62 protein-coding genes (1 of these 62 running past the window's edge) are annotated in these 57,671 nt (G+C 35.5%); 57 read left to right on the top strand and 5 right to left on the bottom strand.

The annotated features are described in order from the left end of the window. The 9 genes in view from BN358_RS07060 to BN358_RS07020 are tightly spaced (at most 30 nt apart) and all read left to right on the top strand, a layout consistent with a single transcriptional unit that may run on beyond the window. Positions 1-1,031: the 3' portion of an HlyD family efflux transporter periplasmic adaptor subunit gene (locus tag BN358_RS07060; RefSeq protein WP_019228528.1), read on the top strand. It extends 229 nt beyond the left edge of the window; 1,031 of the gene's 1,260 nt are visible here — the last part of the coding sequence; its start codon lies off the left edge, out of view; its stop codon occupies positions 1,029-1,031. Positions 1,032-1,040: 9 nt separating this feature from the next. After that, positions 1,041-1,745, top strand: coding sequence for a YggS family pyridoxal phosphate-dependent enzyme (locus BN358_RS07055; RefSeq protein ID WP_019228527.1), 705 nt, complete (start codon positions 1,041-1,043; stop codon positions 1,743-1,745). Further along, complete coding sequence (locus BN358_RS07050; RefSeq protein WP_019228526.1) at positions 1,746-2,183, top strand: cell division protein SepF; 438 nt, start codon at positions 1,746-1,748, stop codon at positions 2,181-2,183. It begins immediately after the preceding gene. A gap of 13 nt (positions 2,184-2,196) precedes the next feature. Continuing rightward, entirely contained in the window at positions 2,197-2,457 is a 261-nt protein-coding gene (locus tag BN358_RS07045) for a YggT family protein (protein ID WP_019228525.1), read from the top strand. 8 nt (positions 2,458-2,465) lie between these two features. Next, positions 2,466-3,251 carry an RNA-binding protein gene (locus BN358_RS07040; protein ID WP_019228524.1) on the top strand — a complete coding sequence of 262 codons (786 nt, stop codon included), beginning with the start codon at positions 2,466-2,468 and terminating at the stop codon, positions 3,249-3,251. A gap of 12 nt (positions 3,252-3,263) precedes the next feature. Further along, the gene (lspA, locus tag BN358_RS07035) at positions 3,264-3,740 is read left to right on the top strand and encodes a signal peptidase II (protein ID WP_019228523.1); all 477 of its coding nucleotides are present in this window, start codon (positions 3,264-3,266) and stop codon (positions 3,738-3,740) included. Then, complete coding sequence (locus BN358_RS07030) at positions 3,733-4,689, top strand: RluA family pseudouridine synthase (protein ID WP_019228522.1); 957 nt, start codon at positions 3,733-3,735, stop codon at positions 4,687-4,689. Before lspA ends, BN358_RS07030 begins: the two co-directional genes overlap by 8 nt. Before the next feature lie 19 nt (positions 4,690-4,708). Further along, positions 4,709-5,239, top strand: coding sequence for a bifunctional pyr operon transcriptional regulator/uracil phosphoribosyltransferase PyrR (pyrR, locus tag BN358_RS07025; protein ID WP_019228521.1), 531 nt, complete (start codon positions 4,709-4,711; stop codon positions 5,237-5,239). Positions 5,240-5,269: 30 nt separating this feature from the next. After that, positions 5,270-5,596, top strand: a complete 327-nt coding sequence (locus tag BN358_RS07020; RefSeq protein ID WP_019228520.1) for a hypothetical protein — start codon at positions 5,270-5,272, stop codon at positions 5,594-5,596. A 44-nt stretch (positions 5,597-5,640) separates the two neighbouring features. On the opposite strand, the gene BN358_RS07015 is transcribed toward BN358_RS07020, so the two are convergent. Next, on the bottom strand, positions 5,641-7,392 hold the full coding sequence (locus BN358_RS07015; protein WP_019228519.1) for an NFACT family protein: 1,752 nt from the start codon (positions 7,390-7,392) through the stop codon (positions 5,641-5,643). Between the two features lie 272 nt (positions 7,393-7,664). Here BN358_RS07015 and BN358_RS07010 point away from each other — a divergent pair, with 272 nt between their 5' ends. The 16 genes from BN358_RS07010 to BN358_RS06935 all read left to right on the top strand — a co-directional run bounded on the left by BN358_RS07010 (position 7,665) and on the right by BN358_RS06935 (position 22,786). Next, positions 7,665-8,552 (top strand): YicC/YloC family endoribonuclease, encoded by an 888-nt coding sequence (locus BN358_RS07010; protein WP_019228518.1) that lies wholly within the window; start codon positions 7,665-7,667, stop codon positions 8,550-8,552. A gap of 8 nt (positions 8,553-8,560) precedes the next feature. After that, the gene (locus BN358_RS07005; RefSeq protein ID WP_019228517.1) at positions 8,561-8,818 is read left to right on the top strand and encodes a DUF370 domain-containing protein; all 258 of its coding nucleotides are present in this window, start codon (positions 8,561-8,563) and stop codon (positions 8,816-8,818) included. Between the two features lie 12 nt (positions 8,819-8,830). Then, positions 8,831-9,436, top strand: coding sequence for a guanylate kinase (gene gmk / locus BN358_RS07000; RefSeq protein WP_019228516.1), 606 nt, complete (start codon positions 8,831-8,833; stop codon positions 9,434-9,436). 1 nt (position 9,437) lies between these two features. After that, on the top strand, positions 9,438-9,737 hold the full coding sequence (gene rpoZ / locus BN358_RS22795) for a DNA-directed RNA polymerase subunit omega (RefSeq protein WP_019228515.1): 300 nt from the start codon (positions 9,438-9,440) through the stop codon (positions 9,735-9,737). A 54-nt stretch (positions 9,738-9,791) separates the two neighbouring features. Next, positions 9,792-12,212: a primosomal protein N' gene (priA, locus tag BN358_RS06990; protein ID WP_019228514.1), complete on the top strand. Its 2,421-nt coding sequence runs from the start codon at positions 9,792-9,794 to the stop codon at positions 12,210-12,212. Positions 12,213-12,220: 8 nt separating this feature from the next. Continuing rightward, positions 12,221-12,664, top strand: a complete 444-nt coding sequence (gene def / locus BN358_RS06985) for a peptide deformylase (protein WP_019228513.1) — start codon at positions 12,221-12,223, stop codon at positions 12,662-12,664. 8 nt (positions 12,665-12,672) lie between these two features. Then, positions 12,673-13,602, top strand: a complete 930-nt coding sequence (gene fmt / locus BN358_RS06980; RefSeq protein WP_019228512.1) for a methionyl-tRNA formyltransferase — start codon at positions 12,673-12,675, stop codon at positions 13,600-13,602. Between the two features lie 28 nt (positions 13,603-13,630). Then, positions 13,631-14,959, top strand: a complete 1,329-nt coding sequence (gene rsmB, locus BN358_RS06975) for a 16S rRNA (cytosine(967)-C(5))-methyltransferase RsmB (RefSeq protein ID WP_019228511.1) — start codon at positions 13,631-13,633, stop codon at positions 14,957-14,959. Between the two features lie 44 nt (positions 14,960-15,003). Then, positions 15,004-16,032 (top strand): 23S rRNA (adenine(2503)-C(2))-methyltransferase RlmN, encoded by a 1,029-nt coding sequence (gene rlmN / locus BN358_RS06970; protein WP_019228510.1) that lies wholly within the window; start codon positions 15,004-15,006, stop codon positions 16,030-16,032. Positions 16,033-16,040: 8 nt separating this feature from the next. Beyond that, a complete protein-coding gene (locus tag BN358_RS06965; protein WP_019228509.1) occupies positions 16,041-16,793 on the top strand; it encodes a Stp1/IreP family PP2C-type Ser/Thr phosphatase in 753 nt (250 codons plus the stop codon). Beyond that, positions 16,783-18,831 (top strand): Stk1 family PASTA domain-containing Ser/Thr kinase, encoded by a 2,049-nt coding sequence (gene pknB, locus BN358_RS06960; protein ID WP_019228508.1) that lies wholly within the window; start codon positions 16,783-16,785, stop codon positions 18,829-18,831. The genes BN358_RS06965 and pknB overlap by 11 nt, the downstream gene beginning before the upstream one ends. Before the next feature lie 8 nt (positions 18,832-18,839). Then, positions 18,840-19,721, top strand: coding sequence for a ribosome small subunit-dependent GTPase A (gene rsgA, locus BN358_RS06955; RefSeq protein WP_019228507.1), 882 nt, complete (start codon positions 18,840-18,842; stop codon positions 19,719-19,721). 8 nt (positions 19,722-19,729) lie between these two features. Further along, positions 19,730-20,389: a ribulose-phosphate 3-epimerase gene (rpe, locus tag BN358_RS06950; protein WP_019228506.1), complete on the top strand. Its 660-nt coding sequence runs from the start codon at positions 19,730-19,732 to the stop codon at positions 20,387-20,389. Then, positions 20,389-21,024: a thiamine diphosphokinase gene (locus BN358_RS06945; RefSeq protein ID WP_019228505.1), complete on the top strand. Its 636-nt coding sequence runs from the start codon at positions 20,389-20,391 to the stop codon at positions 21,022-21,024. The genes rpe and BN358_RS06945 overlap by 1 nt, the downstream gene beginning before the upstream one ends. A 21-nt stretch (positions 21,025-21,045) precedes the next feature. Then, on the top strand, positions 21,046-22,434 hold the full coding sequence (asnS, locus tag BN358_RS06940) for an asparagine--tRNA ligase (RefSeq protein ID WP_019228504.1): 1,389 nt from the start codon (positions 21,046-21,048) through the stop codon (positions 22,432-22,434). Positions 22,435-22,588: 154 nt separating this feature from the next. Further along, positions 22,589-22,786, top strand: a complete 198-nt coding sequence (locus BN358_RS06935) for a hypothetical protein (protein WP_019228503.1) — start codon at positions 22,589-22,591, stop codon at positions 22,784-22,786. A gap of 67 nt (positions 22,787-22,853) precedes the next feature. Here the strand turns inward: BN358_RS06935 and rpmB are convergent, their stop codons facing one another. Beyond that, complete coding sequence (gene rpmB, locus BN358_RS06930; RefSeq protein WP_019228502.1) at positions 22,854-23,045, bottom strand: 50S ribosomal protein L28; 192 nt, start codon at positions 23,043-23,045, stop codon at positions 22,854-22,856. 270 nt (positions 23,046-23,315) lie between these two features. Here rpmB and BN358_RS06925 point away from each other — a divergent pair, with 270 nt between their 5' ends. The 6 genes from BN358_RS06925 (at position 23,316) to BN358_RS06900 (ending at position 29,025) form a co-directional block, all read left to right on the top strand. After that, positions 23,316-23,672 (top strand): Asp23/Gls24 family envelope stress response protein, encoded by a 357-nt coding sequence (locus tag BN358_RS06925; protein WP_019228501.1) that lies wholly within the window; start codon positions 23,316-23,318, stop codon positions 23,670-23,672. Positions 23,673-23,685: 13 nt separating this feature from the next. Then, positions 23,686-25,302 (top strand): DAK2 domain-containing protein, encoded by a 1,617-nt coding sequence (locus BN358_RS06920; RefSeq protein WP_019228500.1) that lies wholly within the window; start codon positions 23,686-23,688, stop codon positions 25,300-25,302. Between the two features lie 150 nt (positions 25,303-25,452). After that, a complete protein-coding gene (recG, locus tag BN358_RS06915; RefSeq protein ID WP_019228499.1) occupies positions 25,453-27,507 on the top strand; it encodes an ATP-dependent DNA helicase RecG in 2,055 nt (684 codons plus the stop codon). A 31-nt stretch (positions 27,508-27,538) separates the two neighbouring features. Further along, a complete protein-coding gene (rsmD, locus tag BN358_RS06910; RefSeq protein WP_019228498.1) occupies positions 27,539-28,099 on the top strand; it encodes a 16S rRNA (guanine(966)-N(2))-methyltransferase RsmD in 561 nt (186 codons plus the stop codon). Beyond that, a complete protein-coding gene (gene coaD / locus BN358_RS06905) occupies positions 28,100-28,576 on the top strand; it encodes a pantetheine-phosphate adenylyltransferase (RefSeq protein ID WP_019228497.1) in 477 nt (158 codons plus the stop codon). It abuts the gene before it with no gap. Positions 28,577-28,578: 2 nt separating this feature from the next. Beyond that, entirely contained in the window at positions 28,579-29,025 is a 447-nt protein-coding gene (locus BN358_RS06900; protein ID WP_019228496.1) for a hypothetical protein, read from the top strand. Between the two features lie 188 nt (positions 29,026-29,213). On the opposite strand, the gene BN358_RS06895 is transcribed toward BN358_RS06900, so the two are convergent. Further along, a complete protein-coding gene (locus BN358_RS06895; RefSeq protein ID WP_232233045.1) occupies positions 29,214-29,828 on the bottom strand; it encodes a hydrolase in 615 nt (204 codons plus the stop codon). A 317-nt stretch (positions 29,829-30,145) separates the two neighbouring features. Here BN358_RS06895 and BN358_RS06890 point away from each other — a divergent pair, with 317 nt between their 5' ends. The 16 genes from BN358_RS06890 (at position 30,146) to BN358_RS06820 (ending at position 47,256) form a co-directional block, all read left to right on the top strand. Then, positions 30,146-30,739: a GNAT family N-acetyltransferase gene (locus BN358_RS06890; RefSeq protein ID WP_019228494.1), complete on the top strand. Its 594-nt coding sequence runs from the start codon at positions 30,146-30,148 to the stop codon at positions 30,737-30,739. A 178-nt stretch (positions 30,740-30,917) separates the two neighbouring features. After that, entirely contained in the window at positions 30,918-32,258 is a 1,341-nt protein-coding gene (tig, locus tag BN358_RS06885; RefSeq protein WP_019228493.1) for a trigger factor, read from the top strand. A gap of 77 nt (positions 32,259-32,335) precedes the next feature. Further along, entirely contained in the window at positions 32,336-32,920 is a 585-nt protein-coding gene (gene clpP, locus BN358_RS06880) for an ATP-dependent Clp endopeptidase proteolytic subunit ClpP (RefSeq protein WP_019228492.1), read from the top strand. Positions 32,921-32,931: 11 nt separating this feature from the next. After that, positions 32,932-34,188, top strand: a complete 1,257-nt coding sequence (gene clpX, locus BN358_RS06875) for an ATP-dependent protease ATP-binding subunit ClpX (RefSeq protein ID WP_019228491.1) — start codon at positions 32,932-32,934, stop codon at positions 34,186-34,188. Between the two features lie 156 nt (positions 34,189-34,344). After that, entirely contained in the window at positions 34,345-36,672 is a 2,328-nt protein-coding gene (lon, locus tag BN358_RS06870) for an endopeptidase La (RefSeq protein ID WP_019228490.1), read from the top strand. 121 nt (positions 36,673-36,793) lie between these two features. Continuing rightward, positions 36,794-37,390 carry a ribosome biogenesis GTP-binding protein YihA/YsxC gene (gene yihA, locus BN358_RS06865; RefSeq protein ID WP_019228489.1) on the top strand — a complete coding sequence of 199 codons (597 nt, stop codon included), beginning with the start codon at positions 36,794-36,796 and terminating at the stop codon, positions 37,388-37,390. A gap of 79 nt (positions 37,391-37,469) precedes the next feature. Further along, positions 37,470-37,859, top strand: coding sequence for an ATP-binding protein (locus BN358_RS06860; protein WP_019228488.1), 390 nt, complete (start codon positions 37,470-37,472; stop codon positions 37,857-37,859). Positions 37,860-37,934: 75 nt separating this feature from the next. Further along, positions 37,935-40,271, top strand: coding sequence for an ATP-dependent DNA helicase (locus BN358_RS06855; RefSeq protein ID WP_019228487.1), 2,337 nt, complete (start codon positions 37,935-37,937; stop codon positions 40,269-40,271). Next, on the top strand, positions 40,268-41,071 hold the full coding sequence (locus tag BN358_RS06850) for an aminotransferase class IV (protein ID WP_019228486.1): 804 nt from the start codon (positions 40,268-40,270) through the stop codon (positions 41,069-41,071). Before BN358_RS06855 ends, BN358_RS06850 begins: the two co-directional genes overlap by 4 nt. Before the next feature lie 205 nt (positions 41,072-41,276). Continuing rightward, positions 41,277-42,425 carry a cysteine desulfurase family protein gene (locus tag BN358_RS06845; protein WP_019228485.1) on the top strand — a complete coding sequence of 383 codons (1,149 nt, stop codon included), beginning with the start codon at positions 41,277-41,279 and terminating at the stop codon, positions 42,423-42,425. Positions 42,426-42,438: 13 nt separating this feature from the next. Continuing rightward, positions 42,439-43,599 carry a tRNA uracil 4-sulfurtransferase ThiI gene (gene thiI / locus BN358_RS06840; RefSeq protein WP_019228484.1) on the top strand — a complete coding sequence of 387 codons (1,161 nt, stop codon included), beginning with the start codon at positions 42,439-42,441 and terminating at the stop codon, positions 43,597-43,599. 91 nt (positions 43,600-43,690) lie between these two features. Next, positions 43,691-43,843 carry a hypothetical protein gene (locus BN358_RS25285; protein WP_019228483.1) on the top strand — a complete coding sequence of 51 codons (153 nt, stop codon included), beginning with the start codon at positions 43,691-43,693 and terminating at the stop codon, positions 43,841-43,843. A 149-nt stretch (positions 43,844-43,992) separates the two neighbouring features. Continuing rightward, on the top strand, positions 43,993-45,189 hold the full coding sequence (locus tag BN358_RS06835; RefSeq protein ID WP_019228482.1) for a 3-phosphoglycerate dehydrogenase family protein: 1,197 nt from the start codon (positions 43,993-43,995) through the stop codon (positions 45,187-45,189). Between the two features lie 43 nt (positions 45,190-45,232). Beyond that, a complete protein-coding gene (rnhA, locus tag BN358_RS06830; RefSeq protein WP_019228481.1) occupies positions 45,233-45,673 on the top strand; it encodes a ribonuclease HI in 441 nt (146 codons plus the stop codon). Between the two features lie 69 nt (positions 45,674-45,742). Beyond that, positions 45,743-46,447 carry a LysM domain-containing protein gene (locus BN358_RS06825; RefSeq protein ID WP_019228480.1) on the top strand — a complete coding sequence of 235 codons (705 nt, stop codon included), beginning with the start codon at positions 45,743-45,745 and terminating at the stop codon, positions 46,445-46,447. A 20-nt stretch (positions 46,448-46,467) separates the two neighbouring features. Beyond that, positions 46,468-47,256, top strand: coding sequence for a patatin-like phospholipase family protein (locus BN358_RS06820; RefSeq protein WP_019228479.1), 789 nt, complete (start codon positions 46,468-46,470; stop codon positions 47,254-47,256). Between the two features lie 53 nt (positions 47,257-47,309). Here BN358_RS06820 and BN358_RS06815 read toward each other — a convergent pair whose 3' ends face one another. Further along, the gene (locus BN358_RS06815; protein WP_019228478.1) at positions 47,310-47,822 is read right to left on the bottom strand and encodes a ferritin; all 513 of its coding nucleotides are present in this window, start codon (positions 47,820-47,822) and stop codon (positions 47,310-47,312) included. 124 nt (positions 47,823-47,946) lie between these two features. On the opposite strand from BN358_RS06815, the gene BN358_RS06810 reads away from it, so the two are divergent. Beyond that, positions 47,947-48,837, top strand: a complete 891-nt coding sequence (locus tag BN358_RS06810) for a YncE family protein (protein WP_019228477.1) — start codon at positions 47,947-47,949, stop codon at positions 48,835-48,837. Here BN358_RS06810 and BN358_RS06805 read toward each other — a convergent pair. Next, positions 48,830-49,360, bottom strand: a complete 531-nt coding sequence (locus BN358_RS06805; protein WP_019228476.1) for a DUF4364 family protein — start codon at positions 49,358-49,360, stop codon at positions 48,830-48,832. The two genes, BN358_RS06810 and BN358_RS06805, sit on opposite strands and share 8 nt — an antisense overlap. A 139-nt stretch (positions 49,361-49,499) precedes the next feature. Between BN358_RS06805 and BN358_RS06800 the strand changes: the two genes are divergently transcribed. The 9 genes from BN358_RS06800 to BN358_RS06765 all read left to right on the top strand — a co-directional run bounded on the left by BN358_RS06800 (position 49,500) and on the right by BN358_RS06765 (position 57,477). Further along, entirely contained in the window at positions 49,500-50,612 is a 1,113-nt protein-coding gene (locus tag BN358_RS06800) for a polysaccharide deacetylase family protein (RefSeq protein WP_019228475.1), read from the top strand. 104 nt (positions 50,613-50,716) lie between these two features. Continuing rightward, positions 50,717-51,625 (top strand): GNAT family N-acetyltransferase, encoded by a 909-nt coding sequence (locus BN358_RS06795; RefSeq protein ID WP_019228474.1) that lies wholly within the window; start codon positions 50,717-50,719, stop codon positions 51,623-51,625. After that, complete coding sequence (locus BN358_RS06790; protein ID WP_019228473.1) at positions 51,618-51,836, top strand: (2Fe-2S)-binding protein; 219 nt, start codon at positions 51,618-51,620, stop codon at positions 51,834-51,836. The genes BN358_RS06795 and BN358_RS06790 overlap by 8 nt, the downstream gene beginning before the upstream one ends. Beyond that, complete coding sequence (locus BN358_RS06785) at positions 51,833-52,534, top strand: NAD-dependent protein deacylase (protein ID WP_019228472.1); 702 nt, start codon at positions 51,833-51,835, stop codon at positions 52,532-52,534. Before BN358_RS06790 ends, BN358_RS06785 begins: the two co-directional genes overlap by 4 nt. A gap of 17 nt (positions 52,535-52,551) precedes the next feature. Next, on the top strand, positions 52,552-53,649 hold the full coding sequence (locus tag BN358_RS06780; RefSeq protein WP_040582148.1) for a transporter substrate-binding domain-containing protein: 1,098 nt from the start codon (positions 52,552-52,554) through the stop codon (positions 53,647-53,649). After that, on the top strand, positions 53,639-54,538 hold the full coding sequence (locus BN358_RS06775; RefSeq protein ID WP_051010988.1) for a sensor histidine kinase: 900 nt from the start codon (positions 53,639-53,641) through the stop codon (positions 54,536-54,538). The genes BN358_RS06780 and BN358_RS06775 overlap by 11 nt, the downstream gene beginning before the upstream one ends. Next, positions 54,519-55,883 carry a sigma-54 dependent transcriptional regulator gene (locus tag BN358_RS06770; protein WP_019228471.1) on the top strand — a complete coding sequence of 455 codons (1,365 nt, stop codon included), beginning with the start codon at positions 54,519-54,521 and terminating at the stop codon, positions 55,881-55,883. Before BN358_RS06775 ends, BN358_RS06770 begins: the two co-directional genes overlap by 20 nt. A gap of 156 nt (positions 55,884-56,039) precedes the next feature. Beyond that, complete coding sequence (locus BN358_RS27450) at positions 56,040-56,507, top strand: hypothetical protein (RefSeq protein WP_232233031.1); 468 nt, start codon at positions 56,040-56,042, stop codon at positions 56,505-56,507. Further along, positions 56,467-57,477 (top strand): Na+/H+ antiporter NhaC family protein, encoded by a 1,011-nt coding sequence (locus BN358_RS06765; RefSeq protein WP_019228469.1) that lies wholly within the window; start codon positions 56,467-56,469, stop codon positions 57,475-57,477. The genes BN358_RS27450 and BN358_RS06765 overlap by 41 nt, the downstream gene beginning before the upstream one ends. Positions 57,478-57,671: the final 194 nt, after the last annotated feature.

Below are 57,671 nucleotides of genomic sequence, written 5' to 3'. Positions count from 1 at the left end.
TAAAAGAAGGGCAGCTTGTGGCAGATCTTAACACGGACACAAACTCTGCCCAGATAAATAAGCAAATCGAAGAAGTACAAACTGCCATTGATTTGAAAAAAAGCAAAGATAACACTGATTCATCTGAAAAAGCATTGTCAAATGAAGCTCTTTCTTCATATGAAACAGAAATTCAAGCAAGTATCTTAAACAATGATCTGGATGCAATGTATAATATTGTTGGACAAGTAGATAATAACAGCATAGAAACTTATTCCGGCGGAGAATATGAACAATATGATGTAAAGCAGCTTGAAGACATGAAAAAAAACCTTATGGGCAGCGTATCCACTAACAAGGTTCCTTACTATTCCGGCATGGCCGGAATAATCACATATAAAATAGACGGTTTGGAAGACGTGTATAAATTTCAGGATGTTTTAAACATCACTCCAAGCGGTACAAAAGAACAAGATTATACTATTTCCGACAAAAGCCAGAGTGAAACTGTTGCAATGGATGAGAAAATTTATAAAATAATTAGAAATTTTGAGTACTACATAGCAGTAACCGTTGATAACGAAAAAGCAAAGATGTTTGAAGAAAACAAGTACGTTAAGATAAGGGTTCTATCAGATGGTTCTGACCATGAAGTATGGGGTTATATTAAAAAAATTAATTACGGAAGCGAAAGTTCAGTGCTTATTTTGTATTTTGACGATTATTTTTATAAAATATATGATAAACGGTATGTAAATCTGCAAATTATAACCGATATACATGATGGACTTAAAATTAGTTCAGCTGCCCTGACAAAGAAGGATGGCCTGGACGGAGTTTACGTGGAAGATGCCAGCAACATAATTAAATTTTTCCCGGTTGAAATACTTGGAAAAAACGGTGACGTCACAATAGTTTCCAGCGGAGAATATTCAGGGGAAAATGAGAGAAGAATAATAAACATAAATGATAAAAGTTACTCCACAATTAAGACTTTCGACAAGGTGATACTTGAACCTGACAAGGTTTATGAAGGTCAGATTGCAGAATAGGAGGATAAAGTGAGCATAAAGGAAAATATTGACGAAATAATAAAAAGAAAAAATGAAGCAGCCTTAAGATGCGGGAGAAATCCTGAAGACATAACAATAATAGCGGTGTCTAAGACTGTGGATGGTTCAAGAGCAAGAGAAGCTGTTATGGGGGGGCTTGAAAACCTCGGGGAAAACAGAGTTCAGGAAATCATGAACAAGTATGATGAACTTCAGGACCTTCAAGTGAAATGGCACATGATAGGACATCTGCAAAAAAACAAAGTTAAATACATAATAGACAAAGTAGAGTTCATTCATTCAGTAGAGAGTATTGAACTGGCTGCTGAAATCAACAAAAGGGCTTCCCAGCACAACATAATTTCAAACATACTTATTGAGCTTAACATAGGTGAAGAAGAAAGCAAGTTTGGAATAAACGAAATCTCAGTTTACGAATTTGTCAGCTCCATGGAGCAATTTGAAAATATAAAGGTTATGGGACTCATGACGGTGGCACCTTACTGCGAGAATCCCGAAGATGTAAGGTGGGTTTTCAAGAAGATGAAGGAAATATTTGATAAAATTTCTTCTATGAACCTCAAGAACACCCAAATGAAGTATCTTTCCATGGGCATGACAAATGATTTTGAAATAGCAATAGAAGAAGGATCAAATATAGTCAGAATTGGTACGGCTGTATTTGGCAAACGAATATACAAGGAGGATAAGTAAATGGGAGTAATGGACAAAGTAAAGGATTTTATCGGCATCAATGATTTGGAAGATGATTATGAAGAGGAGGAAATTGTTGCTGAAGGTAAATTCGAGAGCAGCAAAAATGACAGGATGGAAACTTATACAAAGAAAAACAATGTAATTAAGGTTCATTCTAACACTGACATGAAAGTCTTCATTTGTGAGCCTCAAAAGTACGAAGATTGCACTAAGGCTGTTGACGAACTGAAAAACAGAAAAGTTGTAGTCTTGAACATCGAAGGAATGGAACTGGAAAATCAGAAACAAGTATTCGAATTCATCAAAGGTGCTGTATATGCACTTGAAGCAAGTATTCAAAAAATATCAAACGGCATTTTCGTTATAGCTCCTAACAATGTTCAAATTGACGGAAGACTTAGCGACAGATTTGAAAGGAATTTTAATTACAAATAATTAAGGAGCGCTTATGTACACTATTAAATTGGCTCTTGGCATACTATTGAGAATTATAGATTCTTTAATACTAGTCAGAGTACTGCTTTCATTTTTCCCAACCCTACAATACTCAAAGGTTTCCAACTTTATCTATCAAATGACCGAGCCCATAATGGCTCCTTGCAGAGCAATTTTAGATAAACTTGGATTAGGCATGGGAATGATTGATTTTTCTCCTATACTGGCATTTTTATTAATAAATTTGTTACAGAATTTGGTTTATGCCTTATAAGGTGCGAGATGAAAGATTTTGAAAAATATTATGATTTTATAAAAGATGATGAAACAAAAAACACTGTGAAAAAAATAGCTGACAAAGCTTTGCAGTTGAGCAAAAATTATATTACTTGTGTTACAGAATTTACAAATCCTTATGTTGCAGAGCTTTGCAGTCCGATTATAAGAAATTTTGACGTTAAATTTGAACTTTTCCCCTCATCTGAACACTGTGAGAGGAAAGTTTTCATTTTATACCCTGATTATATTGAGGAAATAAATGAGGATGATTACATAACAACAATTCGCATCAGGAACAAGTCTAAGTTCAAGAAATTAAACCACAAAGATTATCTGGGTTCCATAATGTCACTGGGAATAGACAGAAACAAAACAGGTGATATTTTTGTTTATGAGGATTTTGCTGATGTTGTTGTTAATAGTGACATTGCCGACTACATTATTTATAACATGGATATGATAGGGCACAATAAAATTGAAACAGAAAAAATAAAACTTGAAAACACGTTGTTTAAAGAACAGGAACATGTGATTTTAAACATCACAAGCTCATCCATGCGCCTTGACAGCATTGTGAAGCACCTTGCCAATAAATCCAGGGAAGAGGCAGCAAGCATGGTAAGAGGAGGAGCAGTAAAGATCAACTTTAGAGAAGAAGACAAAATCTCTCAGGAAGTAAAAGACGGTGATATGATTTCCATAAGCAAGTTTGGCCGCTTTAAAATTTCCAAACTGTCCGGTGTCACCAAAAGCGGCAAATATAAAATAGAAGTTAAGCATTATGTTTAAGAAGAGGTACATATGAATATTTTATCAGGAATTATATTTTTGTTTTCCATAGTTTCAGATCAGCTTGCAAAGCTTTGGGCTGTAAATCAACTTAAAGACGGAGAATCCATCAAATTAATAGGAAATTTTCTAAGATTTACATACGCGGAAAACAAAGGAGCAGCTTTCAGCATACTGCAAAACCAGCTGTGGTTTTTTATAATAGCAACTGTTGTGATGCTGATTATTTTAGGTTACATGTTTTTTATGGCAAAGAATTTGACACCTGTGTCAAGGCTTTCAATTTCCATGATTGCCGGAGGAGCAATAGGAAATTTCATCGACAGGCTGAGGCTTGGATACGTGGTTGATTTTATAGATGTGAGATTCGGAAGTTTTTACAATTTTCCAATATTCAACATTGCTGACAGCTTTGTTGTGTGCGGAACTATTTTAATGATTATATTGATTCTTTTTAACAAATTTGAAAAGAGTGATATTAATGGATGACAGCAAATTTTTCATTGATGATTTTGATGAATTGTCCGAAGAAGATGAAAATGAAACAGTGATTGTGGCAAATAAAAATGGTGAAAGAATAGATGTATATATTTCTATGTCACTTGAAGACATGTCAAGAAATTCAGTGCAGAAGCTAATTGCTGATGGCAGGGTAACAGTTAACGAAAAACTTATTAAGTCAAATTACAAGATTAAAATAAATGATGTTATTAAAATAATAATACCGGAACCTGAACTTCTTGACGTGAAGGCAGAAAACATCGACATCCACATAGTTTATGAAGACAACGACCTTGCAGTAATAAACAAGCCGCAAGGAATGGTTGTTCATCCTGCTGCAGGGCACTATGGAGGAACATTGGTCAACGGTCTCATGTATCATCTGAAAGATCTTTCTTCCATAAATGGAGTCATGCGCCCGGGCATAGTGCACCGCCTTGACAAGAACACTTCAGGCCTCATGCTTGTGGCGAAGAATGACAAGTCCCACAATTTTCTTGCTGCTTGTTTAAAAGAACATTCAATCAACAGAATTTATTATGCGTTGGTTGAAGGAAATGTCAAGGATGATGTTGGGAAAGTTGATGCTCCTCTTGGAAGAAGCGAGAAGGACAGAAAAAAAAGAGCGGTCACAACGAAAAACAGCAAAAATGCTGTGACAAACTACCAGGTTGTGAAAAGATACGGCAAGTACACCCTTTTAAAACTGAAACTTGAAACCGGAAGAACTCATCAAATAAGGGTGCACATGAAGTACATTGGCCATGCAGTAGTAGGGGACGATGTATACGGAAGCAAATTAAATAAGTTCGGTTTAGAAGGCCAGCTTCTGCATTCAAAGACAGTGGGCTTCATACATCCCACAACTGGAGAATACATGGAGTTTGATTCAGAACTTCCTGAATATTTCCAAAGAGTTTTAAAAATAATAGAATAGTATCAGAGAGGAAAATTCAATGAAAGCAAAAGCTTTGATAATGGATGAAAAAGCTATAGAAAGAGCCGTTTTTAGAATTGCCCATGAAATTATAGAAAAAAATAAAGGCGTTGACAATGTTGTGCTTGTTGGAATTAAAACCAGGGGATGGCCTTTGTCTTTAAGATTTGCAAAAAAAATAGAAGAAATTGAAGGCTCAAAGGTTCCTGTTTTTCCGCTGGACATAACATATTACAGAGATGACGTAGAAAAGGACGATATGGCTCCCATGTCTGTAAAAAGTTTTGATTTTGACATAAAAGACAAGACTGTGGTCCTTGTTGATGACGTTCTTTATACAGGAAGAACCGTGAGGGCTGCACTTGATGCCATAGTTGACAGGGGAAGACCAAAGAATGTTGAGCTGGCAGTTTTAATAGACAGAGGCCATAGAGAGCTTCCAATACGTGCTGATTTCATCGGCAAAAATGTTCCAACATCAAGAAGCGAAAGAATTAGTGTTCATCTTGAAGAAACAGACGGAACAAGCCAGGTGCTCATTAACGAATAATTTTAATGATATAATCATCATGGAGAGAGTATGTACAAATATTTTTATGTAGTCAAAATGTGGGTGAACGTCCTGCTAATAGGAGCCTTAAACTTTTTCATTTTTTTTGATGATGTAGACTATGCCGTATATTCACTTGCTGCAATTGTGGTAACGCAAATTTTGTTTGCACTTACAAAAAAATATAAGTTTCCTCAGGAACACGAAGAAAAAAACAACACGGTGCTTCAGGTTCTCATGATATTGTCATTGTGGGCAGGATTGTATGTAAACAGACTGTTTTTACTGGGCGCATGGATTATTTACGTTGTTATAGAAGCAATAATGTATGTTGCTGTAAAAGAATATTTTTATTGAAAGAGTAAAAACTGCCAAGGAAAATGAAAATCCTTGGCAGTTTTTTATTGTTTTAAGTTTATCCCTGAAATATCAGGCTCCACAAGCATGGAGTAGTTTGTGTCATATATTACAAAGCCTGGCTTTGCTCCGGCAGGTTTTTTGACGTTTGACTTTTTTGTGTAGTCAACTTCTACAAAACCAGAATTTTTGCCTTTGCTGTAAAATGCAGCAACCTTTGCAGCTTCCACATATTCATCATCTTCAAGTTCATCACCGTTTGTTTTTATTATTACGTGAGAACCGGGCATGTCTTTTGCGTGGAACCAGTAATCTTCCTTTTTTCCTATTTTAAATGTGAGCATATCGTTTTGAATGTTATTTTTTCCAACAATTATTTCATGTCCTTTTGATGAAACATATGTTGTAAATTCTGTCTTGTATTCTTTTGATTTCTTTATTTTTCCCTTTTTCTTCATAAAACCTTCAGCAATAAGTTCGGTGTATATGTCGTCTAAATCCTCTGTTGTTTCACAGGATTCAATTGAATACAATATGTTTTCAAGGTACTTAATTTCTGACAGCGAAGTTTCAATAAATTTCTGCAGCTCTTCTTCAGCATTTTTCAGCTTATTGTACCTTTTGAAAAATTTCTGGCTGTTTTGGTTCAGGTTAAGTTTCGGATCCAGGGGAATTGTAATTTCCTTCATTTCCGGGTCGTAGTAATTTACAACTTTCAGCTTGTGATTTTCAGGTGTCATGTGAAGGTTTGCTATTATAAGTTCTCCGTATACCCTGTATTTGTCACGGTCTTCAGCATTTAACAGCTCATTTCTCTGTTTTTCAACCTTTTTTTTGTCTCTGTCTATTTTTGTGTTTAGACTTTTCAGGAGGCTTGAAACTTTCTGATTAATTTTATTCTTGTTATCCTGTTCGAAATAATAATCATCAAGCATGTTGCCCGGCGATGCATAGTTTTTTTTGTCCATGGAATTAAGATATTCTACGTCAAGACAGTAAAAGTCAAACAATTGCTTTTTTTCATCAAAAAATACATTGAAAGTATATTCGCCTTTTTTAGTCTTTTCAAATACACTGTCAAATGCAGCCCATAATCTTTCTTTTTGAAGTTCAGAGACTTCTCCCATATAGGTGCTTTCATTGATTTTTGCCAAAAAACAGATTTCCTTGCTTATGAAAGGACTCATTCCTAAGAAATTTTTATAAAAAAAGTCATAGACGTACATACCTTTAAAAGAACTGCTAACTTCTTCGTAAAACTTTTCTTTGTCTGTCTCAAGTGGATTTGTTTTATCAGCAGGGGGAGTGACGTACACAAGTCCCGGATAAACCTGCCTTACGCTGCTAACATTTTCTGCAACTCTTTTTATGGAGTCGATTATAATCCTTGAGTTTTTATTTATGAATATTATGTTGCTATGTTTTCCCATTATTTCAATAATCAATGATTTATGCACAGTTGTGTCAAGCTCATCCTTACACTCAAAAGAAATTTCAAGTATTCTGTCCATATTGATCTGACTTACTTCCGTTATGTGAGCACCTGTGAGATGTTTTCTAAGTAGCATGCAAAACATGGGAGGCTGCTCGGGATTTTTCCTAGTAACGTCAGTGAGATGAATTCGGGGACTGCTGCTTGCGGCAGTCAAAAGCAGTTTATAATTTTCTCCACTGTTTCTTAGGGAAATTATTATTTCATTTTTATCAGGCTGGTAAATTTTATCAACCCTTGCACCTAGTAATTTATTGTTAAGTTCATTATGTATGCTATGTAAAAAAATACCGTCTAAAGACATATTACCCTCCTATCAATTAATAATTAAGAGTTAAGAATTATGAATTAAATGAAAATTTAAGCGAAGCTTAAATTAACCAAAATTATTAATTATTCATTGTTAATTCTTCATTAATATTAGTATTGTACAGCAAAAAGCTTATTATGTCATGGAAATTATTTATTTTTTGTTTACTATTTGCATTTTGATGTTATAATAGGAATAAATAAGAAAGTCGCTCTGCGGCTTTAATAATAAATATGCACTTATAAATAAAAATATTGGAGATTAAAATGGCTAATATAATAAGTATGACCGGTTACGGCAAAGGCGAACACAATGACGGCAAAAGAAGCATCACTGCTGAAATAAAGACAATCAACAACAGATATTGCGATATAAACATTAAAACACCAAGACATTTGCGCTTTTTTGAAGATAATATCAGAAAAATCTTGAAAAACGGAGTGCAAAGGGGTAGAATAGACGTATATATCAATATTGACTACATAAGTGAATCAGATACTGTCATAGTTCCGAATATGTGCCTGGCAAAACAGTATAAAGACGCCATTGATGAAATCAGAAATGAACTGAATATTACAAGCAGTGCATCCCTTGATACAATAATAAAATTCCAGGATGTACTTGTGGCTAAGGAAGACACTCAAGACGAAGAAGAGCTTCGCATATGTGTTGAAGCTGCCATGAACAATGCTGTTAAGAATCTTATTGCAATGAGGCTTATTGAAGGTGAACAGCTGGAAGGCGATATTAGGTCAAGCATGGCAAAAATTCTTGAGCTCATGGATGAAATCGCCAAGAATTCGGGAACAATTGTACAGGACTACAAAACAAAGTTTGAAGCAAGAATAAAGGAACTTCTGGGAAGCACCTATGAATTGGATGAAAACAGATTATACAATGAAATAGTCATATATGCGGATAAAAGCGATATAAACGAAGAAATAGTAAGATTTAAATCTCACATGTCTCAGCTTGATGCAGCTCTTAGAACAGGTGGGTCTGTAGGAAGAAAACTTGATTTTATTATTCAGGAAGCAAACAGAGAAATAAACACCATAGGTTCTAAGATCGGAAACCTGGATATAATTCAAATGGTTATTGAAATAAAAAACCTTCTGGAAAAAGTCAGAGAACAAATACAAAACATAGAATAGGAGATAATATGTCAAATAATACTATTAACATAGGATTTGGTAATATAGCATTGTCAAATAGAATTATTGCAATTGTTAGTCCCGAGTCAGCACCTATAAAGCGTGTTATACAGGAAACAAGGGAAAAAGGAAAACTAATTGATGCAACATATGGAAGAAAAACAAGGGCTGTAATAATAACAGACTGCGAATATGTTATTTTGTCAGCTATTCAGCCTGACACAATGGCTCAGAGGTTTGATAACAACAACCACAATATAAAGTAACAGAGGTGTACAATGGACGACGGATTATTAGTGGTGATATCAGGACCTTCAGGTGCAGGCAAGGGAACTATCTGCTCAAGGCTTAAGGAAGAATTCAAGGATTTAAAAGTCTCGGTGTCGGCTACTACAAGAAAACCAAGAGAAGGTGAAGAAGAAGGAATAAGCTATTTTTTTATAAATGAAGAAGATTTTATAAAAAGAATAAATAATAATGAATTTCTCGAATATGCTAAAGTGTACGGGAATTATTACGGAACTCCCAAGAGCGAAGTATTCAGACAGCTTGAGGAAGGAAATGATATAATTCTTGAAATAGATATTCAAGGAGCATTGCAGGTCAAGAAAAACTATCCAAAGGGCGTCTTCATTTTCATCCTGCCGCCTTCTTTGTCAGAACTCAACAAGAGAATAGAAAACAGAGGAACTGACTCAAAGGAAGTTATAATGAAAAGAATGCAGTGCGCTTACGATGAGCTTAACTATGCTTTCGAATATGACTATGTGGTTGTAAACGATGAGGTTGAGACTGCAGTTGATAAAATAAAGCACATCATATTTGCGGAAAAAAACCGTGCTGTAAGAAAGAAAGCAATAATAAACAAAATAAGAGAGGTATAATATGAAAAAAATTTCCATAGATAAACTAAATGACATGGTTGACAGCAGCTATTCACTTGTAACAATTATTTCAAAAAGAGCAAGACAGATAATTGACGGTTCTGATATTCTCATTAAAACTCCTACAAATAAACCGGTGGGAATTGCCATAGAAGAGTTTTATGACCATCAGTTTGATGCAATTTACAATTATGATCAGTTTAAAAAAGAACAAGAAGAAAAAGAAGCTTTAGAATTAGAAAATTCAGAATCTGAAGATTCAAATGAAGAATTAGATATACAAGAGGAAGATGAACAATAAATATAATCAGTCTGTTGACTGATTTTTTTCTGTATATCTGATATCGGGGGTAACATGTATAATATTTGTGTGCAGCTAATTTTAAACAACAATTCAAAAAGCACGGATCAGCTATACACCTACGGTGTTCCGGCTGAATTTGAAGAAAAAGTCCAGCCAGGAAAAAGAGCTACTGTCAATTTCGGAAGAAACAGGCATATTATTGATGGTCTAATAGTTTCAGTGTCATCATCATGGGACATTCCGGACAATAAAATCAAAAGCATTATTGATGTAATAGATGATATGCCGGTGGTGTCTTTAGAGATGATAAAGCTTATATCATGGATAAGAGAAAGATATGTGTGCAAGTATTCTGATGCCGTAAAACTCATGATACCATCCATGATTAAGTACGAGCACAGCATTTTAATCAGTGCAAAAGAAGAATTGTTCGCTGAAATATCATTGAGCGAAAAAGAAAAGTCACTGCTTGAAATAATTAAAAATGGATCAATTGAACTTGAGAAACTGAAAAAAAATTATGCAGGAAAAGACATTTACGCACTTCTTGACAGCCTGAAGGATAAAAACATAATAGACATGACAAGCAGTGAGCAGCAAAGTGGGAAAAGATCCTATGAAAAGCTGTTAAGCCTCAGGGAACATAAGCCCATAGATGAATATGACATAAACAAAACACCCAGCCAGATTAAAATAATAAATTACCTGAAACAAAACAAAAAAGTCAATATCAAAAAAATAATAAATGAATTGGATGTATCTCCAGCAGTAATAAACAACCTCCTTAAAAAAGAAATTTTAACTCAAGACCTTGTTTTGTACGAAGAGGAAGAAGAAACAAAAAAGGAAGAAGCTCTCATGCTTAATGAAGAGCAAAGATATGCCTGTGAAGACATATTAAATTCCAAAAATAATGTTTTTCTTCTCCATGGAGTAACTGGAAGCGGAAAAACCGAAGTTTACATGAATGTCATAGAGTATTACAGAAAACAAAACAAACAATCAATTGTGCTTGTACCTGAAATTTCTCTCACAGTACAGACAATCGAACGCTTTAAAAAAAGATTCGGCAATAAGATTGCGGTTTTTCACAGCAAACTTGGTAAAAAAGAAAAATTTATTCAGTGGAACAAGGTATACAACAAGGAAGTTGATGTTATAATAGGTGCAAGATCTGCAATATTTGCTCCCGTTAAAGATTTAGGGGTTATAATAATAGATGAGGAACATGAAGACAGCTATGTGTCAAGCACAACTCCAAAATACGATACAATAGAAGTTGCCATAAGGATGTCTGTTATTTTAAACGCGAAAGTAGTGCTTGGCTCTGCTACTCCTTCTCTAAACACATACTCAATGGTACTAAAAAATCAAGTTGAGCTTCTTGAACTTAATCAAAGAGCCAAGAACAGTGAAATGCCTGATGTTAAAATAATTGACATGTCAAAGGAACTTGATAAAGGAAACAACACTATCATAAGTGAAAAACTTTATGAAAGCATAAGGTTATCCTTAGGAAAAAAGGAACAGGTTATTTTATTCCTAAACAAAAGAGGATATTCGGGATTTGTTTCCTGTAAAAAATGCGGATACGTGGCAAAATGTGACCACTGTGATGTTTCCATGACATACCATATTAAGGGAAATGTTCTTAAATGTCATTACTGCGGCAGGACAAGAATAATGTCATATACATGTCCCAAGTGCGGCAGCGATAAAATAGAGCAGTTCAGCGCCGGAACTCAGCAGGTTGAAAACCTTGTGAAAAAACTGTTTCCAAAAGCCAATACAGCCAGGATGGACGTGGATTCCATGTCAGGAAAGTTTAGCTACGAAAACATATACAATGATTTCAAAGATGGAAAAATTGATATACTGATTGGAACTCAAATGCTTGCAAAGGGATTCGATTTTCCGGAAGTTACAACTGTTGGAGTTTTGTCGGCAGATGCTCTTTTAAACCTTCCATTTTACAATTCAAGCGAAAAAACATTCCAACTCATAACTCAGGTGAGCGGAAGGGCCGGCAGAGGTAACAAAAAGGGAAAGGTGTTCATTCAGACATATGAGCCGGAAAATTATATAATCAATGCTGCGAAAAAAAACGATTATGAAATGTTTATGAAGGAAGAATTGCGCTTAAGAAAAGAATTTGCTTTTCCTCCATTTATAAATATAATAAATATATGTGTGATTTCAAAAAATGAAAAACTTGCAGTTGATACTGCCAATGAAAAATATTATGAGCTGCAAATAAAAGTTAAAGACATGGTAAAGGAAAGGATGGTATTGTTGTACAGACCAATACCACATTCTATTTACAAAGTAAATGATGAGTACAGGATAAACTTGTTCCTGAAGGTTTCAAGACGCAGTCTGCAGGATGTAAAAGACATCATGCGAACTGTTTACTTGGACAAAGACATTGAAAATATAAAAATAAGCATCAACATTAACACTGATACAGTATAGGAGGAAATATGGCTTTAAGAAATTTAAGATTTAACGGAGACGAAATATTAAGAAAAAGAAGCAGAGAAGTAAGTGTCATTGACAATAAAATAAAGATGCTTCTTAATGACATGATTGATACAATGTATGAAAATGACGGTGTGGGACTTGCTGCTCCACAGGTAGGGATTTTGAAAAGAGTGGTAACTATAGACGTTGATGACGGTAACATTTACAAAATGATAAATCCAAAGATTTTAAAATCTTCAGGAGAACAAACCGATCAAGAAGGGTGTCTCAGTGTACCGGAAACAAAGGGAATGGTAAAAAGACCTATGAATGTTACTGCAGTATACACAGATGAAGATGGCAATGAAGTAACAGTTGAAGCTGAAGGGCTTTTAGCAAGAGCAATATGTCATGAAATTGATCACCTTGACGGCGTGTTATTCATTGACAGAACAGAAAAATAGGTGATAATATGAAAGTTATATTTATGGGAACACCTGATTTTGCAGTTCCGACACTGACGAAGCTTCACGAAAGCGGTCATGAAATAAAACTTGTTGTGACCCAGCCAGACAAACCGTCAGGAAGAGGGAAAAAATTAAAAAAATCAGCTGTTAAGGAAAAAGCAGAACAGTTAGGGCTAAATGTTTTTCAGCCGGATAAAATCAAAAAAAGTGAAAATATAGGGGTTTTGAGGTCTTGTGATGCAGAAGTCATTGTTGTTGTTGCTTACGGACAGTTATTAAGCAAGGAAATTCTTGACATGCCTAAATTTGGCTGCATCAACGTCCATGCATCAATTCTTCCTAAATTAAGAGGCGCGGCTCCATTAAACTGGGCACTCATAAACGGCCATAAGCACGCAGGTGTCACAACAATGATGATGGATGTTGGACTTGATACAGGCGACATGCTTCTTAAGGATGAAATTGAAGTTGACAGATATATGAACGTAGGACAGCTTCACGACATTCTCATGGAAAGGGGAGCACAGCTTCTTATAAAAACTCTTAATAAAATACAAGACAATTCAATAACAAGAACAAAACAGGATGAAACTCTTTCAACATACGCTCCAATGCTTAACAAAGAAACTCAAAGAATCAATTGGCATGACAGCGCAGAAAATATACATAATTTAATCCGGGGACTTTCTCCGTGGCCAACTGCATTTTTCAGTCTTGATGGCAAATTTGTTAAAGTGTATGGCTCTGATTTCAATGATGAAGAAACCCGACATGAACCCGGATATGTTGAGAAGGTTCAAAAGGATGGAATTTACGTATCATGCAAGACTGGAACACTTATTATTAAGGAAATTCAGATGCCGGGTAAAAATAAGGTGGAAGTTGAAGCATATTTAAGGGGAAACAATTTTCCGGAAAATGTGATTCTCAAATGATAAATTTAAATAAGCTACCGAGGTACATATGGACAGCTACAGAATAAAGGTTGTAGAAACATTAAAAAAAATATTCAAGGATAAATCCTATTCAAACATTGTAATAAGCAATGACATAAGAAATATAGATTTAAGGCATCAGGCTCTTTACAGGAAATCTGTACTTGGTGTTGTAGAACATTTGATGTTTATCGACTGGATAATAAATCAAATGTCAAACACCAAGACAAAAAAAATGGAGACAGATGTTCTTGTTGTGCTTCGCCTTGCTGTATATCAGATGTTTTTCCTCGACAACTCTTATGAAAACATGGTTGTGAGCGAATCAGTGCAGTACATTAAGGACAAGGGAAACATAAGGGCATCAAAATTTGTGAATGGTGTATTAAGAAACATATTAAGACAAAAAAAAGAACTGCTTGAAAAAATGGAACATTTACCAGGGGAAGAATATTTAAGCGTAAAATATTCATACCCCACTGAACTGATAAAAAGGTGGCAGCTGCAGTTTGGAAAGGACAAAATCGAAGAAGTTTTATCTTTAAACAATGCTGAAGCTCCCCTTGAAATAAGAGTGAACAACATGAAAGTTTCAAGAGATGAACTTTTGAAAATTTTCAATGAAAAAGGGATAATTGCAGAAAAATGCAAATATGCTCATAAAGGAATACGAATTTTAAATCCTATTGAAACAGACAAGACCGAAGAATACAAAAAAGGTCTTTTTTCCATACAAAGCGAAAGTTCCATGCTGGCCGGACAAATATTAAATCCGGCTGAAGACAGCTTTGTTATAGACATGTGTGCAGCTCCTGGAGGCAAATCTTTAAACGCTTCAGAAATTATGAACAACACAGGGAAAATCTTAAGCAGGGACATTTATCCGGGAAAACTTTCACTCATTGAAAAAGAAAAACAAAGGCTTGGAATAAACAATATAAAAGCTGAAGCATATGATGCCACAGTTACTGATGAGACATTGATTGAAAAGGCTGATTTCATAATTGCCGATGTACCTTGTTCAGGACTTGGAATAATAAGACGAAAACCTGAAATCAAGTACAACAGGACAGAAGCTGAAATAAAAGAAATTTCAAAAATACAGTTAAAAATACTTGAAAATGCTGCTAAATACCTGAAAAGGGGTGGAATGATGGTGTATTCCACATGCACAACAAACAAGGAAGAAAATCTCGACATTGTTATGGAATTTTTAAAGCATAACAAAGATTTTGCACTGGAAGATTTTTCAGACAGAATAAATGACTTTCCTGATGCAAAAAAAGGATACATAGAAATATATTCACACGTTCATGGTATGGACGGCTTTTTTATTGCGAAAATTAAAAGGTTATGATATAATTTGGGCAACTGTACGAGATTAAACAAGAAGGTAAATATATGATAAAAATAGATGAGTTAAGCTTTGAAGAACTGGAAAAGGCAATGACAGAACTTGGTGAGCCGAAATTTAAAGCCAAACAGATTTTTGACTGGATACATGAAAAGACTGTTGACTCTTTCGACAAAATGTCAAATGTAAGCAAGAAGACAAAAGAAGAGCTTGCAAAAAAATATGAATTTACAAAATCAACAATAGAATTGAAGCTTGAGTCCAAGCTGGATGAAACAAAAAAATATGTTATTATGTTTGAGGACGGCAATGTGGTCGAAAGCGTGTATTTGAAATACAAGTTTGGAAACACCGCATGCATTTCATCCCAGGTGGGATGCAAAATGGGCTGTCATTTTTGTGCATCTACAAAAAACGGATTTTTAAGAAATCTCACTGCAGCCGAAATGCTCAGACAAATATATCTTATTCAGGAAGATACAGGGGAAAAAATATCAAATGTTGTAATAATGGGCTCCGGAGAACCTCTGGACAATTATGACAATGTAATAAGATTTTTAAAACTTATAAATGATGAAAGAGGTCAAAATATCTCCATGAGGAAAATTACTCTTTCAACCTGCGGTATAGTACCAAATATTTATAAGCTTGCGGATGAAGATATACCAATCACATTAGCCATATCACTACATGCTCCTTCTCAGGAAAAAAGAGAGGAAATACTTCCAACAGCAAAGAAGTACAAACTTCCCGAGCTTATGAAAGCCTGCGACCACTACATTAATTCCACAGGAAGAAGACTTACATTTGAATATATAATGATTAAAGGCTTCAATGATTCTCCTGAAGATGCAATGATGCTTTCTCATCTTTTGAAAAACAAGCTTGCAAATGTTAATTTAATACCATGTAACTATGTGAAGGAGGCCGACATAAAGCCTTCTGAAAATCTAAATATAGAAAAATTTAAAAAATTGCTGACAGAAAACGGAATAAATGCCACAGTTAGAAGAGAACTTGGTAGCGACATCAATGCTGCATGCGGTCAGCTCAGAAATAATTTTTTAAAAATATGAGGTGCCTTATGAAGGTGTACTATGAAACGAACAAGGGATTAAAGAGGGAAAACAATGAAGACAATTTAATAGTTGAAGAAACAAATAGGTATAACCTTTATGCTGTTGCTGACGGCATGGGCGGACACAAGGCTGGGGAAGTAGCAAGCTCAATAGCCATTGACACCATAAGAGAATGCTTCAAACAGGACTGTGAAAAAGAAAATTTTCTTCCGCCGTCATTTATAATGAAAAGCGTGGAAGAAGCAAATACTAAAATAAGAAAAGAAGCCCTTGTGAAAGATGAGTGCAACGGAATGGGAACTACTGTTACCATGGCTGTTATAGATTTTGAAATGAACATTGCGTACATAGGAAATGTTGGAGACAGCAGAGCATATGTAATAAGAGGCAATGAAATTACTCAGCTCACAGACGATCACACATATGTGAACGAACTTTTGAAGGATGGTAAAATAACAAAGGGAGAAGCAAAGCATCATCCCAAAAGGAATGTTATTACAAGAGCTGTAGGCAGCGAAGAAACTGTACAGGCAGATATATTTGAAATAGAAATTTTTGAAAATGATGTGATTTTATTGTGCACCGACGGTCTGACAACTCATTTGTCAGACGAAAAGATTCTTGAAACCATAATGGAGTACGGCTCTTCTTCAAGCGTGCAGAAACTGATAAAAATGGCCAACGATAATGGAGGAACTGATAATATTACCATAATTATTGTTGACAATATCACTAGAGGTGAAGCTTATGATAGGTAGAATATTAGGAAATAGATATGAAATTATAGAAAAAATAGGCGGCGGAGGAATGTCTAATGTTTATAAGGCAAGATGCAATGTCTTAAATCGCTTTGTAGCCATTAAAATACTTAGGGACGAACTCATATCAGACCCTGATTTTGTTGCAAAGTTCAAACAGGAATCACTTTCAGCAGCAAGTCTGGCTCATCCTAATATTGTAAACATTTATGATACGGGAATCGAGGGAGATATTTATTATATTGTTATGGAGTATGTAAAGGGAGAAACCCTGAAAAAATACATCAACAAAAAAGGAAGACTTTCAGAAACTGAAAGTTTGAAAATTTCACGTCAGGTTGCTGAAGCGTTAAAGCATGCCCATTCAAACAACATAGTCCACCGGGACATAAAGCCTCACAACATTCTTTTAACTGAAGAAGGAATTGCAAAGGTAACTGATTTCGGAATTGCCAGAGCTGCCACAAGCTCCACAATAAACAACACTTCAAATGTCATCGGTTCAGTTCATTATTTTTCTCCTGAGCAGGCCCGTGGCGGATATGTTGATGACAAATCCGACATTTATTCACTGGGCATTGTAATGTATGAAATGATAACAGGTGTTGTACCTTTCGATGCAGACAATCATATTTCTGTTGCAATGAAACAAATACAGGAAAAACCGGTACCTCCTTCAAAGAAAGTTAAAAATCTTCAAATATCAAAGGGATTTGAAGACATAATAATGAAGTGCCTCGAAAAGCACCAGAGCTTCAGATTTCAAAATACTGATGAATTAATAAGAAAACTTGATTCATTGAACGGAATTTCATCATCCGTTAAAACAGAGGAAGAAATAATTGATTCACCTACAATGGTTTTGCCTGTCATAGGTGACATTAATGAAAATAAAGTAATTGACATCGACATAATAGACGAAGAGTCGGACAATGCATTCAGAAGCTTTTTCGGAGAAACCGATTCGACGGACAATCAGGATAAACATAAGGAAAAAAAGACAGACATGGAAGATAAAGCACAAAAAAGCAAAAATACAAAAATTACAGTGGCTGCAATTTTAAGCGCATTGGTTGTTGCTTTAATAGGAGGAGTAATTGCCTTCAAGGCATTTTTATATGTGCCTGAAATAACCGTTCCAAACTTAATCGGAAGAAATGAAGATGAAGCAAAACAAATTGTAGAAGGCTTAGGCTTGGAGTTTAAGGTATCTGACAGACAATTTTCAACGGAGTTCAAGGAAGGTGAAGTAATTGAACAAAGTGTGGATGAAGGCGCAAAGCTTAAGGAAGATTATCCTCTTGAAGTTGTTGTGAGCATGGGTGTAAAGGAAATAACTGTTCCAAACCTTGTTGGAAGATATGCAATCGAAGCAGGAATAATACTTGCTGATGCAGGGCTTTCTGAAGGAAGAGTCACTGAAGAAAATTCAGACAAATATGCTGCCGGTCAGATTATTGAACAGTATCCAACAGCAAACAATCCAGCTGAAGCAAAGGATAAAGTTGACTATGTTGTAAGCTTGGGACCGAAGGTTGTTTATGTGAAGATGCCAAATCTTGCAGGGCTTGCTCTTGAAACTGCAAAACTTCTCATAGTACAGAACAATCTTGCAGTAGGAGAAGTCACTGAAGAGCCAAGTGATGAAGTACCAGCAGGCCAGGTCATGAGACAAAGTGTTACTGCCGGACAGGAAGTAGAACAGGGAACATCAATATGGATGACCGTAAGCTCAGGAAAAGCTGAAGAACCCGGCACAGAAGAACCGGGAACCGAACCTGGCACACAGGAACCGGGAACAGAAGAACCAACATATGAAGGAATATATCCTTTGACTATTGCTCTTCCAAAAGACAAGGATAAAGTAACTGTAGTTATTCAGAGAGTTACAGACGGCGGACGTGAAGTTGTTTATTCACAGGAGGTTAAAACTTCAGAGCAGAGTATAATTGTAAACCTAAAAGGTTCAGGAATACAGGTGTATGAAATTTTTATGGATAATGAGCCGTATGTAACAAAAGAAATAAATTTTGAATAGGAGCTGTTATGATTGATGGTATCATTATAAGAGGCGTAGGTGGAAACTACTGCGTTGATACAGGAGAAAAATTAATCGAATGCAGAGCCAGAGGACTGTTCAGGATTAAAAATATAAAACCCCTGGTTGGTGACAGGGTCAAGATAAGAATAACAGAAGAAGATGAAAATAGCGGTTATATTGAGGAAATTGAGGACAGATTCAATGAAATAAAAAGACCGCCCATTGCAAATGCAGAGCAGCTGTTGATATTTTTCGCAGTTACAAATCCCGAACCCAGCTTTCTTCTTCTAGACAAACTTTTGATTGCTGCTGAAATAAACAACCTTAAGCCAGTTATCTGTTTCAACAAATGTGATCTGGCAGATGATGAAAAAAAGATAGAACTTGAACAAATTTTTATAAACACAGGCTACAAGGTGATTTTTACAAGCAAGAAGGATGAAAATTCCATTGAAAAATTAAAAGAAATATTAAAGGATAAATTAAGTGTTTTTTCAGGACCGTCAGGTGTAGGAAAATCATCAATCATGAACGCCGTCCAGCCTGATTTTCAGCTTAAGACAGGTGAAATAAGCGATAAGCTGAAAAGAGGAAGACACACCACCCGCCATGCGGAAATTTACAAACTTAGCTTTGGAGGATACGTTGTTGACACTCCCGGCTTCAGTTCATTTGAATTGTCAGGAATAGGCGAATATGAACTCAAGGAATATTATCCTGAAATAAAGAAATTTGATGAAGGCTGCAGATTTGCTGATTGTCTTCACAACAAAGAACCAAATTGTGTAATAAAGGACTCCGTCAGTGAAGGTAAAATAAGTGAAACTCGTTTTGCCAACTACAGAAGACTTTTAGAAGAAATACAAAAGGCTAAAAAAATTTACTAGGAGGTACCATGAATAAGCTATCACCATCCATATTGTCTGCTGATTTTTCAAAGCTTGGAGAAGAAATAAAGCTTGTTGAAGCAGGCGGAGCAGAATATATTCATATAGATGTAATGGACGGACATTTTGTTCCAAACATAACAATAGGTCCGGACGTTGTGAAGTCTCTGAGGAAAACAACGGAACTGACATTTGATGTCCATCTCATGATTGAAAGTCCGGACAATTTCATTGAAGATTTTTATAATGCGGGAGCAGACATAATAACTGTCCACCAGGAATCTTGTATTCATCTTCACAGAACAATACAAAAAATAAAATCCTACGGATTAAAAGCAGGTGTTTCAATAAATCCTGCAACTCCTGTAAGCACTCTAAAAGATATTATAAGAGATGTTGACATGGTTCTAATAATGAGCGTCAATCCGGGATTTGGCGGACAAAGTCTCATAGAAAACGTGAAATACAAGTTTTTTGAACTTAAGTCAATGATTGATGAATTAAATCTTCACGTGGATATAGAAATTGACGGCGGCGTTACCCTTAACAATTTAGAGGAAGTGTTGAGCTGGGGAGTTAATGTAATAGTGGCTGGCTCGGCAATTTACAAGGCTAAAGATGTCGCTGAAGAAACAAGGAAGTTTAAAAAAATAATGGAGTCAAAATAATGGTTGCACTTATTATTGCAAACGGCGATGACGTTGACAAAACTTCTCTTGAAAATATAAACATTGATTATGTCATATGCGCTGACGGAGGGCTTGAAAAGGCTGAAAAGCTTCAGGTCGTTCCGGATTTGATCATTGGAGATTTCGATTCCGTTCATGGGGATGTTCTTGAAAAATATAAAAGAAGTTCTGAAATCATGAAATACCCTGCAGAAAAAGATTTTACAGACATGGAATTGTCAATTGAAATAGCTGTAAAAAAAGGCTTCAGGGATATACTGTTGGTTGGAGCCACAGGCGGACCAAGACTTGACCATTCTCTTGCTAACATGATGCTGCTTGAGAAATATTATAAATTAGGTATAAACATCATCATAGTTGACAACAACAACAAAATACAAATAATTTCAGACAACTGTAATATGCTGCTAGACAAAAAAAGAGAAACTTTTGTGTCTCTTATACCGCTTACTGAAGAAATAAACGGACTAACCCTTGAAGGATTCAAGTATCCTTTGGACAGGGTGGTTGTAAAAAGAGGATCTACACTTTGTGTAAGCAATGAAATAATTTCAGACAATGGAAGAATAATACTTGAAGGAGGAACGGCACTGCTGTTTATTTCAAGGGATTAAAATATAAACCTAGGAGGATTCATGAAGGCAATAGACTTTAGAGATTTATTCAAATCTTATGAAAATTACAATGAAAAAGAAATAGAAATTGAAGGATGGATCAGGACCATAAGAGATTCCAAAAATTTTGGATTTATAGAATTAAATGACGGTACATATATGAAAAATGTGCAGGTTGTTTTTGAAAGCCACCTGGAAAATTTCGAAGAAGTTAAGAAGTATTCTACAGGCAGCGCAATTTCAGTAAAAGGCATACTTGTTATGACTCCTGAAGCAAAGCAGCCATTTGAAATAAAAGCTACAGAAATAGTTATGGAAGGCGAATCAGATTCAAGCTATCCTCTTCAGAAAAAGAGACATTCTCTTGAATACTTGAGAACCATTGCTCACTTAAGACCCAGAACAAATACATTTTCTGCAGTTTTCAGGGTTAGAAGCCTTGCAGCATTTGCAATACATAAGTTTTTTAACGAGAGAGGATTTGTGTACGCTCATCCGCCAATCATAACAGCAAGTGATGCTGAAGGAGCAGGAGAAATGTTCAGAGTTACTGCTCTTGACCTTGAAAACATTGAAAAGGTTGACGGAAAAACAGACTATACAAAGGACTTCTTCGGAAAATCAGCAAACCTTACAGTAAGCGGACAACTTGAAGCAGAAATATTTGCACTGGCATTTAAGAATGTGTACACATTCGGACCTACATTCAGAGCAGAAAATTCAAATACAACAAGACATGCTGCTGAATTCTGGATGATTGAGCCTGAAATAGCTTTTGCAGATCTTAGTGACAACATGCAGCTTGCTGAAGACATGGTTAAGTATGTTGTGAATTATGTATTGGAAAATGCTAAGGAAGAAATGGAGTTTTTCAACAGTTTTGTTGAAAAAGGACTTCTTGACAAGCTTGACAATGTTGTAAGTTCAGAATTCGGAAGAATAGACTACACTGATGCCATTGAAATTCTCATGAAAAACAATGACAATTTTGATTATCCCGTTCAGTGGGGAACAGACATCCAGACAGAACATGAAAGATATTTATCAGAAGTAATATTTAAGAAACCGGTCTTTGTAATAAATTATCCAAAGGAAATAAAAGCATTTTATATGCGCATGAATGAAGATGACAAGACTGTTGCTGCCATGGACCTTCTTGTTCCTGGAATAGGAGAACTTATTGGTGGATCCCAAAGAGAAGAACGCCTTGACATGCTGGAAAAAAGAATGGAAGAAATGGGAGTGCCGAAGGAAGACATGTGGTGGTACTTAGAGCTTAGAAAGTACGGCGGAGTTAAGCATGCAGGATACGGTCTTGGATTTGAAAGACTAATAATGTACCTTACTGGCATGGGCAACATAAGAGACGTTATACCATTCCCTAGAACTCCTAAAAATGCAGAATTCTAGTTGCATAGAAAAGATTATCGATTAATTAAATGGACAATTAAAAAGATACGCAAAAAATGAATTTTATGCGTATCTTTTTTTATTGCTTTGAATACAATGTACAAAGGCATTGAGAATTTAAATTGCTCATACCAATCCATATCCGGAGGTACTTATGAATTATTTCAAACGCAAAAGCAAATGCTGTCCATCTAATAATAAATTTAAATTTAAATTTACTGAAATTCTTGGACTTATGATTGCTGTAATAGGAGCTATTATTGTTGTACAGATTCTGCCGGTTAAAATTTGGCTTTTTATTCTTGGAATGCTGCTTATAATATTGGGCAGCACCCTGTTCAAGCTCCTTTGATTTAATGAATATTTTATTATTGTGCAAAAAATAAAAATAATGGCGTAAGCCACTATTTATTATTGCCTTATATAGCACGTTGTACTTTTCCAGATCTCATGCATCTTGTACAAACAAACTTTTTAGAAGAAACTCCGTTTTCCACAACATTAATTCTTCTTACGTTTGGTTTCCATGTTCTTCTTATTTTTCTATCAGAATGTGTTATACTGTTTCCTGATATAGATCCTTTTCCGCATACTTCACAAAACTTAGCCATGCTATACACCTCCCATTTATCTAAACATTTACTATCTATCTATTTGCTTAAACAGAATCTGTTTAACAATTTTAACTTTATAATTCTACCATTAAAATATAAATATTGCAATATTAAATTTAAATTAGTATAATAAAAATGCTTATTTTTATTATAATCGCCCGGACTAAGCGTTTTCGTCCATATTTTGTTTGTAAAATTGTAATAAAAAGGTTATAATAAGCTAGCTAATTAAATAATATTTAAGAAATTAAAATATAGGAGGGTAATATGTCAGTTAATATGTCAAATGAAAATGGAAATATAATAATAGATGATCAAGTATTTGCTACTCTTGCCGGGTTAGCTGCTATGGAATGTTACGGCGTTGTAGGTATGGCTTCCAAAAATGCAACTGAAGGAATCTTTGAACTTTTAAAAAGAGAACAGCTTACTAAGGGAATAAAAGTAACTGCCGCAGAAGATAAAATCAACATAGATTTGTATATAGTGCTGCAATACGGAGTTAAAATTTCTGTGGTGGCAGACAATATTATTTCTAGGATAAAGTACAGCGTGGAGAATTTTTCAGGTGTTTTTGTAAATAATGTGAATATTTTTGTGCAGGGCGTCAGAGTACAAAAATAATTAGGAGGCTAAAATGAATATAAAATATATTGATAATATTACTTTTAAAAAGATGCTTTTAGGTGCTGCCGCAAACCTTGAAAACAACAAGGCAATAGTGGACTCCCTGAACGTATTTCCAGTTCCTGACGGAGACACAGGCACAAATATGAACCTTACTGTTCAATCTGCAATGAAGGAAATAAGTTCATTGTCTGAAAGCACAATAGTCCATATTGCTGAAGCAGCAGCCAATGGCTCTTTGATGGGAGCAAGAGGGAACTCAGGAGTAATATTATCACAGTTGTTCAGAGGCATGTCAAAAGGACTTGCAGGAGCAGTAAAAATTGACTGCAAAGTAATAGCTGAAGCGTTCAAGTCAGCTTCTGACACTGCATACAAGGCTGTAATGAGGCCTGTTGAAGGAACTATTTTAACAGTGGCAAGGGAAACAGCAGAAAAAGCAATGGAAGTGTACGCAGATTATGATGACGCTGATGCTTTTTTGGAAATGTTAATTGAACAAGCAAAGGACACTTTAAGGCGCACACCTGAAATGCTCAAGGTTTTAAAGCAGGCAGATGTAGTGGATGCAGGAGGAAAAGGTCTTGTATTTTTGCTTGAAGGAGCTCTTTCAGCACTCAGAGGAGTTGAAATAAAACAGGAAAAATCAGAAATGCAAATAGTTGAAACTGCAGTGGAATTAGAAGAGTTCACCAGTGAAGATGAAATCATATTTGCATACTGTACAGAATTTTTTATAAAAAATCCAAAGGGAACATCTGATGATTTCTTAAGTAAAATCTATGATAAGGGTGATTCCATTGTTTGTGTTGGAAATGAAAGTCTTATAAAAACTCACATACATACAAACAATCCAGGACAGATTCTTGCAATTGCAGTTAAATATGGAGAACTTTCCAAAATAAAAATAGATAACATGAAGGAACAGTTCAGGGAAAGAGTTAAAAATTCAAAGAAAAGTCAGGAAAAGAAAAAATATGGCTTTGTTTCCATAGGCATGGGTGAAGGAATCAAAAAAGTATTCACTGACCTTAACGTGGATGTTTTCTTGTCAGGGGGACAGACTATGAACCCAAGCACTGAAGACATATTTGATGCTGCTGAAAACATAAATGCTGACCATATAATAATATTCCCAAACAATGGAAACATAATACTTGCTGCAACTCAGGCCAAGGAAATTTCTAAAAAAGACATTCATGTTATTCCAAGCAAGAGCATTCCTCAGGGAATCACAGCACTGCTTGCATTCAAGGAAGAAAGTGATGTTGAAGAAAATGTAAAGGCCATGACAGAAGCAGTGAAGGAAGTTAAGACAGGGCAGGTAACTTATGCTGTAAGAGACACTGTGTTCAACGACATGGAAATTAAAAAAGATGAAATAATAGCACTTTCTGATGGAGACATAGTTTCACACGGAAACAGTCCTGAAGATGAAGCAATAGAACTCATCAAGGAAATGGTTGACGAGGACAGCTTCCTGGTTACATTGTTTTATGGCGACAGCGTAGACAAAAAGACAGCTGAAGAAATGAAGGAAAGAATTGAAGAAATTGCTGAGGAATGTGACGTTGAAATAATATACGGAGGCCAGCCTCTGTATTATTATATCATTTCAGTTGAATAATCTTCTTGCTGACTGATATGAATCAACTAATAAAATCTATAAATTAAGAATTAAGAGTGAAGAATTAAATGAAGAATTTGTGCGGTGCACAAATTCAACCAATAATTCTTAATTCTTAATTTTTAACTCTTAATTATTTGAGGAGTGCGTATGCTGGATGTTAATATTCAGTTTTTAAAGGGAGTGGGTCCGGCCAGAGCTGAAAAACTTCATAGATTGGGCATATACACAATCAAGGATTTGCTTGATTATTTTCCTTTGAAATATGAAGACAGAAGATTTGTGAAAAACATAATAGATGTTGAAGACGGCCAAAAGTGCCTTTTAAAGGTTCAGCTTTTTGAGCAGCCTAAAAATACAAGAGTCAGAAAAAATATGAACATTATAAAGGCTGTTGTAAAAGATGACACAGGATTTGTAGCACTGACATTTTTCAACCAGGATTTTTTAATGGATAAGCTTGTTCTTGATAAGTGGTACTATGCGTTTGGTGTGATTAAACAGTCTTTAGGTAAACTTGAACTCATAAATCCTGAAATAGAGTTTTGTGAAAAAGACTGGAAAGCAAGTAAAATAACCCCTATATACGGCCTCACATATGGCCTTACAAACAATGAGCTTACAAAACTAACAAGACTTGCACTGGAATTATATTATGACAAAATTGAAGATGTTGTTCCCGATGATATAAGGGAACAGCACAATCTGATACATAGAAAGACTGCAATAAAAAATCTTCATTTTCCTGAAAACGGAAGGAAGTATAACCAGGCCAAAAGGTCAATGGCTTTTGAAAAGCTTCTTATAATGCAGCTTGGTCTCTTGTCAATAAAAAGCAGCTTAAGAAGCAGTTTTTCAGGCAATGTTATAAACAATACGGAAATTTCAGACAAGCTCATGGAAAAAGTTCCTTATGAGCTTACTCTTGCGCAGAAAAAAGTTATAGATGAAATCAAAGAAGATTTGAAAAAGCAAAAACCAATGAACAGGCTTGTTCAAGGTGATGTGGGTTCTGGAAAAACAGTGGTTGCCATTTACGCCATTCTTTCTGCTGTGGGGTCAGGATATCAATCTTCCATGATGGCTCCCACAGAAATTCTTGCACTGCAGCATTATGATACAATAATGGAATACCTTAAGATGGCAGATTTAAACATCAACGTTGCCTTTTTATCAGGTTCCACAAAAGCCAAAGAAAAGAAAAAAATTCTTGAAGATCTTAAAAATGGTGAAATACAAATTATAGTTGGAACACATGCCCTCATTGAAAAAGGCGTTGAGTTTAAAAATATAGGACTGGTGGTAACAGATGAACAGCACCGTTTTGGAGTAAGACAAAGGGCAATGATATCAAACAAGGGAAACAACCCCGATATACTTGTAATGACTGCAACTCCCATACCAAGGACATTGGCTCTCATGATTTACGGCGACCTTGACATTTCAATCATAGATGAAATGCCTCCTGGAAGACAAAAGGTTATTACTACAGTCTTAAAGCAAAGTGAAAAACAAAAGGCATATGACTTCATAAGAGCTCAGGTTGCTGAAGGAAGACAATCATACATAGTTGCACCACTGGTGGAAGAATCAGAAACAATGGAGCTTGATTCAGCCGTTGAAATATTCAATACACTTAAAGATTCTCATTTTTCTGACTTGAAATTAGGTCTTTTGCATGGAAAAATGAACAGCAGGGATAAGGAAAAAATAATAAATGAATTTTATGAGGGTAAAATAAGTGTACTGGTATCAACAACAGTAATAGAAGTAGGCGTAAATGTGCCAAATTCTGTTGTAATGCTTGTTTTAAACGCTGAAAGATTCGGACTTGCTCAGCTTCACCAGCTCAGGGGAAGAGTGGGAAGAGGAAAGTATCAGTCTTATTGTATTCTGGTAAATGAAAACAAGTCAAAAAAATCAGCTGACAGAATGAATATTTTAAAAAAGACAGACAACGGATTTTTAGTGGCAGAAGAGGATTTGAAAATAAGAGGACCGGGAGACTTTTTCGGAACAAGACAGCATGGCTTGTCAAAATATGAAATACAAAATATAATAAATGATGTGGAAGTTGTAAAAGAAGTTCAGGAGCTTTCAAAAAACATGCTTGCTGAAAATCCGGGACTTCATGGAAAAAATTTTGAAAATTTAAAAAAAGAAATTATGAATTTGTTCAGAGATGAAAACATCATTTTCAATTGAGGTTCATTTTTAGAAAGATAGAGGATAACGTATGAGAATTATTTCCGGAACCAACAAGGGAAAAAAGCTGTATGCGCCTGAAGGAATGTCTGTAAGACCCACAAGCGATAAAATCAAGGAAGCCATATTCAACATTATAGGATACATAGACGAGGATTCAAATGTTCTTGACTTGTTTGCAGGTTCCGGAAATGTTGGTATAGAATTTCTCGCAAGAGGTGCAAAAAGCTGCACGTTTGTGGACTTGTCCAATAAAAGTCTTATGTTTGTGAGAAAGAACCTGGAACTCTGCAATTTTAAAGACAGGGCGAAAGTTGTGCAAAGCGATTATGAAAAGGCAATTGAAAACTTTGCAGCAAAAGATGAAAAATTTGACTACATTTTTGCAGATCCCCCTTACGACTTGAACTGCGGAGCAAATATTGCAAAGAAAGTGTTTGGACATAATATTTTAAAACCCGGTGGAATGCTTGTGATTGAAACAGACAAATCAGAAATAGTAATTGAATGTCTTGATACTAATGTGATAAAATATAAAGAAAAAATCTATGGAAGAACAAGAATCAGCATTATAGAATGCTCGGAGGAATAAATGAAAGTTTTGTATGCAGGCAGCTTTGACCCCATTACATGCGGCCATCTTGATCTCATAAAAAGGTGCTCTGAAAAATTTGACGATGTTGTTGTTACAGTTTTCAACAATGTTGCTAAAAAATATATGTTCACCTGTGAAGAAAGAGTTGAATTTGTAAAAGGTGCAGTAAGCGGTTTAAAAAATGTGACTGTTGATAGTTCCAGCGAAATGGTAGCGAATTATTGCAGAAAAAATGATATTAAAATTGTTATAAGAGGACTAAGAGCTGTATCCGATTACGAATATGAACTCAGCATGTCTGCTTATAACAAGTTTTTAAATGAAAACTTAGAAACGGTGTTCATGGTGTCTTCACCTGAATATTCATTTGTAAGCTCCAGCGGTGTTAAAGAAATTGCAAGATATGATGAAAAATTCAAAGAATTAGTGCCGGAAAATGTAGCAGAAGCACTAAGAAAAATAATGGGGAGGTAAAAATGGACATATTAAATTTATTGGAAAGAATAGAAGATATAATTGAAGAAGCTTCTAAGTTTCCCTTATCAAACAAGGTGATGATAGACAAGGATGAAATTTTAGAGGTTATCAATGAAATCAGACTGAAGCTGCCTGATGAAATAAACAGAGCTTCATGGGTTGCTAAGGAGCGCCAGAGAATTTTAAACGAAGCTCAGTCAGAAGCAGACGAACTTATTGAAAAGGTTCAGGACCAGCAAAGATATCTCATTGAAGACAATGAAATAACAAAACAAGCTCAAAAACATGCAAATCAGATTATTCAGGAAGCAGAAAGAAAAGCAAATGAAATGAAATTTGGTGCATATAGTTATAGCGATGAAATATTGTCCAAGCTTCAGGAAAAAATCGGAGAAATAAACCGTATAATAGAACAAAACAGAGAAGTTCTGAAAAACATGGATTAAATGGAATAAGTACATAAATAAAACCTGCTTAAGAAGTACAGACTATTGACAAACCCTGACGTTGTGATCTGAAACGTAGTGAAGAATCTCATCTTTGTTGAAAACATGAGATTCTTCGGGCTATGACTCAGAATGACAACGGAAAATACTTTGTCTTTTAAACTGACTACATAAGCAGGTTTTTTATTTTAAAATAGTTTTTCTCTGTAATTGTCCATAATTTCCGAAAAAAGCTCTCCTGTTGTGGGAGGAGTGAACGTTATGGTGTTGGCACCTGCGGCAATGGTTGCTGAAATATGCTCGGATTTAGGTCCGCCGGTTGCAATTATAGGAAAATTAGGATGTCTTTCACGGATGAGCCTTACGATTTTTGCTGTGTTTGCTCCGCCTGAAACATTGAATATTGAAGCCCCTGCTTCAATTCTTGACTCAAAATCTTCCTTTTCTGAAACAATTGTAATGATTATTGGAATGTCCAATCTTTTTTTCATTTCAGAAATAAGAGCGTTTGATGTTGGAGCGTTCATTACAACTCCGTAAGCTCCTGTGAGTTCTGCGTTGATGGCAATGTCTATGGACCTTTGTCCTGTTGTTATGCCTCCTCCCACACCTACAAAAACAGGAGCCGAAGAAAGCTCGATTATTGCCTGGTTTATGGCTATTTGAGGTGTGAAGGGATATACTGCAATAACCCCGTCTGCATTGTGATTTTTTACTATTGCTAAATCTGTTGTAAAAATAAGAGATTTTATTCTTTTTCCAAAAATGTTTATGCCGCTGGCATCATAAATTTCCTTGGGCATTTCAATAGGTTTCTTTTTAAGTACTGACTCTATGGTAGGTATGAATTTTTTATCTTTTTTTTCTGTATTGTTTCTCACAGCGTTGCTGTAATTGTCTTCTATGTTGCATTTAATGTAATTATCCATTCTTCCTCCAATATGTGTTTTATGTTGCGACGAAGTAATTTTTGTATCATTATTATATAATTATATTGACAAAAGCACAATTATTAAATTTCGACTAAATAAAGCTAGGCATTTTAGATTTTAAAATGTATAATGAACATAGTTTAAACAGCATATGCTGTATTAATTTTTGGCTAATGGGGAGATTACCAATGCAGCTTAATTCTGACAGTATTAACAGCGTCTTAAATCATACAGGTACTTTGAATTTAGAAACAGACAGGTTTATTTTGAGAAAATTTCATATTAGCGATGTTCATGATGTTTTCACAAACTGGGCAAGCGACAAGGACTCTGCTAAGTATAACGCATGGAGTGTACATACAAGCCAAGATGTAACAAAAGAATATGTTACCGAGTGGGTTGAGTGGTACAAGAAAAAAAATTATTACCACTGGGCCATTACAGACAAAGAAACTGAAGAAGTAATAGGATCTGTTTCTGTATCAAACATAAGAGAAAGAAAAAAATATTGCGAAATTGGATATACAGTTGCTCAGAAAAGATGGAATCAAGGCATTGCCACTGAAGTCCTGATAAAAGTGCTTGATTTTCTGACGGATGAAGTTGGATTTGAAACAATACGAGCGCTTCACGACATCAGGAACATTTCATCAGGAAGAGTCATGAAGAAGGCAGGAATGGTCTTTGTAAAAAACAAGACACAGATATTTTTAAGCGGACAGAATCTCGTTATGAAATGTTCGGTATATGAATATAAAAAAGTTAATCCGCAACTCCGGTAGGGAGACTATGTCGAGAACTTCCATATATTATAAAACTACTAAAATATTCAAAAAACAGTAATAATTTATTGCTTTTGAAAAGAATTGTGGTATAATATAATGGTTAATTATGAAATTCATTAAAATGAAACAATATTGACTGTTTAACATAAAATAATTAAGAATCCAGGAGGATAAAATGAGTTCAAAATTACTTAAAAAAGAAAAAAATGTGGTAACACTGGAATTTACTGTTTCACCTGAAGAATTTGAAAGTGCTGTGAATAAAGCATATTTAAAAGCAAAAAATAATATTAATGTTCAAGGTTTCAGAAAGGGTAAAGCTCCAAGACATATTATTGAAAAAAAATATGGCAAGAGCATTTTTTATGATGAAGCAATGGATATTGCAATTCAGGAAGAATACCCTAAAGCAGTTGCAGAACACAAGCTTGATGTTATCGATAGCCCAAAAGTTAATGTTGAAAAATTTGAAGAAGGACAAGAAATTGTCATTACAGCTGATGTTGAAGTAATGCCTGAAGTTGAACTTCCAGAGTACAAGGGAATAGAAGTTGAAAGAACTGAAGTAAAAGTTACAGATGAAGATGTTGAAAAAGAAATAACAGCAGTACAGGAAAAAAATGCAAGAATAGTTGAAGTAACTGACAGAGCAGTTCAAAACGGAGACTTCCTTACTATAGATTATGCAGGATTTGTTGGAGACGAACAATTTGAAGGTGGCACAGCTGAAAACCAGGCTCTTGAAATAGGCTCAAACACATTCATTCCTGGATTTGAAGAACAGCTTATAGGCAAGAACAAGGATGAAGAAGTTGAAGTTAACGTAACATTCCCTGAAGAATATCATTCAGAAGAATTAAAGGGCAAAGAGGCTGTATTCAAAGTAAAAATTCATGAAATCAAGTCAAAGGAACTTCCAGTAGTAGATGATGAATTTGCAAAAGATATCAGCGAATTTGACACTTTGGAAGAACTAAAGGCTGACACAAGAGCAAATCTTGAAAAGAAAGCTTTAGACCAGGCAAAAATTGCCAATGACAACAATGTAATCACAAAAATAGTAAATGAAGCTAAGGTTGAAATTCCTGAAGTATTGATTCAACGTGAAATTGACTACTTAGGAAGAAACTATGAGCAGCAGTTCCGTCAGCAGGGATTTACAGGCAAGGAATATGATGACATAATAACTAACTTTGTTAACCAATACAAGGAAGGAGCAAGAAATCAGGCTGAATTTAATGTTAAGGCTGAACTTGTTCTTGAAGCTCTCATTAAAAAGGAAGATATAAAGGTTACTGAAGAAGAACTTTCTGAGGAAGTAAACAAAGTTGCAGAATCTTACCAGGTTGAAGCAGACAGACTTGAAGCTTTCAAAAAAAGCATTCTTGAATCAAGCAAAGGCTATATTGAAGAAACTCTTCAAAAAAGAAAGATTATCGATATGCTTGTACAAAATGCTGTATTTGTTGAACCTAAAGCAGTTGAAGCAACAGAAGATGTTCAGGAAGAAAAATAATTAATTAAAATTAAGCTTATATTAAGATAAATAAGTACAATAATAGTAACAGGAAATATAATATAGGAGGAAATGAAATGGCATTAGTTCCATATGTAGTTGAACAAACTGGAAGAGGCGAAAGATCTTATGATATATATTCAAGACTTTTAAAGGACAGAATAATCATATTGAGCGATGAGGTAAATGATGCAACAGCAAGCGTGATTGTAGCACAGCTGTTATTTTTAGAATCAGAAGATCCAGACAAGGACATACAATTATACATTAACTCACCTGGAGGATCTATTACAGCAGGAATGGCAATTTATGACACAATGCAGTATATCAAGCCGGATGTATCAACAATTTGCATCGGCATGGCAGCAAGCATGGGAGCATTCCTCCTTTTGTCAGGAGCCAAGGGAAAAAGATTTGCACTTCCGAATTCAGAAATAATGATCCATCAGCCGCTAGGCGGAATGCAGGGTCAGGCATCTGATATTAAAATTCATGCAGACAGAATTATCAAAATAAGAGACACTTTGAACAACATTATAAGTGAAAGAACTTCTCAGCCTATTGAAAAGGTTGAAAATGACACTGACAGAGATAACTTCATGACAGCGGAGGATGCAAAAGCCTATGGCATAATAGACGATATTATAGCCAAAAGAAAATAAGGAGTGTTTTAATGAGCAAAGTCAATGAAAAACAAATCAAGTGCTCGTTTTGCGGGAAGTCGCAGGAGCAGGTCAGAAGGCTCATAGCAGGTCCAGATGTTTATATTTGTGATGAATGCATTGAACTGTGCCACAACATAGTTGATGAAGACGTGGATTTATTCGAAGAATATGACTTCACTGAACTTCCTAAACCAAAGGAAATTAAAGATAAACTTGACGAATATGTTATTCAGCAGGACCAGGCAAAAAAAGCATTGGCAGTGGCTGTTTACAATCATTACAAAAGAATAAACTTTAAAGGTAAAGATGAAGGAATCGACATTCAGAAAAGCAACATTCTTTTACTGGGACCAACCGGAAGCGGAAAGACATATCTGGCTCAAACTCTTGCAAGACTTTTGAATGTGCCGTTTGCCATTGCAGATGCCACATCATTGACGGAAGCAGGGTATGTTGGCGAAGATGTAGAAAACATATTGCTTAAACTTCTGCAGGCTTCAGATTTCGATGTGGAGAGAGCAGAAAAAGGCATAATTTATATTGATGAAATTGATAAAATTTCAAGGCGATCTGAAAACCCTTCAATAACAAGGGACGTAAGCGGAGAAGGCGTACAGCAGGCTTTGCTTAAAATTCTTGAAGGAACTGTTGCAAATGTACCTCCTCAGGGAGGAAGAAAGCATCCGCACCAGGAATTCATTCAGATCGACACAACAAACATATTGTTTATACTGGGCGGAGCTTTTGACGGAATTGAAAAAATCGTCCAGAAGAGAGTTGGAAAGAAGAGTATAGGTTTTGGTGCAGATATTTCAGGAAACACTGTTGATACTGATAAGCTTTTAAAGCAGGTACAATCACAGGACTTATTGAAGTTCGGGCTTATACCTGAATTTATTGGAAGGCTGCCGGTTGTTGTTGCCTTGGATAAATTGGATAAAAAAGCTTTGGTTTCAATTTTGACAGAACCAAAAAACGCCCTTGTGAAACAATACAAGGAATTGTTCAAGATGGACAATGTTGAATTGGAAATTGAAAAAGAAGCATTGGAGGAAATTGCCAGCAAAGCTTTGGAAATTAATACAGGTGCAAGAGGTCTTCGTGGTATACTTGAAAGTACAATGACTGATGTCATGTATGAAATACCGTCAAGAAATGATATTAAGAAATGTGTCATCACAAAAGACACTATCATAAATAAAAGCGAGCCTAAATTAGTTTTAACCAAAAAGCCTCTGTCTGATAATAAAGAAAATGCTTCATAAAACTGCCTGCCTTCGCAGGCAGTTTTTAATAATATAGGAAAGAGAACTTTCCTATATTATTAAAACGAGGAGTGCATGTAGGACGTCCTTGCCGTCAAGGGGGGACATAGGTCCCCTACCGGAGTTGCGGAGCAACTTTTTAATAAGGAGAAAAATATGATTGATAATTACAGTACAGAAAACAGAAACCTGCCTCTGATACCCATCAGGGGAATTGGTATTTTTCCGGATACAGTGATTCATTTTGACATAGGAAGGGAAAAGTCAATCAACGCATTGGAAGAAGCCATGCTTGAAGATTCTGACATTTTTCTTACAGTTCAGAAAGAAGCTGACATAGATTCCCCTAAAGAAGATGATTTTTACGAAGTCGGAGTTATCTGTAAAATAAAACAAATGATAAAAATGCCCGGCGACAACATAAGAGTGCTGGTGGAAGGAATACGAAGAGCTAAAATTGTTTCCATAATCCAGGAGGAACCTTATTTTGAGGTTGTGCTTGATGAATACATTTACAACTTTGAACTTCCTCTTGACGACAGCATGGAAGCCATGGTAAGACTTACCATGGACAATTTTGAAGAATATTCATCAGTGTATCCGAAAATTTCACCGGATGCAGCAATAACACTTAAGGAAATAAATAATCCTGACAAGCTTGCAGATGTGGTTTCATCATATATTTATTTGAAGACTGAACAAAAGCAAAATCTTCTGGAAATATTTGACCCTTACAAGAGACTTGAAAAAGTAAATTCAATTCTTGCAAAGGAAATAAAAGTTCTTCAGATAGAAAGCGAAATAAGCGAAGTTGTGAAAAAACAAGTAAGCGAATTTCAAAGGGATTATTATTTAAAAGAACAGTTAAGGGCAATTCAAAAAGAACTTGGTGAAGATGAATCTGCTGAGTTTGAAGTTGATGAATACCTTAAGAAAATAGAAGAAGCACATATGCCAAAGGAAGTTAAGGAAAAAGCTGAAAAAGAAGTCAGCAAGCTCTTGAAGATTTCTTCTTCATCTCCTGATGCAGGAGTTATCAGAACATATGTGGACTGGCTAATTGACCTGCCATGGGACAAGAAAACCAAGGACAACACGGATTTAAATAAAGCAAGAGCAATCCTTTCTGAAGACCATTACGGCCTCGAAGAAGTGAAGGAAAGAATTCTTGAGTTTCTTGCTGTCAAACTTATTAACAAAAACATGAAGGGCCCCATACTATGCTTTGTGGGACCTCCGGGAGTTGGAAAAACATCCATTGCAAAATCTATTGCCAGGGCTATGAACAGAAAATATGTGAGAATATCTCTTGGTGGTGTAAGGGATGAAGCTGAAATAAGAGGTCACAGAAGGACATATATTGGTGCAATTCCGGGAAGAATAATATCATCCATAGCAAAAGCTAAAGTGAACAACCCGGTATTTTTGCTGGATGAAATTGACAAGCTTTCAAGTGACTTTAAAGGAGATCCTGCTTCAGCGCTTCTTGAAGCACTGGATCCTGAACAGCACGGCACATTCACGGATCATTATATTGAAGCACCATTCAGTCTGGAAAATGTCATGTTCATAACAACGGCAAACTCCACATCAACAATTCCAGAGCCTCTTTTGGACAGAATGGAAGTAATTGAAATATCCGGTTATACTGATATTGAAAAAAGAAATATTGCTTTGAAATATCTTGTTAAAAAGCAGGTTTCAGAACACGGACTAAAGGAAAGACAAGTGAAAATTTCTGAAAATGCAATTAATGAAATTATTGAAAGATACACAAGGGAATCCGGAGTGAGAAATCTGGAAAGAAATATAGGAAAACTTGTGAGAAAATCTGCAGTACAAATTGCAGAGAAAAAGAAGAAGACAGTTGCTATTAACAATTTGAACCTTAAAAATTATCTTGGAATACCTAAGTATGACTATGATCTGGCATATGAGGAAGACCAGGTGGGTGTTGTAACAGGGCTTGCATGGACACAGTCTGGCGGAGAGACTTTGTTTATTGAAGTCAACACCATGAAGGGAGACGGAAAACTTCAGCTTACTGGTCAGTTGGGCGATGTAATGAAGGAATCTGCCATGGCAGCGCTAAGCTATATCAAGGCAAATGCAGAAAAATTCAACATAGATTATACAATGTTCAAAGAAACTGACATACATGTCCATGTTCCTGAAGGAGCCATTCCAAAGGACGGTCCTTCAGCAGGCATAACTATGGCAACAGCAATAATTTCGGCTCTTACAAAGAAGCCTGTAAGAAAAGATGTGGCCATGACAGGAGAAATAACAATAACAGGAAGAGTTCTCCCAATTGGAGGACTCAAGGATAAGCTTCTGGCGGCAAAAAGGGCAGGTATAAAGAAAGTTGTTCTATGCTCTAAAAACAAGGCTGACGTTTCAAAAATTGACAATAAAATTCTGCGCTTAATGGAAATTGTGTACGCGGACAGAATTGAAGATGTTGTTAAGGAAGCACTTAGATAAAATGAAGAGTGAAGAATGAAGAGTGAAGAATGAATTGAAGGATTTGTGCCTGGCACAAATCCAACATTTAATTCTTAATTCTTAACTCTTAATTCTTAATTTCATTAGGAAAGAGGAAAATATGATAATCAGAAAAGCTGAAATAATAATGACAGCTGTAAAAAAAGAACAATATCCGGCAACGGTTGTACCGGAGATTGCATTTGCAGGAAAATCAAATGTCGGAAAATCATCAATGATAAATGCGCTTTTAAACAGGAGAAGTTTGGCCAGGACCAGTTCACAGCCTGGAAAAACTCAGACAATCAATTTTTACAACATAAACGACATGCTAAACTTCGTGGATTTGCCTGGCTACGGATATGCAAAGGTATCAAAGACAGAAAAAAACAAGTGGGGAACAATGATTGACACATATCTGCACAACAGAAACCAATTGAGAGAAGTTTTTCTTTTAGTTGACATCAGACATGAACCGAGCCAAAACGACATTCAGATGTACAACTGGATAAAAGAATGCGGCTACACTGGATATGTCATAGCATCTAAAGCAGATAAACTTTCAAGATCTCAGCAGATAAAAAGTATAGCAGTAATTAAAAAAACACTGGAAATTAAAGAAAATGGATTAGTATATCCTTTCTCAGCCACTTCAAAGGCAGGGGTTGAAGAAATATGGAACTTGTTTGAAAATGTGCTTGGAATAAAAGAAGAATAAAAAAATCATCTTCCGCAATAATCGCTCTGGGTGATTAAACAGCCAAAAACAGGGTATATTATTATCAACGGGAGGAGTAATGATGGATTATATACTTGAAAAAAAAGTCCATAGCGATTTAAGCGGTGTTAAGAATATAGTTGAAGACATCTTGCTTAATATAAGGGACGTAATAAATGAAAACATATTTTTTAACACTAAGATAATTCTTTATGAGCTGCTCATTAACGGCGTTATGCACGGTAACAGTCAGGATGTGAGCAAACTTGTGAGCGTTAGAGTTTTAATAAACAACAGATGTATTATCATTGAGGTTGCTGACGAAGGAAAAGGTGTTAACTATATTCATAAAGAACTGGGAGAATACGACTTTTCAGAATCAGGAAGAGGGCTTATGCTTGTAGAAGGACTTTCTGATAAATTTTCCGTTGAAGGAAACAGAGTTACTTGCATACAATATATAAAATAAGCGTTTTAAATCTAGTTAACATTTGATATAATAGACACGAAGGTGTTTATTTTTTTGCATCTGCAGGAGATAATTATGGATAACATTAAACTTTCGGTCAGGGAGCTAGTTGAATTTGTATATAAAAGCGGCGACATAAATGTTAAAAACCTTAGTCCCGACAGAGCATTAGAAGGCATGAAGGCACACAAGCTGCTGCAGTCAAACATGGGTGAAAACTATAGTAAAGAATATTATCTCAAGAATGAATTTACTCTTGGAGATATTTTGTTCATTGTTGAAGGCAGAGCAGATGGGGTAATAACAGAAGAAACTCAGACAACAATTGATGAAATAAAGTCCACATACACGGATCTTGATCATATAGATGAAAATTACAATGCTGCTCACTCTGCCCAGGCCAAATGCTACGCTTACATGTACAGCGTTGAAACCGGTAAGGAAGAGTTGACAGTCCAGCTGAGATACTTTAATCTTGACAGCGGTAAAACCAAGGTATTTGCTAAAAAATACAGCGCGTTGGAACTTAAGTGTTTTTTCTATGAACTTCTTGAAATGTATTTAGATTGGGCACAGACAATCATAAGGCTCAAAAAAGAAAGAGAACAGTCAATTGAAGAACTTGATTTTCCTTTTTCTGGCTACAGGCAGGGACAAAGGAATTTTTCTGTTGCTGTGTTCAGGACAATAAAAGAAGGGAAAAAACTGTTCGTACAGGCCCCCACAGGCGTGGGCAAGACTGTGTCATGCCTTTTTCCTGCAATAAAGTCCATGAACATAAAACAAAATTCCAAAATATTTTATCTTACAGCAAAGTCCTCAACAAAATCAATTGCATTCAACACCATCAAAATGATGGTAAACAAAGGGCTGAAGCTTAGAACAACAATAATAACAGCTAAGGAAAAAGTATGCTTCATGGAAGAAACAAAATGTGATCCGGAATTTTGCCCATATGCTAAAGGATATTTCGACAGACTGAATGTGCCTCTTAAAAAAGCACTGAAGGAAGAATGCCTTTATTCAAGGGAATACATTGAACAAACAGCCAGGGAACACCAGCTTTGCCCTTTTGAGCTAAGCCTTGATTTAAGTTACATGTCAGATGCAGTTATATGTGACTACAATTATTACTTTGATCCAAGGGTTGCACTTCAAAGAGATGATGTCTTTAAAAATTCTAACGACATACTTCTCATAGATGAAGCCCACAACTTAGAAGACAGAACTCGCAGCATGTATTCTCCTTGTCTTGTAAAGGAAGAATTTTATGAGACCGGCAAAATAATGAAAGAAATAGATAAAAAAATAGCCAAGCTGCTAACAAACATAAACAAGAAATTCATAGAAATTAAAAAATCATTAAACGAAGAAACTTCTGAACTTGAAGACGAACCGTCAGAACTCATCAATGGACTTCGAAAATTCACAGCGGAAGCTGAAAAATATATAAATGACAGAAACAATGAAAACATTCCGGAAGAGTTAGTAGACATATATTTCAAAAGCAATTTTTTTATTAAAATATCTGAAATTGCAGACAGCAATTTTTGTTACTATGCTGATTTTAACAAGAAGGAAACAATGATCAAATTATTTCTCATAAATCCGTCAGACATCTTGAAGGAAATTGAAAAAAATGCCTGGTCTTGTATTTTCTTTTCAGCCACACTCACACCTCTTAAATATTTCAGGTACATGCTAGGGGGAGAAGAAGAAGATTACATTTTAAAAATCAAATCCCCTTTCAGAGAAGAAAATTTGAAATTGTTAATAACAAGCGGTATTTCCATGAAGTATGCCGTTAGAGACGCTAATATTAAACAGTCATGCTCATTTATAAACGCAGCAATAAACGGCAAAAAAGGAAACTACATGGTGTTTTTTCCTTCATACAGCTTCATGGAAAAAGTGGTTGAAACATATGAGGATATGTTTGGAATTGAAAACATCATTGTTCAAACTCAGGGAATAAATGAGGATGAACAATCAGAAATAGTTGAAAAATTCAAAACAAGGACGGATATGGTTCTTTTCACTGTTGTGGGGGGAGTTTTTTCAGAAGGAATTGATCTGCCCCTTGAAAAATTAATCGGGGCGGTTATAATAGGTACAGGAATACCGCAAATTTCCTTTGAAAGAAATTTAATCAAATCATTTTTTGATGAAAAATTCCATTCAGGATATGATTTTGCATACAAATATCCCGGATTTAACAAAATACTTCAATCAGCAGGCCGCGTAATTAGGACAGAAAATGACAAAGGTGTTGTCATGCTTATAGATTCAAGACTTTGTCAATCAACATATTTAAAGTTGTTTCCTGACCACTGGAGGCATTATAAAAAAACAATGAGCTTTGACCATGCACAGGAAGATATAAATTTATTCTGGAAGGAAGAAAACATATGATAAACATAGTATCACATAAAAATGTTGCAAATAACAAATTGGTTTCAAAAGAGGAAATGGAAGAGCTTTTAAAGAAAGACAGCGCAAAAATTTACGAAGTTATAAGAGTTGTGGAAGGACGCCCTGTATTTTTGAGAGAACATTTCGACCGCATGAATGAAAGCATACGCTTAAGCGGATTAAAAGGCGTCTTGGACTATGAATATTACAAGCGCTCTGCAGAAATGCTCATAAGTGCCAACAATCTCTTAAACTGCAATATAAGGGTTTCATATTATTTTACTCATGAGGATGTATTGCTCTTTTATTTTATTGAAAGCCACTATCCTTCAAAAAAACAATTCCAGGAAGGTGTGGACACTGTCACTGTAAAGACGCACAGGAAAAATCCAAACGTCAAGGCTTTTGAAAAAAACTTCAAGGAAGAAGTACAGAAAGTAATTGATGAAACCGGATCATTTGAAGCAATTCTTGTAAATGATGACAACACTGTAAGCGAAGGAAGCAAATCAAACATATTTTTTATCAAAAAAAATAAAATAATAACTTCTCCTGATGAGGCTGTTCTTCTTGGAGTAACAAGAAGCAAGGTAATTGAAGTGTGCATGATGAACAACGTGGAAGTGGAAAAAAGAACTGTTCATTTTGACGAACTAAATAGCTTTGATGCAGCATTTATTACAGGAACTTCAAACGATGTGCTTCCAATAAGGAAAATAGATGAAAAGTTGTACAATTCAGCAGGAAATGATTTTGTAAGAAAAGTGTCAAGATTGTATCTGGAAGAAATGAAGAAATAGTATTTATGGCAAAAACACAAAAATGGCCTCGTGGCCATTGTTGTGAAGCATTAATATGCATAAAAGGGGTATTGGGAATATATTTTGGTTATCGGGGGGGATAACCAAAATTATTATAGCAAAGAAAGAAATATTATGCAAGCTTTTTTTACAAATTTCTCAATCATGTGAAAAATAAATTACAATAATTCGATAAGAGGTTAATATGGAAGTTTATTTAGACAACAGCGCAACAACAAGAGTAAGACAGGAAGTAATGGACGAAGTGACAGATGTAAATATTAATTGTTACGGAAATCCTTCATCAATACATAGAATGGGTCTTAAAACAGAAAAAAGAATTGAAGAAGCAAGAAAATATGTTGCAAAAATAATAAATGCAAAGAAAGATGAAATATTTTTTACCGGAGGCGGTACAGAAGGCAACAATATTGCTTTGCTGGGTCATTTATCCGGTATTGAAGGAAAGAATAACGTTGTTACCACCAGTATTGAGCATCCGTCTGTTTATAATGTTTTAAAGCATTTTAAGGACAATGTGGAAATAAGATACCTGGAGACAGACAATTTTGGAAGGGTGAATCTTGAGCAGCTTAATGATTTAATTGACGAAAACACATTGCTTGTGTCAATTATGCACGTAAACAATGAGCTGGGAATAGTGCAGAATTTAAGTGAAATATGCAAAATTACAAAAAATAAGAACAAAAATACAAAAATACATATTGATGCAGTACAATCCTATGGTAAAATAAAAATTGACACGAACAAAATTCCTGCTGACACCATTTCTTTCAGCAGCCACAAAATACACGGGCCAAAAGGTGTCGGAGGGCTGTATATAAGATCCGGAGTTAAAATAAACCCGATTATTTTCGGCGGAGGTCAGGAAAAAAACATAAGGCCGGGAACTGAAAATACACCTGGAATTGTAGGGTTTGGAAAAGCATGCCAGCTTGTTTATGAAAATTTTGAGGAAGAAATAACAAAACTCAGGAACCTAAAAAACTTGTATGCAAAAAGGCTCACAGAAGAAATCAAGGACATGAAAATAAACAGCACTCTTTCAGATGATGGGGCTCCTCATATTTTAAACGTATCATTCAAGAATGTAAGAGGAGAAGTTCTGGTGCATTTTCTGGAAATGAAAGGTGTTTATGTTTCAACAGGTTCTGCCTGCTCTTCAAGAAGCAAGTCCAACAGAATTCTTGAAGCTATACGACTTGACCCGGATTATGTGGATGGAACCATACGAATAAGCCTTGGACATTTCAACAATGAAGATGAAGTTGAATATGTGGTTGAAAACATTAAACAGTCAGTTGAAGAAATACGAAAAATCATGAAGTTATAGGAAAGGGAAAAACATGTATAATATAGTTGCAGTGAGCTTTGGAGAAATATTTCTTAAGGGAAAAAACAGAGGCTCCTTTGAACACAAACTCATAGAACAAGTAAAGTTTGCCTTGAAGGAATTCAAGGACATTGTTGTCTACAAAGAATTGGGAAAAATGTTTATTGAAACATCCCATGAAGAAGACATGGACAGCATATTAGAAAAAACAAGAAAAATATTTGGTATTGTTGCAATAAGTCCATCAATAAAAACTGAAACTGACCCTGAAACAATGACATTAAAGGCAATTGAGCTTTTTAGATATTTAAAGGATTCAAAAGATTTCAAGACATTTAAAATAAACACAAAAAGAGGGGACAAGAAATTCCCCATAGGTTCCATGGACTTCAGCGCAGCTGTGGGAGGGAGAATACTTGAGCAGTTTCCTGATGTAACTGTGGATGTGCACAATCCTGAAGTAGAAATTAACATTGATATTAAAAAACACTGCTTCATATCATCTGAGAAAATAAAAACAGCCGGTGGACTTCCCATTGGTTCAAGCGGCCGTGCTCTTCTTCTTTTGTCCGGAGGAATTGACTCTCCTGTAGCTGGTCACATGATTGCAAAAAGAGGCGTTGAAATAAATGCTCTTTATTTTCACACATATCCTTTCACATCTGAAAGGGCCAATGAAAAAGTAAAGCATCTGAAAGAGATTCTTGAAGAATACTGCGGCAATATAAAACTTTACAGCATAAACATCCTTGAAGTGCACAAAGCCATCAAAGAGTTCTGCAGAGAAGAAGAAACAACAATTCTTGCCAGAAGATTCATGATGCGCATAGCTGAAAGAATTGCATCAAATAACAACATGGATATGCTCATAACAGGAGAAAGTCTCGGACAGGTTGCAAGCCAGACAATGAAATCCATGGCTGTAATTGAGGAAGCAATCCGCATGCCCATTCTAAAACCGCTGATAGGTATGGACAAAACTGAAATAATGGAAAGGGCAAGAGAAATAAACACATTTGAAACATCAATACTTCCATACGATGATTGTTGTTCAGTGTTTGCTCCAAAGCATCCTCTCATAAATCCAAAACTTGAATCTATTAAAAATTCTGAAAGCAAATTGGACATAGAACAGCTTATTGAAACGGCAATTTCCACAATAGAAATTCTTTAAATTCTGCACACAATTGATTTGATGACATATATTGAGTTAAAACAAGAAATGGCATGCCAGCTTGTTTATAATATTAGAAGAGGTGAAATATATGTCAGATGAAATAAGAGCAACAAACTTTGACTGCTGCGACCGTATAGGCGGAATAGGCGGAAACGACTGGCTAGAGTGGATAATCATAATTGGTATTATTTACTTCCTGCTGTGCGGCAATAATTTCTTCGATAGAGGTTGCTGCAGATAGAGTACTTATGGAAAGGCCAGATGCATATGCATCTGGCCTTTTGTATTGTATTTTATTGAAATTATATTGTTAATTATAACATTTTTCTTGATTTTAAAATATATCGGTTGTATACTAAGCTTTAATAATGTAAAATAAGGAGGATGAAAATGAATAAAGTAGCACTGTTTTGTAAAATTCCTAAGGAAACTTTAAATTTGTTTTCCGAAGAGAAATATACATTGATAGAACAAGAAACAAGCGAAGCAGACGGAATAGTAATGAGAAGCATGGACATTCATGACATGAAGTTTTCAAAACAACTGAAGGCCATAGCAAGATCCGGAGCAGGAGTAAACAACATACCAATAGAAAGATGCGCTGAAGAAGGAATCGTCGTATTCAATTCTCCTGGAGCAAATTCAAATGCAGTTTGTGAACTTACATTCCTGGGGCTTTTGATGAGTTCAAGAAAAATAATTGACAGCATAGACTGGACGAGAAACATAGAAAAAAATGTCGTAGAATCAGTGGAGAGAGGCAAATCTAAATTTGTTGGGCCTGAACTCAAGGGAAAGACTCTTGGGGTAATAGGTCTGGGAAATGTGGGACACCTTGTTGCAAACATGGGTGTGAAGCTTGGAATGGAAGTTATAGGATACGATCCGTACATATCTGTAAAAAATGCTCTGGCTTTGTCTTGGGATGTTCAGTACACAAGTGACATAAACGAGCTTTACAGAAGAAGTGACTACATCACTCTTCATGTTCCTTACAGCGATGAAACTAAAAATTATATAAACAAAGAAAATATAAAATTAATGAAGGACGGCGTGAAGATACTCAACCTTGCAAGGTCAGGCATTATTAATGACGATGACCTCATAGAAGCATTAGAAAGCGGCAAGGTAGGATATCACGTATCAGACCTTCCTACAGAGAAACTTTTGGCTGCTAAAAATGTTGTGTGCATACCTCATCTTGGTGGTTCAACTTTTGAAGCAGAAGAAAACTGCGCAGAAATGGCTGTAACTCAGCTTACTGAGTATCTGGAAAGAGGCAACATCACCAATTCAGTTAATTTTCCTGATTGCTCAATGGACAGATACCCTGGAACTGACAGAATTGTGGTATTGAACAAAAATATTCCAAACATGATAGGACAAATGACTACAGCTCTGGCAAGCCACAACGTAAACATAATAGGAATGGTCAACAAGAGCAGAGGCGATTATGCCTGCAACATAATAGATGTTGTCGGGGAAATAAATGAAGCAAAACTTAAAGAGTTGGAAGAACACTACGGAATATTGAGAGTAATGCTCATAAGACAGAAGACAGAACAAAAAACAAATAATATACAATAATCATATACAATAGCGTTAGATAGTAGTAAAAGGCGGAGAAATAATGAAAAAAGTCAACATATATTCAGACGGAGCCTGCAGCGGAAATCCCGGTCCGGGAGGATACGGTGTCATACTTGAATACAACGGCAAGGAAGCTGAACTGAGCGGGGGAGAAGAAAACACAACAAACAATAGGATGGAGCTCATGGGCGTAATAGCAGGCCTTGAAGCATTAAAACAGCCCTGCGAAGTAACTGTAACTACGGATTCCAAGTATGTGACAGATGCATTTAATAAAGGGTGGCTTGTATCCTGGCAGAAAAAAAACTGGAAAAAGTCTGACGGTAAGCCGGTTTTAAACTTAGAGCTATGGCAAAGGCTTTTGAAAGCTGCAAGCATTCATAATGTTACATTCATTCATGTACTTGGACACAACGGGCATCATTACAATGAACGCTGCGACAAGCTTGCTGTAAGAGAAAGGGATAAATTTTCTAGTTAACTATTAAGAAACATTCATAGCCTCATGAATATTATAAATTAACAAATTATATTATGAGGTGATTATATAATGATTTATAGACAAGATCAAAATTTATGCCCCAACAAATTTACCATGCCCTATGTGGTTCAGCCCGGTGATACTTTAAATTCCATTGCGGCAAGATTCGGAACAAATTTAGTTGGACTTCTGGAACTTAATCCTATGCTGAGACTTCGCACATTGACTGAAGGAATGTCTCTATGTGTTCCAAGGGTTCCTGAAAGACCATCATGCATTAACGGAGCATATTATACAATTGTTGAAGGAGACAGCTTTTACAACATAGCCCTTAAGTATAGACTGCCTTTGAATATACTCCTTGAAGCTAACCCGGAAGCAAATCCATATGACTTGAAGGTTGGTCAGGAGATATGCATTCCTAATGTGCCCGCAGGCTGTCCTTTTGGAACAGTTGTAGTAATTCAAGAAGGAACAAGATTAAGCGACATTCTTATAACTTACAATTTAAGCCTTAATGAACTGGTGGATGCTAACCGTGAATTTAATCCGAACATAATAGTTCCTGGAACAGAACTTTGCATACCTCCTGAAAACTTTCAGGAATGTGACACAGAAAACTCAAGAGAATATATTATAAAACCTGGAGAAAGTCTGGCAACGGTGGCTGTTGCACACAACATTTCGCCATCTGCATTACTTACTGCCAATCCAAATTTAAGGCCGTCAAACTTCCTTATTTCTGGAACCAGGGTATGTGTACCAAATGTATAAATAGATAATAGGAGAAATAAATGAACAGCAAAAAAAAAGTAGGAATTGCCTTAGAGGGCGGGGGAGCAAAGGGTGCTTACCAGATAGGTGTCTTGAAAGCTTTAAAGGAACTAGACATCCATTACCAATGCGTGGTCGGCACATCAATCGGAGCTCTTAACGGAGTGTCCTACGTATTGGGCGATTATGATAACAGCACTGAATTGTGGAGCAAATTTGATTTTTCATATTCGGACAATAATAAAAAGAAAAGCAAAAATTCTCAAGATATATTTGATAAAATAACAAGAAACATCGACAAATTTGAAAATAGCTATTTGAAAAGCTCAGGTGTGGATCCTGAGCCCATCATTGAATTTTACAAGGATGTGGTGAGAGAAAAAGATATTCGTGATTCAGTGATTGAATACGGACTTGCAACATATTGCCTCACTGACAGAAAACCATTGAAGCTTTTTAAGGAAGATATACCGGAGGGTATGCTTCACGAATTTGTTTTTGCCAGCTGTTATCTACCGGTATTTACACCAAGGCCCATAGGAGATAAGTATTATCTTGATGGAAGCATGTTTTTAAAATTACCTGTGGAAATGGCGGCTGATAAGGGCTGTGATATAATAATTGCAGTACGCCTGAGACCTGAAAAGTATGATTACAGCAGTTTTGAAAATGTTGAAATAATAGACATAGCACCTGATGAATATTTAAGCAGTACATTAGAAGCAAGTTCGGAAAGAATAAAGTGGATGATTCGTCAAGGTTATGAAGATGCAAAAAGAATACTAGATGAAAAACGCCAGATATTTTAAATATCGGCGTTTTTTTAATAAAAAAACAGCAGAATTTTCTGCTGTTTAATAATTTATAAAACAAGTGAAGGCGGAGCATAAACTCTTGCAGCCAGCTCCTGGTTCAGCATGTAAAGACCTTTTGCATCTGATCCGAAAACATTGTATTTTAAAATCAAATCTTCTGCATTTTTTTCTTCTTCGCCTTGTTCCTTAATGAACCAGTCTAAGAATTGTGTTGTACGATAGTCCTTTATATTGGAAGCTTCACTGTAGATATTGTTTATAGAAGCTGTAACAAACTGCTCGTGTTTCAAAGATTCCTGAAGCGGCGACATGAAACTTGAAAAAGTGATGTCTGGAGCCTTGATTTCTGTGAGTGTCACTTTTTCGCCGTTGTTTTGCAGGTATTGAAGAAATAAAAGTGCGTGGTCTCTTTCTTCCTGTGCCTGAACTTTAAACCAGTTTCCAAAGCCGTTAAGCCCTGCTTCATTATAGTAATTTGACATATCCAGATATAAATATGCCGAGTAAAATTCTTTATTAATTTGTTCGTTAATCAAACTTGATACTTTTTCATTCAACATGATAATCTCCTTTAAGTAATCTATTTAGTATATAGATACCCAAAAATATTCAAACAAAACAAAAAATAAAAATTCATATTAACTTATTTTGCTCTTTGTCATATACTACATGGAGGTGATTGCTATGATATGTGATGAAAAGGTGGCTGCAACGGGCATGAGCAATGGACGATTGATGCTTTTCTTGCTGGAACTATTTGGCGATGATTACATATGTAAAAAGGCGGTTGATTTAAGCGGTCTTGAGAAGGCTTCTATACACAGCATCATTACCTATGATAATTGTGTGTATCTGGCCGATTCATTCAACAATAAAATTTACAAATATGGCTATAATGATGGTGATTTTCTAGAAACAACGGTAGGAAGAGATCCACGTCACATGTTCATTTACAATGATACCATGTATGTTGCGAATTTTGATTCCGACAATATTTCTGTAATTGATTTGTCAACATTCACTTTGACAGAATCAATTCCTGCAGGAATAAAGACACACGATGTAATTGTAGCTGAAGACAGTAAAATGCTGTACACAACCTGCTATGAAGAAAATTTGGTTATAGAATACAGCCTGATAAGTGAAAACAAACGCTATTTCACCACAGATGGAAAGCCTATGCACCTGGTTTTGTCAAATGACTGCCTAGTAGTGATGACATACTTTGTAAACGGAAATGTTCACACAAAAATAAACTTTATGGATTTGCACAAGGCAGCTGTTAATGATGTAATAGAACTAGAAGGACTTGCATCTGATTTTTTAATTGACAAAAATATGATTTATACAATTAACATAGTTGATAAGAGCCTTTATGTTATTGATGTCTTTAAAAGAAAAATAATAAAGAAAATCTTTCTGGGCGGTTATCCTGAAAGTATTGCCGTCGGTAAAAATAACATATATGTGTCAAATTCCAAAAAGAACCAGATTGTATCCGTTGATAAGCAAAGTCTTACAATAAACGAAACAATAGAACTAAATTTTATTCCGGACTGCATAAAGATTATTTAAGGTCTGAAGTCAGTGTATTTATGATGCTGCCGAATATTTCTTCAGGATTTGAATCCCATTTTTTGCATATGTTTTTTGCTAAATCTTCTGTAGGAACATTTATGCTTAAGCTGAAAATGATGGATTCATTTTCCATGACCTGAAGAGTCACAATATACTCGTCTTCTTTTCTTTTGTAATAGTGTCCAAGCAGTTCCCTCTGTCTTTTAATCTGCTTTTTTAAAAATGAAAAGTTTGTTTCTACTTCCTTTGTGAAATAATCGGGAAGCTTATCTGCGAACATTTCAAGTGCAGCAATGCCTGCTTCTGATATGGAATAATACTCATTGCCATTTTTAGAGTTTAGTACTACAAACTTTGCATCACACAAGTCACCTAAAAGCTGCTGAAGGGTAAAATAATCCATGATGTTATGATCTAATATGTAATTTGTAAGCTCAATATTAGTAAGGGGGATGTTGATGTAATTAAGCATATATAACAATTTTAATTTATCCTGTGCAATTTTGTTGCCGTTTCCCAATTTAGTCCTCCTGGATAATATATATTATTTATTATACCAAAATATAAATTAATAACAATATAAAATATGAAAATTCTTCATGTGGACATTATTGTTGTTATGATATAAAATTGATATATATAATAAAAAGGGGTATGAAATGAAAAAAGCGCATTTGTTATTGACAGTTTTATCATTTGTGTTGCTTACATCATGCAGCAACATTCAGGGGGAAGTTCCATCATCAGGCATTGTTCAGGAGCAGGAAGCACCTGTTGAAAATGAAGACATCACACTTCCGGAAGAAAATCCAGTAACTAATAATGTAAATAAAAACAATGAGGATGAAGTAATTATTGATCCGGTATCACAAATAGATTTATCCTTAAATCCAAATGAACTTGGTGAAATAATGATTTTAATGTATCACGGAATAGGTGATACTGAATCAGACTGGCAGAGAACTCCGGAAAATTTCCGAAAAGATCTGGAATACATGTACCAAAACAAGTATCAAATGATAAGCCTTAATGACTATGCCAAAGGTGAAATAAAAACTAAGGCTGGATACACACCTATTATTCTTACATTTGATGATGGAAGGCAGAACAATTTTAACTACATTGAAGATAATGGGCAGCTTGTCATAGACTCTGACTGTGCTGTGGGAATACTTGAAGAGTTTAAAAACAAGTACAGCGATTTTGATGTTACGGCAAGTTTCTTCCTTGGAACAAACCCTTTTGGACAAAAAGAATACGTAAATGAAAAAATGAACTTTCTTGTTGATAATGGTTATGACATAGGAAATCACACATACAGCCACGAAAAGCTCGAAATGCTGAGAAGTGATGATATTCAGGCTGAAATAGGAAGTGTGAACAACATTATAAACTCATACGTGCCAGACTATAAAATTGAAACATTAGCTCTCCCTCACGGAAGCAACCCAAAAGATGAGTATTTAGACTACATGCTTGAAGGAAGTTACGAAGGCAAGGAATATAAAAACATTGCAGTTCTTGACGTGGGCTGGAGGCCTGCATATTCGCCTTTTGACACCATGAACAACTTCAAGAGCCTGTACAGGGTTACTGCAAGCGAAATAAAGGTTGACAACTGCGGAATGTATGATTACTTCAAACAATTTGAAGCAGGTTCAAGAGAAAAATTTATAAGCGATGGAAACAGCAATGTTGTTACAATACCAAAAAAACATGAAGAATATCTGAACAAGGAAATGACAGGAGAAAAAATAATAAACGTATATTAAGGGAGGCTTGCCTCTCTTTTTTTACGCCATTAATTTAATAAATAATATTGAGAACTTCAAAAAAATCGAGTACAATAGAGTAAATTGAAATGTAGGGGGAAATGATGAATATAATAAATCCAAGCATTAAACTTAAATGTATCATAGACCGAAATGATTACGAGAAAATAAAGAACTTAGAAAATATATGCCGGGAACATGATAAAACATCCCTTAAACTTGAACTTGATTATAAATTAAGCAACTTGAAGTCATCAGAAACAAATTTAGTTAACATAAATGAATTTATGTATTTTAATGATGATGAGCTTATTGGATACTTAGGAATCTGTGATTTCGGAGGGGACGAAATCGAAGTGAACGGAATGGTTCATCCCCAGTATAGAAGGATGGGAGTGTTCAAAAGACTTTTTTCACTGGCTCGTGATGAATGGCATAAAAGAAAATCCGTTTCCATGCTGCTTTTAAGTGACCATCAATCAACTCAAGGAATTGAATTCATAAAAAGTGTATGTGACGGGTATGCCCATTCTGAATATGACATGATTTTAAACATTGAAAATTTTCAAGAATTACAATCTAAGACTCTAAAATTAAGAAAAATCACAAGAGATGATGCATCAGAAATAGCAAGGCAAAATTCAATTTATTTCAACATGGAGTTTTTAGAGGAAGATAACATTGAAACTGAGGTCGGAAGCTATAAAAACATTACATATATGGCAGAAAAAGAACATGAAGCAGTAGGAAAGGTAAGGATTGAAATCAACAACAAACAAGGTGGAATTTATGGATTGGGTGTATTGCCTGAATACAGGGGCCTTGGGTACGGACGTCAAATACTTTCAATGGCTATCGAAGAACTTTTGAAAAACAATGCTGAAAGTATTTTTTTGCAGGTTCTAACAAATAACGAAAATGCACTTAATCTTTATAAGTCCTGCGGTTTTTCTGAAAGATACACCATGGATTATTATATTATTAGAAATGACAATGGAGAGAATAATGGATGAAAACAAAAGAACTGAAATAATGGACAAAATGATAAAGGTATGCATCTGCAAGGGAATTTCAAGGGCTTCAATCAAGAAAGCCATAAAAGAAGGTGCTCTTACAGTTGATGAAGTAAATAAAATTACCGGCTCAGGCGGAGGTTCCTGCGGAGGAAATAAATGCAGGGAAAAAATTCTCATGATGATAAATGAACGGGAGGAAAATCTATGAATCAGGACTTACAAAATATAATTGAAGAAAGCAACAACATAGTGTTTTTTGGTGGAGCAGGTGTGTCAACTGAAAGCGGCATACCGGATTTTCGAAGTGTTGACGGACTGTACAGCACAACATACAAATATCCGCCTGAAACAATCATTTCTCACAGTTTTTTTGTAAGAAACACATCTGAATTTTATGATTTTTATAAAAATAAAATGATATTTTTAGACGCTTTGCCAAATCAAGCTCACATAAAGCTTGCTGAACTTGAAAAGAGAGGAAAGCTTAAATGTGTAATAACACAAAATATTGACGGACTTCATCAGGAAGCCGGGAGCAAAAATGTTCTGGAGCTTCACGGTTCAGTCAGGCGCAATTACTGTATGAAGTGCGGGAAGTTTTATGACGTGTACAGCATAGTAAATTCAAAGGGTGTTCCAAAGTGCCAGTGCGGAGGAACCATCAAACCCGATGTTGTATTGTATGAGGAAAGCCTTGACGGTGAAATTTTAGAAAAATCTGTGGAATACATAGAAAAAGCCGATGTGCTCATAGTTGGGGGAACTTCACTTGTTGTTTATCCTGCAGCAGGACTCATTAATTATTTTAAGGGGAAAAAGCTTGTGCTTATAAACAAGTCTTCAACTTCACTGGATAAAAGTGCTGATTTGGTAATCTGCGACAATATCGGAAAAGTATTTCAATAAATCAAAATGAGGATTAAATGTACAGAAGAAAAGAAATATTAAGCATACTTGCAGTAATGATTTTAGTAGTTGTAATTATAATATTTGCTTATGAAAGAGATGTAAGGAAAAACTTGACAAGCTCTGAAATTCAGTGGCTCAAAGAGCAGGACTCCATTATTTATGCAGCAAACGACAATGCTCCGCCACTGCGTTTTGTAGATGAAATTGATGATCAGTACAAAGGTGTTGTGGTGGACTACATCAATCAGCTGTCTCTTGAACTTGGAGTTGACATTCAGACTGTTCCCATGGAGTGGAATCATGCATTGGAATCACTGAAAAATGGGAATACTCACATATGTGATATGTTTGTTAATGAGGAAAGAAGCAGATATTATTTGTTTACAGACCCCATTTACAATTTAAGGACAGTTCTTCTTACAAAAAACAACAAAAGCTTTGAATTAGAACAAATTAACAACATGGTAATTGCAACAGAAAAAGGTGATTATGCCAATGCATATTTAATTGAAAATTATCCTGCTGCAAATCTTGTGTACACTCAAAATGTTGAAGAAGGACTTGAAATGTTTTTATCAGGTAAAGTTGATGCTGTAATTGGCGATGAGCCAATTATAACATATCTTCTTGTGGAGAGGGGGCAAAATACAAATCCTAATTATATCAATCAGGTTCTCTATGAAGAAGAGGTTGTTCTTGCTGTATCAAAAAATAAACCTGAGCTTGTTTCCATACTCAACAAGGCTATTTTGCAGATGAACAAAAAAGGACAACTTGAAAAAATTCAACAAAAGTGGTTTGGAATATCAACGCCTCTCATTGCAAAGAAGACTGATGCAGAAATGATTGAAAATATAATTATTTCCGTTATAATAGCATTAATTGGTTTCACAGTGATAATTTTAAACAACTATTCTCTTAAAAAACAGGTGAGACGTAGAACCATCGAACTTGAAAGCAGCCGAAATGAGCTTAGGATAATATTTGACGGCATGACTGAATACATGATTGTAGTTGACAAAAACAAAAATATTATAAACTGCAATAAAAGTTTTGCTGATTTTTCAGGAACTTCAAGAGAAAAAATTGCAGGAGAAAACTGTGAAAATTAATTTGAAAAATTTTTGCAACGGCTGCACAGGCTGTATGACTGAAGAAACTCTAAAATTGCAGAAAACAATCAAAAAAGAAGTAATGGCCGGCAAGGATGTTTATGAAATAACTTGTCAGCTGCTAAAAGGAGCAGAAGACACTGTTCTTATTTCAATAAAAAATATAACAATAGATAAAATAAACAGAAACCAAATGCTTCAGACAAACAAAATGATTGCAGTGGGGCAGCTTGCAGCAGGCATGGCTCATGAAATCAGAAATCCTCTGGGGATTATCAGGACACAGAGTTACTTGCTTCGTTTAAATGAAAATCAGGAAGAAACAACAAACAAGTCTCTTGATTTCATAGATTCAAGCGTGAACAGGGCAAGTTCGATAATAGACAATATACTTAGTTTTTCAAGACTTACGGGAAACAAAAAAGATTTTGTAAATCTGAAGGAAATAATTCAAAAAATTATAGAGATGCACAATGATATAATCAAAAAAGAAAATATAAGAGTTTCTCTTGAATGCAGTATTGATGAAAAGCTGAATTTGAGCACAGAAAGTATGGAACACATTTTGCTTAACCTTATTTCAAACGCAGTAGAAGCAATGGAGCATGGGGGAGAAATTAAAATAAACGCCAATGTTGAAGAAGGCAATATCATCATTGTGTGCGAAGATACAGGATGCGGAATTGACGAAAACAACATGAACAACATATTCAATCCTTTTTTTACAACGAAGGAACTTGGAAAGGGAACCGGCCTTGGGTTGTTCATTGTTTATTCGGAAGTGGAAAAAATGGGCGGCAAAATTCATGTATCCAGCAAACTTGGAGAAGGAACAAAGTTTACCATAACAATACCAGCAGAAAGGAACAATGATGACAGGATTATTTAAAATATTAATAGTTGATGATGATGCAGATTACAGAGAAACATATAAGATGCTTCTTAAAAGAAAAGGATACAATATAGAAGCCGCATGTTCTGCCGAAGAAGCATTAAATGTTATGGATAAGGAATTTTACCCTCTTGTTATTACGGACATTATGATGCCTGGAAAAGACGGAGTGAGCTTTTTAAGGGAAGTAAAGGATTTATATGACAAAAATGTTGAAGTTATAATGGTAACTGGCTACGGCAGCATTGAGACAGCAGTACAGACAATGAAAATGGGAGCCTTTGGTTATTTTATCAAAAGTCATAACCCGGAAGAGCTGATACTTGAAATAGAAAAAGTTTATAAAATATTTTCTCTGCAAAACATAAATAAAATCAACAAAAACAATGAAAAGGGCAGGCACCTTTGTACCAGCAAAAACAAGAAAATGCAGAAGGTTTTTGAAATGGTCGAACTTGTGGCTGCAAGCAACTCAAACGTCCTGATTACAGGAGAATCAGGAGTAGGTAAGGAAATAATTGCCCATTTGATTCATGAAAAAAGCCCACGTGCTCAAATGCCGTTCATACCAATAAACTGTCAGTATTTTTCTGCAGGATTAATAGAATCTGAGCTGTTCGGACATGAAAAGGGAGCCTTCACAGGGGCAGCCTCAAGAAGAATAGGGCATCTTGAAGAAGCAAACGGCGGAACAATTTTCCTCGATGAAATCGGAGACATGGAAGAAAACACACAGGTGAAGCTGTTAAGAGTATTGGAAACAAAAAGAATTGAAAGAATAGGATCAAACAAATTAATTGATGTTGATTTCAGGCTGGTTTCAGCAACAAACAAAGATCTTGGCAAATCTGTTCTTTCAGGCAGGTTCAGGGAAGACTTGTACTACAGGATAAACACCATAGAAATAAAGGTTCCTCCCCTCAGAGAACGAAGGGAAGACATTGAAGATTTGATTTATTTTTTCATCAACAGGTTTAACATGGAAATGGGAAAGGGAATAAAGACCATTGACGAAGATACAAAACAATACCTTTTAGACTACAAATATCCCGGCAACATAAGGGAGCTTAAGAATATTATTGAAAGGCTTGTTGTTTTGTCAAATGGAGGTGTACTTAAGGCAGAAATGTTCAAAAGCGAGAAAATAAATATCAATGAAAATGAAAAAGAAAATATTACACCTTACAAGGAAGCAAAACAAAATTTTGAAAAGCGTTACATTATTCAGGTATTGAAAGAATACCAAAACAACATTACACATGCTGCAAATATTATGGAAATAAGCAGAAGACAGCTTTTTAACAAAATAATTGAGCTGGACCTTAAGGAATATATCAAATAATAGGAAAAAAAGTGCTAGGAAAAAAATTTCCCGTTGAAAAAAATTTCCTGGTATTTTTTATGCCTTTTGGCCTTGTTGCCGGTTTTAATTCATATAAAATGTTGGCACGCATATTGCTTATATATAACTGAACTATATATTATTGGAGGTAATCAAATGGAATCACAAAGAAAAAAACTTGAGTTTTACGGCGGTGAATGGATGTCATTTATTCCATTCCTGGTATTTTTGGCATTAATAATCACAACAACATTTCATTTTGGATCAATTTCAGACGGCGCTTTGTGGGTGCCTGCATTTATGGCTATTATCGTCGGTTTTTTCTTTGCAAAAAACAAAAGTGATTTTGCTAATGCTGTAATTGATGGTATGGCAAGCAAGGAAGCAATAATCCCTGTAGTGTGCTGGCTGTTTGCAGGTGTATTTTCAAGAATATTGAGAACATCTGGTCTTGCATCAGGTATTGCCGGTGTTGCAGCAGGAATGGGAGTAAGCAGCACAATGTTCATAGTTGTTTCTTTTATAGCATCAGCTTGTTTTTGCAACTGCATCAGGTACTGGCTTTGGCACAATAGCAGCAGGCATGGGCGTTCTTTATCCGGCAGGTGTTGCTCTTGGTGCTAATCCTGCAATGATGGCAGGAGTTATAATTTCAGGAGGAGCATTTGGTGACAACCTGGCACCTGTTTCAGACACAACAATTTGTTCTGCAACTTCACAAGGCGTTGATGTTCCGGGAGTTGTTAGATCAAGACTTAAATATGCCATGGCAGCAGGATTAATAACAATCATATGTATTTTTATATTCGGTTCAGGAAGTGGAGCAGCCGGAGCTGCAGCTGAAGCTTACAGCTATGATCCTAAAACATTGCTTATGTTAATTCCTGTTATAGCAACAATATACATTGCTGTAAAAACTGGAGATATAATCATTGCTACAACTATAGGTTCTGTGTTTGCTGCAGCAACAGGAGTTGCCGCTGGATTGTTTGACATAGTTCAAATAGATGTAGTTGATGCAGTAAGACCTGCTCTGCTGACAGTTTCAGGTGCCGGGCTTGACCGTACAGTAGGCGGAGTTATTTATGCAGGTTTAAACAGCATGATTCAGGTTTGTATACTTGCACTTCTTCTCTTTGGTTCAATTTCCATAATGAGACAAGGACAGGGAGATGTAAAGCTCTTAAATGCCCTGGGAAAAGTTGCAAACACAAGAATTGGAGCAGAGCTTACAATTTCTGCTATGGTAATAAGCCTTTCAGCTCTTATGGGATTGAATGCACCTGCAATTCTTGCAGTTGGATCTTCATTTGCAAAACCTTTGGGAGACAAGCATGGAATAAGTCCATACAGAGTTGCAAATCTTCTGGATGCACAGTCAAACACATTGTGTTATGCACTGCCATGGACACCAGCTATGATTTACACATTAGGTTTTGCAGCTGACAGCAGCGCCCCATTGGTGGCAACACAAGTTATGCCATACGTATTTTATTCATACGCAATGCTTGCTGTAATGTTTATTTCTATACTGGTTGGTGTTGGACAAAACGACAATTTGGGCAAAGCTTTAAAACAAAAGAAAGAAGCTTAAAAAGATTATAGCTGCCATGCATGTGCATGGCAGTTAAAAATTATAGAAGCCCTAACCCCATTGTAGGGGAGGACTACTGTCCTCCCGCTAAAAAATAGCGGTAGGTCTTTCGCAACGAGCACCCAATGTATGCGACCAAAGGAGCAAATACATTGGTGATGCGAGACTGCGGAACAATTGTATATCAATAGTAA

This window comes from Sedimentibacter sp. B4, from assembly GCF_000309315.1.
GTDB classification, from domain to species: Bacteria; Bacillota; Clostridia; order Tissierellales; family Sedimentibacteraceae; genus Sedimentibacter; species Sedimentibacter saalensis.
Note: the sequence above shows the minus strand (reverse complement) of the source record. Positions and strands in the feature narration are given on the sequence as shown.

What these genes read in the sequence shown, in the direction of transcription:
- BN358_RS07010 (WP_019228518.1), top strand. Translation starts at nt 7,665, where the DNA reads ATGGCTAATATAATAAGTATGACCGGTTACGGCAAAGGCGAACACAAT.
- lspA (WP_019228523.1), top strand. Translation starts at nt 3,264, where the DNA reads ATGAATATTTTATCAGGAATTATATTTTTGTTTTCCATAGTTTCAGAT.
- rsgA (WP_019228507.1), top strand. Translation starts at nt 18,840, where the DNA reads ATGATTGATGGTATCATTATAAGAGGCGTAGGTGGAAACTACTGCGTT.
- BN358_RS27450 (WP_232233031.1), top strand. Translation starts at nt 56,040, where the DNA reads ATGGAATCACAAAGAAAAAAACTTGAGTTTTACGGCGGTGAATGGATG.
- coaD (WP_019228497.1), top strand. Translation starts at nt 28,100, where the DNA reads ATGAAAGTTTTGTATGCAGGCAGCTTTGACCCCATTACATGCGGCCAT.
- BN358_RS06810 (WP_019228477.1), top strand. Translation starts at nt 47,947, where the DNA reads ATGATATGTGATGAAAAGGTGGCTGCAACGGGCATGAGCAATGGACGA.
- BN358_RS06785 (WP_019228472.1), top strand. Translation starts at nt 51,833, where the DNA reads ATGAATCAGGACTTACAAAATATAATTGAAGAAAGCAACAACATAGTG.
- BN358_RS06895 (WP_232233045.1), bottom strand. Translation starts at nt 29,828, where the DNA reads ATGCCCAAGGAAATTTATGATGCCAGCGGCATAAACATTTTTGGAAAA.
- BN358_RS06860 (WP_019228488.1), top strand. Translation starts at nt 37,470, where the DNA reads ATGATGGATTATATACTTGAAAAAAAAGTCCATAGCGATTTAAGCGGT.
- BN358_RS06790 (WP_019228473.1), top strand. Translation starts at nt 51,618, where the DNA reads ATGGATGAAAACAAAAGAACTGAAATAATGGACAAAATGATAAAGGTA.
- rpmB (WP_019228502.1), bottom strand. Translation starts at nt 23,045, where the DNA reads ATGGCTAAGTTTTGTGAAGTATGCGGAAAAGGATCTATATCAGGAAAC.
- gmk (WP_019228516.1), top strand. Translation starts at nt 8,831, where the DNA reads ATGGACGACGGATTATTAGTGGTGATATCAGGACCTTCAGGTGCAGGC.
- BN358_RS06965 (WP_019228509.1), top strand. Translation starts at nt 16,041, where the DNA reads ATGAAGGTGTACTATGAAACGAACAAGGGATTAAAGAGGGAAAACAAT.
- pknB (WP_019228508.1), top strand. Translation starts at nt 16,783, where the DNA reads ATGATAGGTAGAATATTAGGAAATAGATATGAAATTATAGAAAAAATA.
- asnS (WP_019228504.1), top strand. Translation starts at nt 21,046, where the DNA reads ATGAAGGCAATAGACTTTAGAGATTTATTCAAATCTTATGAAAATTAC.
- rpe (WP_019228506.1), top strand. Translation starts at nt 19,730, where the DNA reads ATGAATAAGCTATCACCATCCATATTGTCTGCTGATTTTTCAAAGCTT.
- BN358_RS06925 (WP_019228501.1), top strand. Translation starts at nt 23,316, where the DNA reads ATGTCAGTTAATATGTCAAATGAAAATGGAAATATAATAATAGATGAT.
- BN358_RS06795 (WP_019228474.1), top strand. Translation starts at nt 50,717, where the DNA reads ATGAATATAATAAATCCAAGCATTAAACTTAAATGTATCATAGACCGA.
- recG (WP_019228499.1), top strand. Translation starts at nt 25,453, where the DNA reads ATGCTGGATGTTAATATTCAGTTTTTAAAGGGAGTGGGTCCGGCCAGA.
- BN358_RS06920 (WP_019228500.1), top strand. Translation starts at nt 23,686, where the DNA reads ATGAATATAAAATATATTGATAATATTACTTTTAAAAAGATGCTTTTA.
- thiI (WP_019228484.1), top strand. Translation starts at nt 42,439, where the DNA reads ATGTATAATATAGTTGCAGTGAGCTTTGGAGAAATATTTCTTAAGGGA.
- def (WP_019228513.1), top strand. Translation starts at nt 12,221, where the DNA reads ATGGCTTTAAGAAATTTAAGATTTAACGGAGACGAAATATTAAGAAAA.
- BN358_RS06945 (WP_019228505.1), top strand. Translation starts at nt 20,389, where the DNA reads ATGGTTGCACTTATTATTGCAAACGGCGATGACGTTGACAAAACTTCT.
- rlmN (WP_019228510.1), top strand. Translation starts at nt 15,004, where the DNA reads ATGATAAAAATAGATGAGTTAAGCTTTGAAGAACTGGAAAAGGCAATG.
- BN358_RS06835 (WP_019228482.1), top strand. Translation starts at nt 43,993, where the DNA reads ATGAATAAAGTAGCACTGTTTTGTAAAATTCCTAAGGAAACTTTAAAT.
- BN358_RS06890 (WP_019228494.1), top strand. Translation starts at nt 30,146, where the DNA reads ATGCAGCTTAATTCTGACAGTATTAACAGCGTCTTAAATCATACAGGT.
- BN358_RS06770 (WP_019228471.1), top strand. Translation starts at nt 54,519, where the DNA reads ATGATGACAGGATTATTTAAAATATTAATAGTTGATGATGATGCAGAT.
- BN358_RS06855 (WP_019228487.1), top strand. Translation starts at nt 37,935, where the DNA reads ATGGATAACATTAAACTTTCGGTCAGGGAGCTAGTTGAATTTGTATAT.
- BN358_RS07045 (WP_019228525.1), top strand. Translation starts at nt 2,197, where the DNA reads ATGTACACTATTAAATTGGCTCTTGGCATACTATTGAGAATTATAGAT.
- BN358_RS06845 (WP_019228485.1), top strand. Translation starts at nt 41,277, where the DNA reads ATGGAAGTTTATTTAGACAACAGCGCAACAACAAGAGTAAGACAGGAA.
- rnhA (WP_019228481.1), top strand. Translation starts at nt 45,233, where the DNA reads ATGAAAAAAGTCAACATATATTCAGACGGAGCCTGCAGCGGAAATCCC.
- BN358_RS06800 (WP_019228475.1), top strand. Translation starts at nt 49,500, where the DNA reads ATGAAAAAAGCGCATTTGTTATTGACAGTTTTATCATTTGTGTTGCTT.
- yihA (WP_019228489.1), top strand. Translation starts at nt 36,794, where the DNA reads ATGATAATCAGAAAAGCTGAAATAATAATGACAGCTGTAAAAAAAGAA.
- rpoZ (WP_019228515.1), top strand. Translation starts at nt 9,438, where the DNA reads ATGAAAAAAATTTCCATAGATAAACTAAATGACATGGTTGACAGCAGC.
- clpP (WP_019228492.1), top strand. Translation starts at nt 32,336, where the DNA reads ATGGCATTAGTTCCATATGTAGTTGAACAAACTGGAAGAGGCGAAAGA.
- fmt (WP_019228512.1), top strand. Translation starts at nt 12,673, where the DNA reads ATGAAAGTTATATTTATGGGAACACCTGATTTTGCAGTTCCGACACTG.
- BN358_RS07040 (WP_019228524.1), top strand. Translation starts at nt 2,466, where the DNA reads ATGAAAGATTTTGAAAAATATTATGATTTTATAAAAGATGATGAAACA.
- BN358_RS06850 (WP_019228486.1), top strand. Translation starts at nt 40,268, where the DNA reads ATGATAAACATAGTATCACATAAAAATGTTGCAAATAACAAATTGGTT.
- BN358_RS07020 (WP_019228520.1), top strand. Translation starts at nt 5,270, where the DNA reads ATGTACAAATATTTTTATGTAGTCAAAATGTGGGTGAACGTCCTGCTA.
- BN358_RS07030 (WP_019228522.1), top strand. Translation starts at nt 3,733, where the DNA reads ATGGATGACAGCAAATTTTTCATTGATGATTTTGATGAATTGTCCGAA.
- BN358_RS07005 (WP_019228517.1), top strand. Translation starts at nt 8,561, where the DNA reads ATGTCAAATAATACTATTAACATAGGATTTGGTAATATAGCATTGTCA.
- lon (WP_019228490.1), top strand. Translation starts at nt 34,345, where the DNA reads ATGATTGATAATTACAGTACAGAAAACAGAAACCTGCCTCTGATACCC.
- BN358_RS07050 (WP_019228526.1), top strand. Translation starts at nt 1,746, where the DNA reads ATGGGAGTAATGGACAAAGTAAAGGATTTTATCGGCATCAATGATTTG.
- BN358_RS25285 (WP_019228483.1), top strand. Translation starts at nt 43,691, where the DNA reads ATGTCAGATGAAATAAGAGCAACAAACTTTGACTGCTGCGACCGTATA.
- clpX (WP_019228491.1), top strand. Translation starts at nt 32,932, where the DNA reads ATGAGCAAAGTCAATGAAAAACAAATCAAGTGCTCGTTTTGCGGGAAG.
- rsmB (WP_019228511.1), top strand. Translation starts at nt 13,631, where the DNA reads ATGGACAGCTACAGAATAAAGGTTGTAGAAACATTAAAAAAAATATTC.
- rsmD (WP_019228498.1), top strand. Translation starts at nt 27,539, where the DNA reads ATGAGAATTATTTCCGGAACCAACAAGGGAAAAAAGCTGTATGCGCCT.
- BN358_RS06900 (WP_019228496.1), top strand. Translation starts at nt 28,579, where the DNA reads ATGGACATATTAAATTTATTGGAAAGAATAGAAGATATAATTGAAGAA.
- BN358_RS07015 (WP_019228519.1), bottom strand. Translation starts at nt 7,392, where the DNA reads ATGTCTTTAGACGGTATTTTTTTACATAGCATACATAATGAACTTAAC.
- BN358_RS06780 (WP_040582148.1), top strand. Translation starts at nt 52,552, where the DNA reads ATGTACAGAAGAAAAGAAATATTAAGCATACTTGCAGTAATGATTTTA.
- BN358_RS06815 (WP_019228478.1), bottom strand. Translation starts at nt 47,822, where the DNA reads ATGTTGAATGAAAAAGTATCAAGTTTGATTAACGAACAAATTAATAAA.
- pyrR (WP_019228521.1), top strand. Translation starts at nt 4,709, where the DNA reads ATGAAAGCAAAAGCTTTGATAATGGATGAAAAAGCTATAGAAAGAGCC.
- BN358_RS06825 (WP_019228480.1), top strand. Translation starts at nt 45,743, where the DNA reads ATGATTTATAGACAAGATCAAAATTTATGCCCCAACAAATTTACCATG.
- priA (WP_019228514.1), top strand. Translation starts at nt 9,792, where the DNA reads ATGTATAATATTTGTGTGCAGCTAATTTTAAACAACAATTCAAAAAGC.
- BN358_RS06935 (WP_019228503.1), top strand. Translation starts at nt 22,589, where the DNA reads ATGAATTATTTCAAACGCAAAAGCAAATGCTGTCCATCTAATAATAAA.
- BN358_RS06820 (WP_019228479.1), top strand. Translation starts at nt 46,468, where the DNA reads ATGAACAGCAAAAAAAAAGTAGGAATTGCCTTAGAGGGCGGGGGAGCA.
- tig (WP_019228493.1), top strand. Translation starts at nt 30,918, where the DNA reads ATGAGTTCAAAATTACTTAAAAAAGAAAAAAATGTGGTAACACTGGAA.
- BN358_RS06765 (WP_019228469.1), top strand. Translation starts at nt 56,467, where the DNA reads ATGGGCGTTCTTTATCCGGCAGGTGTTGCTCTTGGTGCTAATCCTGCA.